This window comes from Streptomyces sp. NPDC048389 (assembly GCF_040706335.1).
Taxonomy (GTDB): Bacteria; Actinomycetota; Actinomycetes; order Streptomycetales; family Streptomycetaceae; genus Streptomyces.
Map to the genome: position 1 here is coordinate 1 of NZ_JBEZKP010000034.1, position 56,321 is coordinate 56,321.

Annotated in this window: 57 protein-coding genes and 3 pseudogenes (1 of these 60 running past the window's edge); 25 read left to right on the forward strand and 35 right to left on the reverse strand. The window is 69.8% G+C overall.

Annotated features, from left to right (window positions below; all coding sequences use genetic code 11):
• Positions 1-383 (reverse strand): transposase family protein (locus AB0903_RS22165; protein WP_366705306.1); only part of this gene is annotated, 383 nt, incomplete at its 3' end.
• A gap of 356 nt (positions 384-739) precedes the next feature.
• On the opposite strand from AB0903_RS22165, the gene AB0903_RS22170 reads away from it, so the two are divergent.
• The 3 genes and pseudogenes from AB0903_RS22170 to AB0903_RS22180 all read left to right on the forward strand — a co-directional run bounded on the left by AB0903_RS22170 (position 740) and on the right by AB0903_RS22180 (position 2,789).
• Positions 740-1,213 (forward strand): RICIN domain-containing protein, encoded by a 474-nt coding sequence (locus tag AB0903_RS22170; protein ID WP_366705308.1) that lies wholly within the window; start codon positions 740-742, stop codon positions 1,211-1,213.
• 225 nt (positions 1,214-1,438) lie between these two features.
• A pseudogene (locus AB0903_RS22175) lies at positions 1,439-2,189 on the forward strand (transposase family protein).
• A gap of 264 nt (positions 2,190-2,453) precedes the next feature.
• A complete protein-coding gene (locus AB0903_RS22180; protein ID WP_366705310.1) occupies positions 2,454-2,789 on the forward strand; it encodes a hypothetical protein in 336 nt (111 codons plus the stop codon).
• Between the two features lie 4 nt (positions 2,790-2,793).
• Here the strand turns inward: AB0903_RS22180 and AB0903_RS22185 are convergent, their stop codons facing one another.
• The 19 genes from AB0903_RS22185 to AB0903_RS22275 form a co-directional block, all read right to left on the reverse strand.
• Positions 2,794-4,044: an IS701 family transposase gene (locus AB0903_RS22185; RefSeq protein WP_366705312.1), complete on the reverse strand. Its 1,251-nt coding sequence runs from the start codon at positions 4,042-4,044 to the stop codon at positions 2,794-2,796.
• Positions 4,045-4,297: 253 nt separating this feature from the next.
• Entirely contained in the window at positions 4,298-5,086 is a 789-nt protein-coding gene (locus AB0903_RS22190) for a 3-deoxy-manno-octulosonate cytidylyltransferase (RefSeq protein ID WP_366705314.1), read from the reverse strand.
• Between the two features lie 35 nt (positions 5,087-5,121).
• Positions 5,122-5,673, reverse strand: a complete 552-nt coding sequence (locus AB0903_RS22195; protein WP_366705316.1) for an NUDIX domain-containing protein — start codon at positions 5,671-5,673, stop codon at positions 5,122-5,124.
• A 6-nt stretch (positions 5,674-5,679) separates the two neighbouring features.
• Positions 5,680-6,801 carry an adenosylhomocysteinase gene (locus AB0903_RS22200; protein WP_366705318.1) on the reverse strand — a complete coding sequence of 374 codons (1,122 nt, stop codon included), beginning with the start codon at positions 6,799-6,801 and terminating at the stop codon, positions 5,680-5,682.
• 31 nt (positions 6,802-6,832) lie between these two features.
• The gene (locus AB0903_RS22205; protein WP_366705320.1) at positions 6,833-7,834 is read right to left on the reverse strand and encodes an NAD-dependent epimerase/dehydratase family protein; all 1,002 of its coding nucleotides are present in this window, start codon (positions 7,832-7,834) and stop codon (positions 6,833-6,835) included.
• A gap of 35 nt (positions 7,835-7,869) precedes the next feature.
• Complete coding sequence (locus tag AB0903_RS22210) at positions 7,870-8,706, reverse strand: aminoglycoside phosphotransferase (RefSeq protein ID WP_366705322.1); 837 nt, start codon at positions 8,704-8,706, stop codon at positions 7,870-7,872.
• The gene (locus AB0903_RS22215; RefSeq protein ID WP_366705324.1) at positions 8,703-9,350 is read right to left on the reverse strand and encodes a histidine phosphatase family protein; all 648 of its coding nucleotides are present in this window, start codon (positions 9,348-9,350) and stop codon (positions 8,703-8,705) included. The genes AB0903_RS22210 and AB0903_RS22215 overlap by 4 nt, the downstream gene beginning before the upstream one ends.
• Positions 9,347-10,108: a phosphotransferase gene (locus tag AB0903_RS22220; protein WP_366705326.1), complete on the reverse strand. Its 762-nt coding sequence runs from the start codon at positions 10,106-10,108 to the stop codon at positions 9,347-9,349. The genes AB0903_RS22215 and AB0903_RS22220 overlap by 4 nt, the downstream gene beginning before the upstream one ends.
• A complete protein-coding gene (locus AB0903_RS22225; protein WP_366705328.1) occupies positions 10,105-10,953 on the reverse strand; it encodes a class I SAM-dependent methyltransferase in 849 nt (282 codons plus the stop codon). Before AB0903_RS22225 ends, AB0903_RS22220 begins: the two co-directional genes overlap by 4 nt.
• 31 nt (positions 10,954-10,984) lie before the next feature.
• Positions 10,985-11,494, reverse strand: coding sequence for a topology modulation protein (locus AB0903_RS22230; RefSeq protein ID WP_366705330.1), 510 nt, complete (start codon positions 11,492-11,494; stop codon positions 10,985-10,987).
• A 96-nt stretch (positions 11,495-11,590) separates the two neighbouring features.
• The gene (locus AB0903_RS22235; RefSeq protein WP_366705332.1) at positions 11,591-12,643 is read right to left on the reverse strand and encodes a hypothetical protein; all 1,053 of its coding nucleotides are present in this window, start codon (positions 12,641-12,643) and stop codon (positions 11,591-11,593) included.
• Positions 12,640-14,358, reverse strand: a complete 1,719-nt coding sequence (locus tag AB0903_RS22240) for a carbamoyltransferase C-terminal domain-containing protein (protein WP_366705334.1) — start codon at positions 14,356-14,358, stop codon at positions 12,640-12,642. The genes AB0903_RS22235 and AB0903_RS22240 overlap by 4 nt, the downstream gene beginning before the upstream one ends.
• Positions 14,359-14,366: 8 nt before the next feature.
• Complete coding sequence (locus AB0903_RS22245; protein WP_366705336.1) at positions 14,367-15,317, reverse strand: thymidylate synthase; 951 nt, start codon at positions 15,315-15,317, stop codon at positions 14,367-14,369.
• The gene (locus AB0903_RS22250; protein ID WP_366705337.1) at positions 15,314-17,167 is read right to left on the reverse strand and encodes a hypothetical protein; all 1,854 of its coding nucleotides are present in this window, start codon (positions 17,165-17,167) and stop codon (positions 15,314-15,316) included. Before AB0903_RS22250 ends, AB0903_RS22245 begins: the two co-directional genes overlap by 4 nt.
• Complete coding sequence (locus AB0903_RS22255) at positions 17,164-17,886, reverse strand: HAD family hydrolase (RefSeq protein WP_366705339.1); 723 nt, start codon at positions 17,884-17,886, stop codon at positions 17,164-17,166. Before AB0903_RS22255 ends, AB0903_RS22250 begins: the two co-directional genes overlap by 4 nt.
• 47 nt (positions 17,887-17,933) lie before the next feature.
• Positions 17,934-18,416 (reverse strand): DUF6082 family protein, encoded by a 483-nt coding sequence (locus AB0903_RS22260; RefSeq protein WP_366705341.1) that lies wholly within the window; start codon positions 18,414-18,416, stop codon positions 17,934-17,936.
• A gap of 43 nt (positions 18,417-18,459) precedes the next feature.
• Positions 18,460-18,714: a hypothetical protein gene (locus tag AB0903_RS22265; RefSeq protein WP_366705343.1), complete on the reverse strand. Its 255-nt coding sequence runs from the start codon at positions 18,712-18,714 to the stop codon at positions 18,460-18,462.
• Positions 18,715-19,621: 907 nt separating this feature from the next.
• A complete protein-coding gene (locus tag AB0903_RS22270; RefSeq protein ID WP_366705345.1) occupies positions 19,622-19,825 on the reverse strand; it encodes a hypothetical protein in 204 nt (67 codons plus the stop codon).
• A gap of 3 nt (positions 19,826-19,828) precedes the next feature.
• Positions 19,829-20,374 (reverse strand): ATP-binding protein, encoded by a 546-nt coding sequence (locus tag AB0903_RS22275; RefSeq protein WP_366705347.1) that lies wholly within the window; start codon positions 20,372-20,374, stop codon positions 19,829-19,831.
• 321 nt (positions 20,375-20,695) lie between these two features.
• Here AB0903_RS22275 and AB0903_RS22280 point away from each other — a divergent pair, with 321 nt between their 5' ends.
• Positions 20,696-21,505: an SDR family oxidoreductase gene (locus tag AB0903_RS22280; protein WP_366705349.1), complete on the forward strand. Its 810-nt coding sequence runs from the start codon at positions 20,696-20,698 to the stop codon at positions 21,503-21,505.
• Between the two features lie 10 nt (positions 21,506-21,515).
• Here the strand turns inward: AB0903_RS22280 and AB0903_RS22285 are convergent, their stop codons facing one another.
• A complete protein-coding gene (locus AB0903_RS22285; RefSeq protein WP_366705351.1) occupies positions 21,516-22,901 on the reverse strand; it encodes a hypothetical protein in 1,386 nt (461 codons plus the stop codon).
• 211 nt (positions 22,902-23,112) lie between these two features.
• On the opposite strand from AB0903_RS22285, the gene AB0903_RS22290 reads away from it, so the two are divergent.
• The 7 genes from AB0903_RS22290 (at position 23,113) to AB0903_RS22320 (ending at position 28,845) form a co-directional block, all read left to right on the forward strand.
• Positions 23,113-24,633: a radical SAM protein gene (locus tag AB0903_RS22290; RefSeq protein ID WP_366705353.1), complete on the forward strand. Its 1,521-nt coding sequence runs from the start codon at positions 23,113-23,115 to the stop codon at positions 24,631-24,633.
• Between the two features lie 25 nt (positions 24,634-24,658).
• Positions 24,659-25,327: a hypothetical protein gene (locus AB0903_RS22295; RefSeq protein ID WP_366705443.1), complete on the forward strand. Its 669-nt coding sequence runs from the start codon at positions 24,659-24,661 to the stop codon at positions 25,325-25,327.
• On the forward strand, positions 25,324-26,148 hold the full coding sequence (locus tag AB0903_RS22300; protein WP_366705355.1) for a hypothetical protein: 825 nt from the start codon (positions 25,324-25,326) through the stop codon (positions 26,146-26,148). The genes AB0903_RS22295 and AB0903_RS22300 overlap by 4 nt, the downstream gene beginning before the upstream one ends.
• Positions 26,141-26,983, forward strand: coding sequence for a PfkB family carbohydrate kinase (locus AB0903_RS22305; RefSeq protein ID WP_366705357.1), 843 nt, complete (start codon positions 26,141-26,143; stop codon positions 26,981-26,983). The genes AB0903_RS22300 and AB0903_RS22305 overlap by 8 nt, the downstream gene beginning before the upstream one ends.
• Before the next feature lie 24 nt (positions 26,984-27,007).
• Entirely contained in the window at positions 27,008-27,961 is a 954-nt protein-coding gene (locus AB0903_RS22310; protein WP_366705359.1) for a nucleoside 2-deoxyribosyltransferase, read from the forward strand.
• Positions 27,958-28,458: a hypothetical protein gene (locus AB0903_RS22315; protein ID WP_366705361.1), complete on the forward strand. Its 501-nt coding sequence runs from the start codon at positions 27,958-27,960 to the stop codon at positions 28,456-28,458. The genes AB0903_RS22310 and AB0903_RS22315 overlap by 4 nt, the downstream gene beginning before the upstream one ends.
• Positions 28,459-28,539: 81 nt before the next feature.
• Positions 28,540-28,845 (forward strand): MazG-like family protein, encoded by a 306-nt coding sequence (locus tag AB0903_RS22320; RefSeq protein WP_366705363.1) that lies wholly within the window; start codon positions 28,540-28,542, stop codon positions 28,843-28,845.
• Between the two features lie 97 nt (positions 28,846-28,942).
• Here AB0903_RS22320 and AB0903_RS22325 read toward each other — a convergent pair whose 3' ends face one another.
• Positions 28,943-29,230, reverse strand: coding sequence for a hypothetical protein (locus tag AB0903_RS22325; RefSeq protein WP_366705365.1), 288 nt, complete (start codon positions 29,228-29,230; stop codon positions 28,943-28,945).
• 91 nt (positions 29,231-29,321) lie between these two features.
• On the opposite strand from AB0903_RS22325, the gene AB0903_RS22330 reads away from it, so the two are divergent.
• The gene (locus tag AB0903_RS22330; protein WP_366705367.1) at positions 29,322-29,981 is read left to right on the forward strand and encodes a helix-turn-helix transcriptional regulator; all 660 of its coding nucleotides are present in this window, start codon (positions 29,322-29,324) and stop codon (positions 29,979-29,981) included.
• Complete coding sequence (locus AB0903_RS22335) at positions 29,978-31,591, forward strand: tyrosine-type recombinase/integrase (RefSeq protein WP_366705369.1); 1,614 nt, start codon at positions 29,978-29,980, stop codon at positions 31,589-31,591. Before AB0903_RS22330 ends, AB0903_RS22335 begins: the two co-directional genes overlap by 4 nt.
• A gap of 59 nt (positions 31,592-31,650) precedes the next feature.
• Here the strand turns inward: AB0903_RS22335 and AB0903_RS22340 are convergent, their stop codons facing one another.
• The 6 genes and pseudogenes from AB0903_RS22340 to AB0903_RS22365 all read right to left on the reverse strand — a co-directional run.
• On the reverse strand, positions 31,651-33,021 hold the full coding sequence (locus AB0903_RS22340) for an NAD(P)/FAD-dependent oxidoreductase (RefSeq protein WP_366705371.1): 1,371 nt from the start codon (positions 33,019-33,021) through the stop codon (positions 31,651-31,653).
• Positions 33,022-33,202: 181 nt separating this feature from the next.
• The gene (locus tag AB0903_RS22345) at positions 33,203-35,053 is read right to left on the reverse strand and encodes a glycoside hydrolase family 15 protein (RefSeq protein WP_366705373.1); all 1,851 of its coding nucleotides are present in this window, start codon (positions 35,051-35,053) and stop codon (positions 33,203-33,205) included.
• Between the two features lie 364 nt (positions 35,054-35,417).
• Positions 35,418-36,098, reverse strand: coding sequence for a haloacid dehalogenase type II (locus tag AB0903_RS22350; protein WP_366705375.1), 681 nt, complete (start codon positions 36,096-36,098; stop codon positions 35,418-35,420).
• Positions 36,099-36,531: 433 nt separating this feature from the next.
• Positions 36,532-36,801 carry an anti-sigma factor gene (locus AB0903_RS22355; protein ID WP_366705377.1) on the reverse strand — a complete coding sequence of 90 codons (270 nt, stop codon included), beginning with the start codon at positions 36,799-36,801 and terminating at the stop codon, positions 36,532-36,534.
• Between the two features lie 50 nt (positions 36,802-36,851).
• Positions 36,852-37,409: an RNA polymerase sigma factor gene (locus AB0903_RS22360; RefSeq protein WP_366705379.1), complete on the reverse strand. Its 558-nt coding sequence runs from the start codon at positions 37,407-37,409 to the stop codon at positions 36,852-36,854.
• Between the two features lie 674 nt (positions 37,410-38,083).
• A pseudogene (locus AB0903_RS22365) lies at positions 38,084-38,557 on the reverse strand (STAS domain-containing protein); the annotation flags it as partial.
• Between AB0903_RS22365 and AB0903_RS22370 the strand changes: the two are divergent.
• Positions 38,557-38,700 (forward strand): annotated as a pseudogene (locus AB0903_RS22370) (MerR family transcriptional regulator); the annotation flags it as partial. The pseudogenes AB0903_RS22365 and AB0903_RS22370 sit on opposite strands and share 1 nt — an antisense overlap.
• 356 nt (positions 38,701-39,056) lie before the next feature.
• On the opposite strand, the gene AB0903_RS22375 reads toward AB0903_RS22370, so the two are convergent.
• The 5 genes from AB0903_RS22375 to AB0903_RS22395 form a co-directional block, all read right to left on the reverse strand.
• Positions 39,057-39,719, reverse strand: a complete 663-nt coding sequence (locus tag AB0903_RS22375) for a hypothetical protein (RefSeq protein WP_366705381.1) — start codon at positions 39,717-39,719, stop codon at positions 39,057-39,059.
• Complete coding sequence (locus AB0903_RS22380) at positions 39,716-40,759, reverse strand: DUF3179 domain-containing protein (RefSeq protein WP_366705383.1); 1,044 nt, start codon at positions 40,757-40,759, stop codon at positions 39,716-39,718. Before AB0903_RS22380 ends, AB0903_RS22375 begins: the two co-directional genes overlap by 4 nt.
• A gap of 950 nt (positions 40,760-41,709) precedes the next feature.
• On the reverse strand, positions 41,710-42,789 hold the full coding sequence (locus AB0903_RS22385) for a methyltransferase domain-containing protein (protein WP_366705385.1): 1,080 nt from the start codon (positions 42,787-42,789) through the stop codon (positions 41,710-41,712).
• Positions 42,790-43,045: 256 nt separating this feature from the next.
• Complete coding sequence (locus AB0903_RS22390) at positions 43,046-43,669, reverse strand: TVP38/TMEM64 family protein (RefSeq protein ID WP_366705387.1); 624 nt, start codon at positions 43,667-43,669, stop codon at positions 43,046-43,048.
• A gap of 138 nt (positions 43,670-43,807) precedes the next feature.
• Positions 43,808-44,587, reverse strand: a complete 780-nt coding sequence (locus AB0903_RS22395; RefSeq protein ID WP_366705389.1) for a class I SAM-dependent methyltransferase — start codon at positions 44,585-44,587, stop codon at positions 43,808-43,810.
• A 262-nt stretch (positions 44,588-44,849) separates the two neighbouring features.
• Here AB0903_RS22395 and AB0903_RS22400 point away from each other — a divergent pair, with 262 nt between their 5' ends.
• From AB0903_RS22400 to AB0903_RS22445, 10 genes are all read left to right on the forward strand, one after another.
• A complete protein-coding gene (locus tag AB0903_RS22400; RefSeq protein ID WP_366705391.1) occupies positions 44,850-46,259 on the forward strand; it encodes an FAD-dependent oxidoreductase in 1,410 nt (469 codons plus the stop codon).
• Positions 46,256-46,717 carry a MauE/DoxX family redox-associated membrane protein gene (locus tag AB0903_RS22405; RefSeq protein ID WP_366705393.1) on the forward strand — a complete coding sequence of 154 codons (462 nt, stop codon included), beginning with the start codon at positions 46,256-46,258 and terminating at the stop codon, positions 46,715-46,717. The genes AB0903_RS22400 and AB0903_RS22405 overlap by 4 nt, the downstream gene beginning before the upstream one ends.
• Positions 46,717-48,150, forward strand: a complete 1,434-nt coding sequence (locus tag AB0903_RS22410; protein ID WP_366705395.1) for a radical SAM domain-containing protein — start codon at positions 46,717-46,719, stop codon at positions 48,148-48,150. The genes AB0903_RS22405 and AB0903_RS22410 overlap by 1 nt, the downstream gene beginning before the upstream one ends.
• A 4-nt stretch (positions 48,151-48,154) precedes the next feature.
• Positions 48,155-48,943, forward strand: coding sequence for an MTAP family purine nucleoside phosphorylase (locus AB0903_RS22415; RefSeq protein ID WP_366705397.1), 789 nt, complete (start codon positions 48,155-48,157; stop codon positions 48,941-48,943).
• Complete coding sequence (locus AB0903_RS22420; protein ID WP_366705399.1) at positions 48,940-49,611, forward strand: TIGR04282 family arsenosugar biosynthesis glycosyltransferase; 672 nt, start codon at positions 48,940-48,942, stop codon at positions 49,609-49,611. Before AB0903_RS22415 ends, AB0903_RS22420 begins: the two co-directional genes overlap by 4 nt.
• Positions 49,608-50,336, forward strand: coding sequence for a TIGR04283 family arsenosugar biosynthesis glycosyltransferase (locus AB0903_RS22425; protein WP_366705401.1), 729 nt, complete (start codon positions 49,608-49,610; stop codon positions 50,334-50,336). Before AB0903_RS22420 ends, AB0903_RS22425 begins: the two co-directional genes overlap by 4 nt.
• 58 nt (positions 50,337-50,394) lie before the next feature.
• Entirely contained in the window at positions 50,395-52,071 is a 1,677-nt protein-coding gene (locus AB0903_RS22430; protein ID WP_366705403.1) for a radical SAM protein, read from the forward strand.
• 29 nt (positions 52,072-52,100) lie between these two features.
• The gene (locus AB0903_RS22435) at positions 52,101-53,294 is read left to right on the forward strand and encodes a hypothetical protein (RefSeq protein ID WP_366705405.1); all 1,194 of its coding nucleotides are present in this window, start codon (positions 52,101-52,103) and stop codon (positions 53,292-53,294) included.
• 82 nt (positions 53,295-53,376) lie between these two features.
• Positions 53,377-53,856, forward strand: coding sequence for a hypothetical protein (locus AB0903_RS22440; RefSeq protein ID WP_366705407.1), 480 nt, complete (start codon positions 53,377-53,379; stop codon positions 53,854-53,856).
• Positions 53,857-54,086: 230 nt separating this feature from the next.
• Positions 54,087-54,800: a Crp/Fnr family transcriptional regulator gene (locus AB0903_RS22445; protein ID WP_366705409.1), complete on the forward strand. Its 714-nt coding sequence runs from the start codon at positions 54,087-54,089 to the stop codon at positions 54,798-54,800.
• 91 nt (positions 54,801-54,891) lie between these two features.
• Here the strand turns inward: AB0903_RS22445 and AB0903_RS22450 are convergent, their stop codons facing one another.
• Positions 54,892-55,437 (reverse strand): MerR family DNA-binding protein, encoded by a 546-nt coding sequence (locus tag AB0903_RS22450; protein WP_366705411.1) that lies wholly within the window; start codon positions 55,435-55,437, stop codon positions 54,892-54,894.
• Between AB0903_RS22450 and AB0903_RS22455 the strand changes: the two genes are divergently transcribed.
• A complete protein-coding gene (locus AB0903_RS22455; RefSeq protein ID WP_366705413.1) occupies positions 55,436-55,582 on the forward strand; it encodes a hypothetical protein in 147 nt (48 codons plus the stop codon). The genes AB0903_RS22450 and AB0903_RS22455 overlap by 2 nt on opposite strands.
• A gap of 188 nt (positions 55,583-55,770) precedes the next feature.
• Here AB0903_RS22455 and merA read toward each other — a convergent pair whose 3' ends face one another.
• Positions 55,771-56,321 carry the final stretch of a mercury(II) reductase gene (gene merA, locus AB0903_RS22460; protein ID WP_366705415.1) on the reverse strand. It continues 874 nt past the right edge of the window, so only the last 551 of its 1,425 coding nucleotides appear in the window; its start codon lies off the right edge, out of view; the stop codon is at positions 55,771-55,773.

The window sequence follows — 56,321 nt, forward strand, 5'->3', positions numbered from 1 at the left end:
ACCTGCAGGTTCACGCCGTGCCGGCGGTGCTTGTGGGAGTAGTCCGCCCGGCCGTCGCCGACCCGGTCGCACTCGGCGAGGGTGCCGTCCAGCAGGGCGAAGTCGGGGTCGGTCTCGCGCAAGACCTTCAGCAGGCCCGGGGCGCGGTCGGCGAGCAGGTGGATGACCGCGTTGGTGTAGGCGTGGGCGGTGGACTCGCTGATTCCGCACCCGGCCGCGATCTTCGCCAGGGTGGTGTGCTCGCGCAGGTACACCAGTGCCGCCATCGCACGTTGGGACGGGCGGAGCTTGCAGCGGCGGTCACCCTCGCGGGTGACAACGAGCATCGTCACCCGCTCCACGAGCGCATGCGGCAGATCGAGTGCGGCAGGGTAGATGACCAACAGGGCCTCCGTGGAGTGTTGTTGAGACGTCAGACATCTCGATCAACAGCTCGGGGGCCCTGTTCGTTGCGCTCGCAGCCCGTCACCCAATCGGTGGCCATCTCGAAGAAGCTCACTGTTCCCCGTCCTCGTCGCCGGTCCCGGTGGAGCGTAGGGCCGGGGACGGGGTGGGGGCGGGGGTGATGGTGTGCGGCATGGTGCCAGTGTGCCCCGACCGCCGGCCGGTTGCCGGTGAGGGTAGGCCCCGAGCTGCTTGTGCCGCTCGATCCGGGAGTTTCTCTATTTTTCAGACGCAGGCGGTGGTGTTCGGGGATCCTGTCGAGGTACCTCTGAAAACCACCGTAAGGAGACCGCCAGTGCGCCGCCCGACCCGAAAAGCCTTCGCCGCCCTCATCGCCGCAGCCGGCCTCACCCTCCCCCTCCTCACCTCCACACCCGCCTCGGCTGCCACCGCCACCAGCCGATTCGCGAACTACCGCTACGGTGAATGCCTACGCGAGAGCTCCGAAACCGAACTCGTGGCCGACCGCTGCGACAGCGGACGCGGCAGCCTCCTGTGGCAGTGGAACGGTGCCCTCAACACCAACACCACTCTTAAGAACAACTTCTGGGGCCGCTGCCTCGACAGCAATGACCGGGGCGACGTCTACCCCCTGCCCTGTAACGGCGGCTCATACCAGAAGTGGCGCACCGTCCAGCCCGCGCCCCGCAGCGCCGTCATGCTCCAAAGCGTCGGCACTGGCCGCTGCCTCTACCAGCAGGACAACGGCTACTACCGCACTGCCTCCTGCGACCGAAACGCCCAGAACCAGCGCTTCACCATCGGCTGAACGGATCTCTCGACCGCTTCAAGATGCGGGTCATGGGCATGCCCGTTAGAGCGTGTCTCTTTGATCGGTTGGTCAGTTGATCGGATGTGCCCGTCCGATTAGTGATCACTAGGGATCTTCAGAGTGGTCACCGATCGGGTGACGGCTGAGGGCGGATAGCGGACGAGGCCTTCGGGCAGGGGTTCGAGACGTCTGACGTCTCAACCGCTGCGACCGGAGGCCTCGTTGGTCATCCACCATGCCGCACTCGACCTGCCACACGCACTGGTGGAGTGGGTGACGATGCTGATCGTCACTCGTGAAGGTGACCGCCGCTGCAAGTTGCCGCCCTCGCAGCGCGCCCGTCATCGCCCTGGTCCACCTACGCGAGCACACTACCTGTGCGAAGCTCGCTGCGGCCTTCCGGATCAGTGAAGGCACTGCCTACGCGTACGTACAGAGCGTGATCGATGTTCTCGCCTCCAGGGCACCGTCCCTGACTCAATCCCTGCGCCGCGCGCATCCCGAGTACGTCCTCGTGGACGGCACCATCGCTGACTGCGACCGCGTGGGTGACCACCAACGGGACTACTCCGGCAAGGCAAGACGCCATGGCGTGAACATCCAGGCCGTCACCGACCCAGCCGGCGGCCTCATCTGGTACTCGCCCGCGCTGCCCGGCCGTACGGTCGACATCACGGCCGCTCGCACGCACCGAATCGTCGCTGTCTGTGAACGTCTGCGTATCCCGGTCCTCGCCGACAATGCCTACGCAGGCGCAGGCGGCACCTTCCAGGTGCCGTTCAAACGCCATCTCGGGCGCCCCCTCACGCCCAGGCAGGCAGCCGTCAACCGAGCACACGCCCGACTTCGATTCCCCGTCGAGCGCGCCTTCGCCCGCCTCAAGACCTGGCGGATCTTCCGCAAAGCCCGGGTCAGCCCCAACCGGCTCACGTCAATCGCCAAGGCCGTTCTCACACTTGAGAAGCGACGCTGAAGATCCTTAATGAAGACATGGACGGAGCAGTGGTCGGGTTAATCGGGACTGTCGTAGGCGCGGTCAGCGGCGTTCTGGGGACGCTGGCTACGACCCGCCTCGGTGGCGCGGAACAGCGGCGCACCCCAACGCGGTCAGTCAGAGAGGGAAGGCAGAGCGGTCGCCTATTCGAACCTCGTTACTGAGTGCAGCCGCACTTATCGAGTCGGCTACACCGCTCACGTGGCGGTTCAGGCAGCCCGAGGCGTTCAGCGGTCTCCCAACGTGGCTGACAGCCTCGTGGGGTTCAGGCCAGCCGTCGAGGCCGCCCTCGAAGCTGTAAGCCTCGTGCGGCTGCATGGTCCGGACAGGGTCGCCCGCGCTGCGAACAACCTGGCCTCGGCCATGAATGGCTGGTGCCACGAGGTGGAGCTTCTGTACGACGGCGGAGGAGACGAGCAACGGGCAAGCGAGGCCATCGAACTGTATGAGGAGATGGAGGAGCGGTTCCTAGTAGGGCTTGGTCAGGTTGGGGCTGGTGTGGGTATGCCGCGGTGGCAGGTGGGGCAGACGCCGGTCCATGTCGCGAGGAGGGTCTGTAGCTCGCGGACGACTTGGTAGAGGCTCAGGCCGGCGCCGTGTCTTTTGGGGCTCTGGCCAGCCGTTGCAGGGTGCAGAAGGCGTGTGCGACCGAGACGAGGGTCACGTGGTGGTGCCATCCGTTCCAGGTGCGGCCCTCAAAGTGGGCAAGGCCCAAGGCCTGCTTCATCTCCCGGTAGTCGTGCTCGATGCGCCAGCGGAGCTTGGCCAGGCGGACCAGTGTGGTCAGCGGGGTGTCGGCGGGCAGGTCGGAGAGCCAGAACTGGACCGGCTCGGCCTGGCCGGCCGGCCACTCGGCCAGGAGCCAGCACGGGGGCAGGTCCGGGCCGTCGACGGCTTGGCGGACCTCGCGTCCGGCGGGCCGGATCCGCAAGGCCACGAACCGCGAGTACATCCGCTTCAAGCCGCTGCGGCCGGTGCCGGGCCGGGAGCCCTCACGCCATTGCACCGGCTTCGCCGCCTTCCGCCCGACAGCGGTGACCAGCTGTTTCACCGACTGAGGCTTGTCCGGGTACTTCGCCACCGGCGGGCGCCCGGTGCCGCAGTACGGTTCGGCGACCGGCACTGCGTGGCCGGGCTGGGCCGACAGGGTGGTGGAGATCCCCACGACGTAGTTGAGGCCGCGGGCCCGCAGGCCGTGCCGGAATGCCGCCGCGTCGCCGTAGCCGGCGTCCGCGACGGCCAGCGGCACCTCGATCCCCCACGAGCGGGTCTCATCGAGCATGTCGAGTGCCAGCTGCCACTTCTCCACATGCCCGATGTCGTCGGGAATGCCGCAGGCGGTGCGGCGGGCGACCTTGTCCGGATCCGCCTTTCCAGACCCCGGCTCCCAGGTCTCGGGCAGGAACAGCCGCCAGTTGACCGCCGCGGAGGCGTGATCCGAGGCCAGGTGCAGCGACACGCCCACCTGGCAGTTCGTGACCTTGCCCGCGGTGCCGGTGTACTGCCGCGACACACACGCCGAGGCATTGCCGTCCTTGAGGAACCCGGTGTCATCGAAGACCAGCGCGGTGGGCCGGAGGGCCCCTTCCATCCTCCAGGCCAGCCGGGCCCGCACATGCGCCGGATCCCACGGGCTGGTGGTGAGGAAGTGAGCCAGGGCCTGCCTGTTCCCTTCCTCACCCAGCCGGGCAGCCATCGGCTCGACCGACTTACGCTGCCCGTCGGTCAGCAGCCCCCGCAGGTAGACCTGCCCCCACCGACGCTGATCCTTCCGCGCGAACGGCTCGAAAACCTCCGCCGCGAACTCCTCCAACTCTGCCCGCACACATGCCATTTCCTCCGGCGTCACACGTCCTCAACGACACACCGAACCCACAGGACACGCACCAACAACACCAACCTGACCAAGCCCTACTAGCGCTGGGGCGAGAAACGCTCAGCGGTGTATTGGCGCGGTAGGCGTTAAGGCCGGGGGTTGTCCCGCCCTACGACAACGGACACTGTCTCTCGCCGCTTCGCAGCCTGAACGAGGCTCCCCTCGCGCGGCGTCTCGCCGTGACGTTGCGTTAGGAGTCGACGGCTCACCCTCACCTACCACTCGTGATGAGCCTCCCGGCCTGCTCGGCAAGGAGGCTCGCGGCTCGCGCAAGATCCTCCGGGGTGTCCACTGCTACCCCGTCATCCAGGACAGGGACCATCTGTACGGCGTGGCCGTGTTCGACGAAGCGCAGCATCTCCACTCCCTCGGCGCGCTCCAGGGGCCCCTGCTGGAGCTGTCGGAAGCGTTGGAGAGCTGGGCCGGTGAAGCCGTAGAGGCCCAGTTGGCGGAGGTACTTCGGTCGGTCACCCTTCGGGTAGGGAATGGGCTGGCGCGAGAACATCAGGGCCTCGCCCCGGGCCGCGATGACGACCTTGACGACGTTGTGGTCCAGGACGGCGCCGACGTCGACCAGCTCGGTGTAGGCGTTCACCGCGAGAGTGCCCAGCGGCAGGTGCTCCAGGGCCTCGGAGATGGCGTCGATGGCGGTCGGCGAGACGAACGGCTCGTCGCCCTGGACATTGATGTACGCCTCGGCTTGCAGACGCTCGGCGACCTCCGCGACGCGATCGGTGCCGGTGAGGTGCTCTCCGGTACGGATGTACTCGATGCCCAGTTGGCGGCATGCCGCTTCAATGCGTTCGTCGTCGGTCGCCACGACGGCTCCGTCGAGACGTTTGGCTTCCAGGCAGCGCTGGTGGACGTGCCAGAGCAGCGGCTTGTCGCCGAGGAGGGCCAGTGGTTTGCCGGGGAAGCGCGAAGCGCCCCAGCGGCAGGGTATGACGGCGATGTGCCGGCGCGGTGTGGTGCCGGTCGGCTGGGCTGTGGTGGCGGCCACGGCGTCCTCCTGGTGGTCGAGTAGGGGGCGGGACTTCAGGTGAGCAGGGCGAGCTTGGCGCGGACGCTGGGTGAAGCGGCGCTCGTGAACGGCCGCCATTCGTAGCCGTCGACCTCCTCTTCTTGGAGCGTCACCACGTGTTCTGCGCCGAGGTGGAAGGCCCAGCGGAAGTCCACGTGGTGGTGGGCCAGTTCGTCCTTCGAGGGGTTCGCGTCGATGGCGTGTACGTCGATGTCGAAGGGGACGTCCTCGTAGCCGGAGAGGGGGACGACGGCGCTGGGCGGGATGCCGGCCTCCTCGTGCAGTTCGCGCAGGGCGGCGTCGTGCAGGTGCCGGTCATCGGGTTCGTTGTGACCGCCGGGCGCCAGAAGTTTCCCGGATGCCTTGTGCACGATGTGCAGCACGCGACGGTCGCCGTCGATGAGGATGGCACTGCAGGTCACGTGGGCGGGGTACGTCTTGCGGTTCGTGGGGTCGTCCGAGGCGGCGAGCGCGGAGAACAGCAGGGTGAGGGAGTCGCGTTCGTCCGGGTGGCGGGCGAGGTATGCCTCGGTGACGGAGCGGATGTGGGTGACGGAGGGCGGCACTGGGGGTCACCTTTCGAAGTGGTGGAGCCAGGTTCTGGCGATGGCGTTGCGGTCGGCCGCCGGCATCTCGTGCAGTCCGGGCTGGAAGCGGGCGTGGCTGAGCGCGGCGGTGGCGGCGAGTATCTCGGCCTGGACGAGGTGGATGTACGCGCCGACGGCGGCGCCGTGCACGAAGTTGACGGCACCGCCGTCTGCGAGCACGTAGAAGTAGTGGCCGGTGACCTCGTATCGCGTCAGCTGGGCGCTGACGGGGCTGCGTTGGTAGAGGTCGTGGAGGCTTCCGAGTTCGAGTTCGTCCTCGGATGAGGTCACCGATCCGAGGTACGCGCCGTTGCGCAAGGCGGCGAAGTCTCCCTGTCGCAGGGCGAGATTGCCGGTGGCGCACAGGACGAGTTCCGCGTCGCGTACCGCCTCGGCGGTGGACGCGCTGGTGCGGAAGCCCAGAGAATGCGCCTGGACTCGCTTGATCGGATCGCTGTCGTACACGGTGACGCGCAGGTCCTGGGCGCGCAGGGTCTGGGCGATGGCCCGGCCGATCTTGCCGAAGCCGATGACGCACGCGTTGCGGCTCGTGAGGATGTCCCCGCGGGCGCGGACGAGGGCGTCGGTGGAGAACACGATCGACCGGCCGACGAGGTGGTCTTCGCAGTCCTTGAGCGGGGAGCGGGCCACGGACACGACGGGGCACCGCAGGGAGTCGAGCGCCGCGTAACGCTGGTGTCCGTTCTCGGTGTCCTCGACGACGCCGAGGATGCGGCCGGAGAACTTGCTCACGAGGGTGTCGAGGCTCGCCGCGAAGTAGCCGCCGATGTCCACCAGGACCACGTCTTGGCCGCCGGCTGTGTCCTCCAGGTAGTCCAGAGCCTGGGTGTTGTCGGTGAACCGTTCCCGGGTGAGGTCGTGGACCGGGAGGGTGCTGCGGACGGCATCGAGGGTCGGCTGGTGGATCGACCGGGGCTTGGGCAGCACCGCGCCGACCGTGGACACCGCGGTCATGGCGCGCAGGAACGCAGGCCGCTCGGGAAGCAGGTGCGTGATGACCAGCGTCGTGATCGTCTCGCCCGCCGGGAACTGCGCGGTGATCTGCCGGAAGAAGGCGTCCAGCCGCGCTCGCTCGGGACTTTCCATTACCTCTCCTCTCGGGCTCCGGGTCGCGGGGCTATGCGGCTCGGCTGTAGTTGGGGAGCTGGGCGGCCAGGGCCTGCATGTGAGCGCGCAGCCCGTTGTGGAGGTCGACTCGCGGCTGCCAGCCGAGGACCTCTCGGGCACGGCTGGGGTCGGCGCGGGTGAGGAGGACGTCACCGTTGCGCGCGTGGTCCTGCTGGAGCTGGATGTCGCGGCCGGTGAGGCTGGTGGCGATGTTGATCACTTCCAGTAGCGACGCGTTCGACCCGCCGCCCACGTTGATGGCACCGTTCGCGGTCGGTACGACGGCGGCGGCGATCGTGGCGGCGACCACGTCGTCGATGTAGGTGAAGTCGCGTCGCTGGTGGCCGTCTCCGTACAGGCGGAGCGGCTGTCCGGTCAGGGCGGCCTGCAGGGCGCGGTGGGTGAACATGTCGGCGCGCTGGCGGGGGCCGTAGACGGTGAAGTACCGCAGGGCGACGACGCTGGGGCCGATGGGGCGCCCGGCGTAGGCGAGGCAGAGCTGTTCCTCGGCCAGTTTGGTCACGGCGTACGGGGAGGCGGGCTTCGGACGGTCGGCCTCGACGCTCGCGCCGCCGTCGGTCGGACCGTAGACGCTGGAGGAGGAGGCAACGACCAGTCGCGGGACGCCGATGCGGGTGCAGGCTTCCAGGACTCGGTGGGTGGCCAGCACGTTGGACGCGACATAGTCGCCGAATTGCGGGCCCCAGGAGGGTCGTACGCCGGGTATTCCGGCGAGGTGGAAGACTGCGTCCGCGTCGATCAGGAGGGGGTCGATCGCGCAGTGGAGGAGGTCGGCGGTGACGTGGTGGTATCCCGGGAGTCCCCGCAAGGCGGCGAGGTTGGCGGCGGCCGTGGGGTCGGTGGACGGGTCGCGGCGGTCGACGCCGATCACGGTGGTGCCGGCCTGGACGAGGGCGTGTGCAAGGTGGGAGCCGATGAATCCGGCGGAGCCGGTCACCACGGCCCGGCGGGGTGCGGCGGTGGTGGTCGGGGGCTGCTCGTGCTGCGGCACGGGAATCTCCAGAGGTGTGGTCGAAGAGGGCGAAGTCAGGTGAGCCGGGCCAGGACGGTCCGGCCGTGCGCGCTCAGGGTGAGGTCGTTCTCCTTGTGGCCCTTGACCAGGGCGGTGGCCGCCTCGATGGCGCCGAAGGACTCCAGGAGGCGGCGTTCGGAGCCGTTCAGCGGGCGTCCGTACCCGTCGAGGAAGGCGGTCCGGAGGTGGGGCGCGGCCTGCCAGCGCCGGAATTCGAGCCGGGCGAAGTCGCGGATGCGGGCGTCGCGGCGCATGTGTTCGAAGTCGCAGATGCCGAAGGCGTCGCCGACCAGCCAGTTGCGCGGCTGGTAGTCGAGGTGGCAGACCGCGCTGTCCATGAGGCTGTTGTCCAGGATGGCCGCATGGTGGTTCAGCAGGTTCCGCTCGGCCGTGTCGATCAGGTCGGCGCGAACAGCCTGGTCGATCCAGCCGTGGAGGCGCTGTGCCAGCACGGCACCGACGGCGCCGCCCTGGGGCATGGAGGTGGCCCGGTGGAGCGTGCCGAGGACGTGGCCGGCCTCGTGATGGGCCAGCTCCTCCTCGGGTGAGCCTGGTCCCACGGTGTCCGCCCGATCGCCCGCGAGCGCGGTCAGCAGGAGAGTGCGAGTGGCGTCGTATCGGCCGACCAGCGTCGGGGCGTGGCCGATCAGGTGGGTTCCCCAAGTTCGGTAGGCGTGAAGCTCCCGCGCGTACCGGTCCTGCTCGGCGTGCTGCTTGACGACGAAGTGCCGCCCATCGGCGTCCACCACCCGCACCACTCGGAGAGGGAGCAGCGGGTCCGGCACGATCTCGACCGCTCCGAGGAGGTCATGCGCCAACTGAATCCGCGGGTCGTCTGCCACCGTGGTCACGAGGATGCCTCCGACGCGAGGTGTGCGGTGTCGTTGTGCCGGTCGAGCATCCAGCGGGTCTGTCCGAGCCGGTTGTGGTGCTCCTGCCAACGGGTGATGGAAGCGTGGTTGACCGTGAAACCCGCGGGGGAACCGATCGGGATGTCCAGCAGCAGCGTGTGGGCGGTGATCACGATCTCGCCGTGAGCCGCGAAGACGACGCGCTGCCCCCGGTGCTGGTCGATGACGTCGCGCAGGAAACTGCCGGCGCGTTCCAAGTAGCCGTTCCAGGTGTCGGAGCCAGCGGCCCACTGCTGGTCCGGGTGAGCGTGGGGGCCGCCGTCCGCTGCGGTCTTCACGGCGGTCCAGGGCTTGCCGTCGGCGTCGCCGTGAACGGGTCCGTCGAGGCGTTCGTCAGTGGACATGGGTATTTGCAGGGCCTGGCTGATGATCTCGCCGGTCTGGATCAGCCGGATCCGCGGGCCCGTGTAGACGAGATCGAAGGGCTGCTTCTGGTGCTCGGTGGCCAAGCGGCGTGCCGCCGCCTCGACCTGGGTATACCCGAGGCTGGTCAGACCCGTGCAGGTGCGCGGGCCCCCGACGAGGCCGTCGGCATTGCACTGGGCCTGGCCGTGCCGGACAAAGACGAGTTCGGTGGTGATCATGGAGTTCCTCGGATGTGGGAGCGGAGCGGCCAGCTGTAGCGGTAGCCGTTGTGCCCGATGTACGGGGCGGTCAGCACGGCGTGCAGGGCCAGGAAGCCGTCGAGGCGTTCGCGGTCCGTGGTGCCGAGCCGGGCGCCGTAGCGTCCGGCCGCCGCGTTGTACGCGAGCAGGGCGGCGTTGACGGCGTGGTCCGTGAGGGGGCCGTACGTCAGGTGGAGCGTCGCGATGAGCTTGGCGAGGTCGTATCCCATGGGGGCGAGGGACAGGTCATCGGTGTCGACGGTGACGATGTCCCCGGTGCTGGTGATGATGAAGTTCCGGGGGTTGCTGTCCTTGTAGAAGGCGAACGGCCCCTGGGCGGTCTCTTCCAGCAGGCCGAGCATCGCGTACAAGGCCACCTTGTTCGGCAGATAGCCCTGCTCGTGGCGACGCCGGAGCGCGATCTCCCGGGGGGCGACGTAGCCGTCAAACGTAGTGCCGTCCTGGAAGCGGTGCGGGATGCCCAGCGATGCGGACTGCAGGTCGCTGGCCCAGGCGGCACCGTGGGCGTGGCCCAGCAGTTCCGCCATGCGCGGCAGGTCCTCGGGGCTTACGGAGCGGCCCTCGACCCGCTCGAACGTCAGGCTGTCAGGTCCGACGGTGTGGAGGGCCGGCTGCCGCAGCGGCTTCGCGTGTTCATTGATCCACCGGTAGTGGCGCACAGCTCCCGCCGCGCGCTCCGGTGTCGCGTAGTGCTTGGTGAACTGCGAGGCGGTCATGGCTGCCGCCCTTCGTTCGGCTGAGCAACGACGAAGGTGATGAGGGACCTTGTGGTCAGCGGCTGGTCCGGAAGGAATTCGTGCAACGTCGCGGCCAAGGCCCCGGGGTTGCCGTACAGGCCGGGCGCGAAGTCGTACTTGGGGTTCGTGGCCAGGTACTGCGCCGTGTGGTCGTGGCCGCCGAAGGTGAAGGCGTGCTCCTCGTCCAGGACGGCGATCACGTCGAGCGAGGAGGCTGCCAGGTCGGCGAGGTTGCCGCTGTGGGCTGCGGTGTAGAGGCTCTGGTGCCTGTCGGCCTGCGCGTCGAGGCCGGCGGAGGCGACAAGTTGGTCCATCTCCCGGTAGCTGTCGAGGCCCTTGGTGACGAGCACGGCCAGGCCCCCGGGGGCGAGGACCTTGGCGATCTGCGCGATGACGTCCTTGGGCTGCGGCGAGTGGTAGAGGCAGAACGCGGCGACAGCGACGTCGCACGATCCGGCGGGCAGCGGAAGGTCGTGGAAGTCGCCTTCGACGAAGTCCACCGTGGTGTCGGGCAGCCTTGGGGCGCGCTCGCGGGCCTGGGCGAGCAGCGAGGGGGCGGCGTCCAGGCCGAGGACACGCTGCGGCCGGAGCTGCTCGGCAAGGAACAGGCTGCTCGTGCCGCGACCGCAGCCGATGTCGAGCACCACGCCGAGCCGGTCCGGCTGGGCGTGGTGGGTCTGCACCAGGCTGACGATCCTCTCGGGCACGGGGCGGCCGGAGGTCTTCGCGCGCATCAGCGCGCTGGTCCGCCCGGCCAGCCGGGCGGCCTGGCCGTACAGGTCCTGTTGCCGGGCGGGGTCCAGGAACGGGTTGGGCTCGTTCATGCCGCACCCCCGGTCCGGGGGCGCGGGCCGCTCAGGACTGCTCGGCGGCTACCTTCTGCAGCCAGCGGCGCGTCTGGCGCCGGTTGGCCAGCAGCACCACGTCGGCCTTCGTGCCGAACTCCTCGATCTTCGCCATCACGCGGGGCCGCATCTTGCGCCGGTACGTGGCGACGTACTTGATCACGCCCCAGTGGATGCGGTTGTGCACCCCGTTGCCCTTGTGCCCGGCCCCGTGCCGGATCTGCCGGGAGAAGATCCCGTACAGCGCCGCCACGGTCGAGACGTCCATCAGGACCACCGTGTCGCAGGCTTCGAGCCGCACCTGCAGCGTCGAGTTGTAGTTGCCATCGATCACCCACCGCGGCTGCGAGACCAGCTCGCGCTGCAGCTCGGTGAACTTGTCCATGGGCAGCGCGTTCCACTCGTCGTCGTAGAACGCGGCGTCCAGGTGCGTGACCGGGGCGTCGAGGATCGTGCCCAGTTCGCGGGCCACGTGGGATTTGCCGCTGCCTCCGCAGCCGACGATGGCGACCTTCTTCATGGTGCTCCAGCGTAGAGAGGTTCGGGTGTCCGGCGGGGCCATCCTCCCGGACACGTACGGATGACCCAGGCGCTATGGCCTGTCGAGTGGTCTGCATCAGGCCACTCCCTGCTCGGGCGCGGTGGCCTGGAGGAGTCCGTGCAGGACGGATTCCAGGGTGTCGACCTGCTTGCTCAGGCCGAACAGGCGCAGGCGGTCCACGCACGCGGCGATCAGGTCGGCGTGCTGCTGGGTGCCGGCGATCTCGCGGAGGTAGGAGAGGCGTTCGATCACGTCGCTGCCGGAGCGCACGACCAGCTCCTTGGGGACGAACCGGTCGGCGAAGCGGATGTCCGCCGGGGCCAGCGGCAGGCACCCGGCGAGCACGGCCTCGAAGATGCGCTGGGTCATCTGCCCGACCGCGGCGTACCGCTCGGGCAGCATGAGCACCGTCGCCAGCGACCGGCCGTAGATGCCGGCGGCGTCCTCGAACGGGATCCGGCCCACGAAGCGGACGTGCGGCCAGCGGTCGGTCTTCGTCCACTTCCCGGCGACCAGGTGCTCGACGCGGGCGGCGGCCGGGGCGAAGAAGCGGTCGAAGGACTCGTCGCGGTCGTACTGGTTGCCCACGTAGCCGAGCGCCAGGTCCCGCCGTTGTGCCGCGAGGGCCCCGGGGTCCGCCTGAGCGAGGAGGTCCTCGGCGACGGGGAACAGCAGGGAGCGTGCGCCGTGGGTCGGGGCGAGGGCGGCCTCGCAGACGCGGGTGTGCGCCGTGCGGCGCCACACGCTCTCGGCCCGCAGGGTGCGGTCCTTGTCCCAGATGACGGTGGGCATCCGGTGCCGCACGGTGTAGTGGTTGATGAGCTGGGCCTGGCGGTGCAGGTCGCAGGTGTGCCCCTCGGTCCCGCACATGGTGGTGTTGCGGCCGGTGATCGCCCAGCGCCACTCCAGGAATAGGGCGTCGAGGTCCGGGAGGCCGTCGTCGAAGGTGTACGCGCCGCCGAGGTCCTCGCCCGCTTCGAGGCGGTCGCGGTCGGCCTGCAGGAAGACGATGTCGTGACCGCGGGCGAGGAGCGCGTCGATGAAGGGGCGGCGGTGGCTGCGGCCCCCGTCCGGGGTGTCGGTGACGCCGTTACCGAAGAAGCCCCAGAAGCTGTATCCGATCTTCACTTGGTGATCCACCGCTCTTCGAGGAGCAGGGCGTCGAGCCCGGAGCTGGCCAGGCAGTCCAGGGCCATCTCCGGTGTCCCGCAGATCGGCTTGCCCTTGACGTTGAGGGAGGTGTTGATCAGCACGGGCACCCCGGTGCGGCGGCCGAAGGCGGTCAGGACCGCGTGCATGAACGGGTTCTGCGACCTGGTGACGGTCTGCAGGCGCGAGGTGCCGTTGGCGTGCACGATGGCGGGCACCTGCTCGCGCGTCTTGTCCGTCACGCCGGAGGCCATGGACATGTACGGCGCCTGCTGGCCGAGGGTGAAGAACTCATCAGCGCGCTCGGCCAGGACCATCGGCGCGAAGGGCCGGAACGGCTCGCGGAACTTCACGGTGGCATTCAGGCGCTCGACGACGCCGGGCTCCAGCGGGGAGGCGAGGATCGAGCGGTTGCCCAGGGCGCGCGGCCCGGCTTCGACGGCTCCCTGAAACAGGCCGACGATGGTGCCGTGGGCGAGCTGGTCGGCGAGGAACTCCGCGGTTTCGATGCCGAGGGCCTTCTGGTGGAGGCCGGGCCAGGGAGCGAGGTCGAGGGGCTGGTCCTCGTAGGACGGGCCGAGGTAGCAGGTGCGGGCGACGCCGGCCAGCGGGCGCGGGCTGCGGACGTCGACGTGCACGGCGAGGGCGGCGCCGATCGCGGTACCGGCATCGCCGGGCGCGGGCGGCACGAACACCTCGTCAAAGATGCCGGCCTCGATGATCCTCCCGATGCTCACGCAGTTCGTGGCGACACCGCCCCCCACACACAGGCGCGGGGAGCCGGTGAGGACGCGGGCGCGGCGGGCCAGGTGCACCATGACCTGCTCGGTCCGCTCCTGGAGGGCCGCCGCAAGGTCCTGGTGGACCTCGGCCAGGGGCTCGCTCGGGTGCCGCTCGGGGCAGGTCTCGGCGACGAAGCGGCCGGACGTCCGCTCGTATCCCGACGTGAGGGTGCGCTTGGGGAAGTAAGCGGGGTTGATGTGGAAGCCGGTCGCGGTCGTGCGGACGGCCTGGGCGAACAGGTGGCGGAAGCGGGCAGGGTCGCCGAGGGCGGCCAGCGCCATCACGGTGCCTTCCTCGTCGCCCCGGCGCCAGCCCAAATGCTCGGTGACGGCGCCGTACACGTACCCAAGCGAGGCCGGGTCATTGATCGCTTCCAGCGTCTGGGTGACAGGGCGGAGCGCGGTGTGCCCGTGGGCGATGGTGGTGGTCTGCCGCTCGCCGAGGCTGTCGACCACAAGCACGGCGGCCTCGTCCCAGCCCGAGGCGGCGAAGGCCGTGAGCTGGTGGGCGCGGTGGTGCAGGACCGGCACGACGCGGGCGGCGGGGAACTGCCGGCCGATCACCCGCAGACGGAACTGGGTGCGCAGGGCCACCTTGGCGAACCCGTGCGCGCGGGCCAGGGCCCGGTCGCGCGTCGCCGGGGAGAGCGCCAGGCGCAGGGCGACGGGCGACTCGGCGAGGTAGCGAGAGGGCTGGAAGTTGTAGGCGACGGCGTCCACGTCGGCGGCGGTGAGCTTGGCCTGGCCGAGCAGCCACTCGATGGCGCGGGACGGATAGAGCTTGGTGTGCTTCTCCTCGGAGAGGCGTTCCTCCTCGACGAAGCCGATCAGTTCGCCGTCCACCAACAGGGCGGCCGACGAGTCGTGGGTGTACGAGCACAGGCCGAGGACGACCGAAGGGGTGCGCTTCACGGCGGCCGTCACCTCGCCCCGGCGGTCGCGGCGGGCTTGGAGGAGCGGCGCTCCAGCTCGCCGTACCAGGCGGTGAGGGCATGGCCGAGGGGACCGTCGATCGCGTCGGCCGCCCGCCATGCCTGCTGGCGCTGTCCGTCCTTCCACAGCCGGTAGCTGCGCAGAGTCTCGGCCATCGTGTCCCAGCCGGGGTGGCCGGTCACATCGCGGGCCTCGACCTGGTCGAGCAGGCCGTCGAAGCCCTTCCACGGCGTTCGCAGGTCGGGCATGACCGGGCTCGCCGCGAGAGAGGTCAGCTCCTCGGCCCGCTCGACGTGCTCCTCGTAGACGTGCAGCGAGCCCACGTGCAGGTGGAACTCGCCCAGCTCCGCGTCGAGCCATCCGGCGACCAGCTCGTGCAACACGGTGTAGAAGAACACGTCGTACGGCATGCCGATCCACACGTCCTGGCCGCGCATCATGGTCGCCATGTGCAGGCGGCCGGCGCGCAGGTGGAAGCGGAAGCCGAGGGTGCAGGGCACGTCCTTGTGCCCGGCGGCGTCCTGCGCGGGGTCGTAGAGCTGGATCAGGGCTCGCCGGGAGTCGGGGTCCTCCTTGAGGATCTCCACGACGCGGGCGAGCTGGTCGACCTTGCCGCCCCAGTTCCGCATCCTGGGCCCGTACGCGCCGAGCAGGACGCCGTTGTCGGCGTACTGTCGCAGCCGCGCGTTGTAGTCGAAGATCCACGGGGCGTCGGAGCCGGAGAGGTGCCAGACGGTCTCGGCGACCGCGAAGGCCGGGTTCACGATCCGGGCCGGGGGTGCGTAGAGCAGGCGGGCGCGTGGCTGGGTGAGCAGCAGGTGGACGTCGCGGACTTCGCGGGTGGCCATGCCCCGGGGGCTGACCTTCTCGCCGGACTTGGCCAGCGTGATGGCGCCGGAGAACAGCTCGGCCATGCTGTCGGCGGTGAGGTGTGTCATCGGGCAGGAACTCCTTCACCCAGCGGCGACGCAGAGGTCGCGCTCGGGGCATCGTGGTGGATGTGGTCGGATGATCTGGCGCTGGCTTCGGCGCGCTGGCTGATGAGGCGAGCGACCTGGGCCGCGCTGTCGCCGCGCCACCGGCACACCGCGTCCATGGCCGCCTTCGGGACGGGCGTGCCCGGTGCACGCAGGGCGGAGAGTGCTTCGGCGACGTCACCGGCGTTGTGGCAGCGGGTCGCGAGGCCGTGGCCGGCCAGATCCAGCGTGCGCTCGCCCGGCGCACCGATTTCGAGGACCGGGACGTCGAGCAGCGCGGCCTCGATCCCGCACGTCGAGTACGCACTCGCCAGCGCATCGGCCCCGGCGAGGCAGCCCCGGGCGCCGACCCGCGGGTCGGCCACGGCCACGAGCGGGCCGCCGTCGCGCTTCAGCAGCGCGGTAAAGGCATCGGCGCCCTGGGCCGGATGCGGTGCGATGACGAGACCCCAGTCGCCGTCCGCCTCACTCAGGCCGTCCAGGAGGAGGTCCGCCTGGGCCTTGAGGCGAGCAGGGCTGAACGGCTGGCAGGCCCACACCGCGATCCGGGCCGGGGCTCGGCGGTTGCCCGGAGCGAGCACCTTCTCCAGGTACCGCCGCTGTGCCTCACGGCCGAGGCTGGCCAGCGCATCGAAGCGGGGCTGGCCCAACACGTGCACTGCGGCGTCAGGGTGGCGCACCCACGTGCGGGCCAGGGGAGCATCCCGTTCGCCCATGACGACGATGTCGCGGCAGTGCAGGGCTGGCCAGGCGACTGATTCCGCCGTCCACGCTCCGTGCTGAACGTGGACCGTGTTCGCGCCGTGCCGCTCGGCCGCGTGCGCGGCCAGTGCGCCCAGCGGGCTGGTGTCGTTGCTCAACAGGACGGTGTGCGGCCGGGTCGCGGCCAGGACGCCGTCGAGCCAGCTCTCGGCTCGCAGGATGGTCCGCCAGGAGGGCTGGGTGCACCCGCCGCTGGTTTCGAGGAGTACGGACAAGAGCAGTACGAACCGGGCGAGTTGGAGGTCGTGGCCCTTGACGCGGACGACGTGCTTATCGTCGCGCGGGTGCAGGCCCTCCGTGGTGCCGGAGAGGGTGAAGAGGTCGCTCGGCGCCGAGCGCAGGTCGATGCCCGTGCCCGTCGGCGCGGGGCACCGCTCCGCCGGGTCGGTGGCGAGGTCGAGCAGGAGGCTCGACCGTCCCTCGCGCTCCAGCTCGGCGAGCACCGGCATCAGGGTGTCGGCGTGGCGGGAGGTCCAGGACAGCGCCACGACGTCTCGCTGCTTCAGGTCTGACGGGAGCGGGCTCGGGTCCGTGTTCGCCGTGCTGACACGGGTCCGGTTGCGTAACTGGGCGGAGCGGGTGGGGCTGTGCGGAGCCGCCGCTCCGAGCAGATAGGCGATGCCGGACCAGGTGACGGTGTACGCGAGGTACTCCCGCGAGCTGCTCGAACGCAGACCGACGCGCCCCTCGTACGGGGCGAGAGCCAGAGGTGCCGGCGCCGATGCGAACGGCTCCCAGGCGTCCAGGGCCAGCAGCTTACGCAGGACCTCGGTCACGAAGCGCCGCACGGGAACGTGCTGGATGTAAAGCCAGCCAGCGCCGCCCGGCGTGGAGGCGAGCGAAGCTCCGTAGCGTTCCAAGGCGTCCATGACGTTCTCGACGAGGGCGCGCAGTTCCTGCTGGTCGACGGGGATGGCCTCCAGCTCCCCGGTCCGGATGTGGTCGGTCGTAACGTGACCCAGGGCACCGCTGCCGACGAGAGCCCACCGGGGCTGGCCGGCGAAGTCGGACCGGACCAAGCTCAAGCCGCCGGCCGCACGGATGCTCACACCAGACCCCTCTCGATCAACGGCCTGTCGGAGTGGAGAAGTCGCAACAGCTCGTCCGGCGCAGCGACGACTTCGGGGGCGGGCGAGGTGGGCTGCCCATATCCCCACCCCGCATGGACGTAGGCGACACCGGCACGGGCCGCCGCCTCCTGGTCGACCGCCATGTCCCCCACGTACACGGCCGCAGCAGGGTCGACTCCGAGGTCGACCAGGGCCAGGAGGATCGGGTCGGGGGCCGGCTTCGCCCGGCCCACGCCAGCGGGGGTGCGCACGGTGGCGAAGGGGCACCCGAGGTGCGCGAGGAGCGGGGCGGCGCGGTCGACGTGCTTCGACGTCACCACGCCCAGGCGCCAGTCGGCGGCCACGAAGGCATGGAGCACTTCGACGACGCCGGTGAATTCGTGCGCGAGGTGTGCGGCGGCGACGGATTCCGTCTCGTACGTCCGGCGGACTGCGTCGATGTCGGTGATGCCCAGCCGCTGCATGATGTCGCTGAACTCGCGTCCCAGGTGACGCTCGTAGTCGGTGAACGGAAGGGTCACGCCGTGGGCCTCCTGGACCTTCCGCCATGCCTTCTGCATCACCGGGCGGGTGTCGAGCAGGACGCCGTCAAGGTCGAGGAGCAGGGCACGCTGCGCACGGTTGGCGGGCCGTCTCTCCCTGGCGGTGATTTCGGATGCGGCCGGAGCCGGTGGAGCAATCGGGGCGGGAACGGTCATGGTCGTCCTCTTCGGCAGGGTGGCTATTGGCAGTGGGGCGGCGCGACTCAGAGGGCTGAGATCGGTTCGAGTTCGCACTCGGGGTACTGGTTGGGCCCGCCGGCCTCCTCGAACGCGACATTGAGCAGCGCCACGTGCATGCGGTCGTGGCGGCCCCTGGACTGCAGGGCGCGTCCGTGGCGGGTCAGAGCCCATGCCTTGAGGGCCGTGGGGTCATTCATGAAGTTCTTGGCGTTCTGCCGCAGCACGGCCGACGTGTACACCCCGAGGTTGAGTCCGGTGCGCCAGAACTCGAGCCACCACTGGCACATCAGCAGCGGACCGGACTCGTCCTCCTTGACGTGATCGGGGTGGTTCCGCACCCAGATCGGGTCCAAGTCCGGATGGGTAGTGGCGACTTCGAGCATGCGGCCGTGCGCTTTGTGCATCTCCAGCTCCAGGAGCTGCCGGTGCTGCAGGTGGCGCTGGGCGGTGTGCACCGCGGACGCGACGGCAACGGTGGCGGCCAAAGCGAGAACGGAACGGTTCATCTGCTACCTCACTTATTCGCGGGTGGTAGTGCCGTGACCGTCGTCATGCCGCGTCCGGCGGGCCGTCAGGCGAAACCGGAGGCGCCGAATTCCCGGCAGCGGGCAGGCGAGAGAGGCGGTGGAAGCGGGAGAGGTCGAAGCCGCTCCCCCGAACCTCGCCAGCGGGCACGGCGAAGAGATCGATACCGGCCTCGCTGGGCAGTTCCGGACTGGCTTCTTGGATGGCGAAAAGGGCCTCGCCCTGCTCGCGGTGCGGCAGGGGACGCGGTGCCCGGTCGGTGTGTCCCTCGAACGTCATGGTGTCCCCCTGATCAGGCGGAGTAGTAGGCGATGGCGAACGCGGCAAACATGGTGAGGACCAGGAGGACCTGAGCGCTGATCTGTCTCCAGCCCCATCCCTTCGCGTCCATCCAGCGCAGCGGACGCCTTCAAGTCGGTACGGCCGGTTCCTCGGGGATCACGAGGTGTACGAACGCCTGGTATCGCTCACCCAGGTGCTTGATCACGGCGTGGTATTCGTCATTGTCAGAGCTGATGTTGTGCCGATCGAGGACGATCACACCGTTCGCGAACCCGCCCCGAATCAGTCGCTCGACTTCCCCCCAACCGGGTCGCTTCCAGGGAGGCATGTAGACCCCACGGCTGGCGCGCGCCGGGGAAGTAGGGCGCGGTTGCCGGGACGGCCACGTCGTGCAGCCTGGCTCCTATCGCGTAATCGTGCTGTTCGGCCTCGACCTGGAGGGTGTGCCAGTCCTCGTCGGGGCTGGCCCCCCTGCCGAGAACCAAGCTGTATGCCAGTACCTGGAGTTGGCGATCACCTGCTCGACGAGCGTGCCGTTCGTTCGCCTCCCGACGAAACTGCTGACGGAGCCGACAGAGCTGCCCGCTGCGGGACGGGCGCACCAGCGGAGCGCCGTGGTGCCACCTCCGGATCTCTGCGTTGTCGACGTCCATCCAGTCGCTGGACGCCGGCATCTCCAGCACCGCCTCGCGGTGAGCCGCGTGTGCCAGCGCGGCTGACACGGCAGGGATTTGGTTGTGCGGCGACATGGGGGTGCCTCCATATGTCGTGATCGGATCAGGTACTCGGCGACTGCCATCTCCAGGACCGCGGCCAACGGGGGGAGGGCTCACCAGGAAGAGCTGTCGGCGATCTTTGAGGTATTGGCGGACGACTACTCCTCGTCGCGCCGAGCGCTGGCCGCTCAAATCAGCCGCTGGCCGTACCAGTGGGACTCATGAGGCGACGCTGCTCGAATGGAACCGTCCGCGGGGTGGCGGGGCGTCGCGGCTATCTCCGCCTGCTCGTCGGCGCTCACCATCCGCACTCCGGCGAAGAGACGCTGTTTCCAGAAGGAGAGCTCCCTGCCGAGCTTGGGCGCCGGGCTGACTTCTTCTGTCTCTTCCACGGCTCAGATGCGCCCGACCCCTATGAGCACGCGGCCAATCATGTTCGGATCGACTCGTGGCGCCCTCAGCTTCCCGGGGCCGGCTTTGGGAGGCCGGCCCGGAGATCGCGTCGCCCTCTCGTCTTCACCAACTCGGTTGGCGGGGTTGAGACCGACCTCGGCCCACACCACCTTGCCCGGCATACCGTGCGCCGGATAGTGGCCCCAGCGCCTGCTCATCACTGCAACGATGAAGATGCCCCGGCCCCCCGTCGCCTCCACGCCGACCTGTTTCAATACCGGCGGCCTCGTGTCGCGATCCCACACCGATACCTTCACGGCGTCACCGAGGATCTCCAGCGTGAGCTCGAAGGTCTGCGCCGTGTTCCGTACCGAGAACGGGGAGGTCTCCTCCTCGCCCTCCTTGGGATGCCGAACGGCGTTCGTGGCCAGCTCGGACACCAGAAGCTGCACGGTCTCGACGATGCCGGCGTGCACGCCCCAGCGGGACAGAACATCTGCGGTGTGCAACCGCGCCAAGCCGACGGCGTTGGGGATGTCGGCCAACATGAGGCTGTTACGCGGGTGTGGTGCGTGGGACATGGTGTGCCTCCCGAGTTGGGAGAGGAGCGCGGGGTGCGTTCGCTGGCTCTCGCTCGTTTCGTGATGGGGCCGCCGAACCCGGGCTCGGCGTTTGAGTGGCGGCAGACGGCATTTCGGGCTCGCGCCGTCTCCGGATCCGCGGGACCGATGCCGGCCGATCGCCGACTGCACGGTTGTCCCCGGGCCGGGTACGTCCATAAGAGAACCGCTCCGGCGCCCCGGTAAGAAGGGTGCACGGAGGATGTCTCCGGCCACACGGGGCGGCACGGTTGGTGAAGGGTTGTACGGATGACGAGCACAGAACGTGACCAGGGGAAGCAAGCGGCGACGGGACGTTTCGAGGGGCGGCGGATTTTGGTGACGGGCGGTTCCAGAGGGCTGGGCGAGCACGTCGTGCGCCTGCTGCTGTCGGAAGGAGCACGAGTGGCGACGTGTGCGCGGAAGCCCGAGCCGCTGGAGGCGCTTCGTGATTCGCTCGTCTCGCCCGACGTGCTGTTCGCACGGCCTCTGGACGTCTCTACGCCGGGACTGCTGGAACGGTTTGTGGACGATGCCGCGTCAGCGCTGGGCGGCCTGGACGGTGTCGTCGCTTGCGCGGGTGGCGCGCGTGGTCGGGGCATCGCCGAGGCAACGGCTCAAGACTGGTCGGCAACGTGGGAGATGAACGTCGGCCATGTCGCGCGGCTGGTCGCCACAGGTGCCCCGCACCTGCGGGCCGCTGGTGGCGGCCCGATCGTCGTGGTGGCTTCGGTCTCCGGTTGGAAGCCGGGTCCACAGGCTCAGTACGGCGCGGCGAAGGCGGCCCAGATCCACATGGTGTCGTCGTTGGCGAGGGAGCTGGCCACGGACGGCATCCGCGTGAACGCGGTCTCGCCCGGGTCGATGCTCATCCCGGGCAAGCGGTGGGATCGGATGCGCCAAGAGGACCCATCGGCCTTCGACCGCTTCCGCGCCGAGTTTCCCGGGGGCGATCTGGTGCGTCCGGAGGAAGTGGCGGACGTGATCGCGTTCTTGCTTTCGGACGAATCCCGGGGGGTGACAGGAGTCAATCTCCCTGTCGATAAGGGGCAGAACGCGCCAACGCCGGAGGGTTACTGACTGAGCGGGTTCAGGCCGCAGTGCCGAGTATGGGCCTGGCCCGGAGTTCGAATTCGCGCACGATCGGCTCGCCTCGGTGAGGAACAAGTCGCGTGCGGAAGTCGCGCAGGGCCTGGACTGATCGCTCGCTGTGAACGCCGCTGAGTAGATCCAGGGCGTTGCTGGCGGTGCCGACTGCCTCGTCCAGCCTGTCTTGCTGGAGGAACGCCGTGGCGAGTACCGAGCGGCTGATCGCCTGGCGGCGGCGCCTGTCGCTGTTTGCCTCCACCGACGCGCTGGCGAGGCGCTCGGCCTGGGCTGCCTCGCCGAGGTCACGGTGGACCAGGGCGGCCTCGGCTTCCAGATAGTGGTGGTCCAGAAAGCGGACCCACGGCGATTCCTCGGCCGGCCCCCGGCTGGTGTCCAGTCCTCTGCCAGCCGCGTGGAGGGAAGCCGTGGCTTGTCGGGTGTCGCCGAGAGCGGCGTAACCGCGGGCGGCCATGGCGTGCAGCCGCATGAGTCCCAGCGGGCTGCCCGACGACTTGGCGGTCGCGATGCCCGCTCGGGCGAGCGAGACCCCTTCAGCGGGGTTGCCGAGGCTGGTGGCGAGGTGGGACATGCCCGCCAGGATCTGTCCGCCGAGCACCCGGTCGCCGCCTTCGGCGCACAGCCGGAGTGCCTGGATCATGTAACGCTCGGCGAGTCCGTAGTCGGCGGTGTCGTACGAGCACCAGCCAGCGGTCGCCGCCATTTTCGCGGCCGAGGTGTATAGGAGTCGGCGCTGGTGGCTGGGCATGTTGCGCTGTTGCAGCATGGGTGCGAGCTGGGTGCTCAGGTAGTGCACGATGCTCGCTCGGACTCCGCCGCCACCGAAGCGGTTGTCCATCTCGTCGAACATTTCGATCATCGACTGGACCTGCTCGACGGGGCCTCCGTCGGCGACAGCGGCTAGGCGTGGAGCCTGATCGTCCTCAAGGAGCCAGAGGAGCCACTGCCGCTGGGGATCCATGAGGGCCGTCGCGACGAACGGCACGGCCCCGAGCAGGCTGCGCCGCGAGATGTCGGTGGAGCCTAGCTCCGCGAGCGTGTGCAGTGTTTCACCCACGTCTTCACGGTACGTCAAGGCCCGTGCAACGACCGGCTGCTGGCGCTGCTCTGGGAACCCGAGGTCGACAGGCGCGATGGGGCGTCCTAAGAAATCGGCCAGGGCGGCGGCGATGAATTCCGGGGCGCGATCACGAGGCGTCATGCCTTGCAGCCATCGGGTCACGGACGCCTTGTCGTAGCGCGTGACCACGCCCTGCAGCGCGGCCAGTTCGTTGACCTTGCGGGCAAGGGCGGCATGCGAACGACCGGTCTCCAAGACCACAGCCGCGAGCGCGGCGTTGGTCTCGCCGGTCCCCCTTGCGCTTCCCATGCGTAGATGATGCCTTGTCGATCACGCTCTGTCCCAGCCTTTCGACACAGGGGCATGAAAGAACAACCTCCGTACAACCGAACAACCCCGCTGCCCCCTCCTCGGAATCGGTGACAGCACTGAGACTGGGAGGGCTGCGGGCCGACCGTCCCTCCCAGCGAGGACGCTGCTGGAACGTCGCCGATGCCCTCAGCACCGGAGGGAGAACACCATGCAGCCAGTAGTCGTCTTGGACTGCTTCACCGTCGAGCCGAGCGGTCTCGGCGTACCGCCGTACCTGTCGACCTACGTCCGGAACGCCTGGTCGGCGCTGCGTCGGGCAAGGCCGGAGGCGGACGTCCGGTATGTGACCATCGACGATGTCCGCTGGTGTCTCGCCGGCGGAAGGCCCACCGTCGAACCGCCCCAGAGCGATCCGTTCACGTACTCGACCACCGTCAACCGGGACTCCGCCATTCAGCTTCTGCGGGATGCCGAGATCGTGGTCGTCATCGCCGGAGACGCCGTTCCCTCCGTCCATCTACACGCTGTGAACGGGTCGTTCGAGGAGATCGCCCGCGCGCTCGCCTGTGCACGAGGCCGTCGGTACCTTCTCGGGCCGTTGTCCACCTACGCCCTGGCCGCTCCTGCGGAGTACGCCGGGCTGTTCGACGCCGTCCACACCCACACGGTGACGTCCGGCGACCTCCTGCTCGGTAGCCACCGCCCCGCCGCCTACGGGCAGATGCAGCGCGAGCGCGACTCGTTCACCGGCCTCGTCGAGCAGATGCCCTGGCGGCCGATCGCCGAGCTGGAGCTGTACCGCGGCTGCACCCGGCGCAAGTTCTGCGACTTCTGCAACGAGCCAGCGAAGTCCCCTCTCGTCGCCTTCCGCGAGGTCGACGATGTCGTCGCCGAGGCTGCCCAGCTCTACGCCGCTGGCGTCCGGAACTTCCGGCTCGGGCAGCAGACCTGCTTCTTCTCCTACCGCAACCGGGACGAGGACGCGATCCGCGCCCTGCTCGCCGGTATCCGGGAGCGCTGCCCCGAGCTGGAAGTGCTCCACATCGACAACGCGGATCCCCTCGCTGTGGCCGCGCCGGTCGGCCTGCGCATCGCCAAGCTGGTGGCGGACTACTGCACCGAGGGCAACTGCGCGCCGATGGGCATCGAAAGCTTCGATCCGGTAGTCATCGCGAGGAACACCCTCACCTGCACGCCTGAGATCCTGATGCGGGCCGTCGAGCACGTGAACGAGGCGGGCGCCGCCCGTGGTCCCGGTGGTCTGCCGATGCTGCTCCCGGGCCTGAACCTGATCTACGGTCTGCCCGGCGAGACCCACGGCACCCACGTGGCAAATCTCCGGGGCCTGGCGGGGATTCTCGATGCCGGCCTGCTGTGCCATCGGACGAACGTCCGCCTGGCACGGGCCTTCCCCGGTACACCGCTGGCCGCGCTCGGCGAGCTGGAGCCGCTGCCCTCGGCGGAGCACTTCCCCTCCTGGAAGGCGGACATCGACTTCACCTGGGATCAGCCGATGAAGGAGCGGGTCTACCCGACTGGTCTGCGCGTGCCCGGACTTCACAGCTACTTCATCGGCCAGGGCGGCACCTGGTGGCGACGGCTGGGCTCGTACTCGATCCAGATCGTCGAGCGCGATGCGACGGTGCCGCTCGGCACTACCGGCGACCTGGTGGTGACCGGCCATGCACCTCGCATGATCTACGGAGAACGAGTTGCATCCGCTTCCTGACGGGACGCTCGCGACGTTGGCAGCCGTGGACGCGGCGGCGGATCGCACCATCCGCGCAGGGCTGCTGCTGCCCTGGGCCAACGTTGCCGTGGAGACCGAATTGACCCGCCTCGGCCTGCGCCACACGGTCTTCCACCACGCGCGGCTCGTACCCGCATCCAGGACGACGGCGATCGACGCCTCATTCTGGCTCGGGCTGCGTGAAGCGTCAGGGCAGGCGCTGGACTCGTTGTCCCACATTCCTCTCGACGCAGTGATGCTGGCGTGCACGTCAGCGGGCTTCACCGACGGTCCGCCGCTACCGGGCGGCGTGTTCACCGCCTTCGACGCCCTTCTGCGGGCTCTCACCGAGTCAGCCGTGGCGCGTGTGGTACTGGTTACGCCCTACCCCGCTCTGGTGACCGAAGCGGAGTCGGCGGCGTTGGCCGAGGCCGGCGTGGAGGTCTTGGCTCATGCGAGCCTGGGCTTGGCCGACGGCTATCCCGCGATCACCCCGAATCAGATCCTGGCCCTGGTGGGGCAGCTACCGCAGGAAGCGGTCGGGGCTGCCGAAGCAGTGGTCTTCTCGTGCACCGGGTGGCACACCCTGCCGGTGATCGCTGAACTGGAGCACCGGTTCGGGAAGCCGGTTCTCTCGTCCAACCTCGCCATGGCACTTCTGGCCACCCGAGCCCGTGCTGGAGTCTGCTCATGACGATCGAGCGTGTAAGTGCGAAGCCGCTTGAGATCCGGCGCGTCCACCGGCTGGTGGCACGCGCCGCCAGCCTCCCGGATGTGCAGGCCGAGGTGGAAGCCAATCACGACGAGAACCGCTGGTGGCCGACGTCGATCAGCGATCCACGGGTACGGATGCTCGCCGCTGGCTGGTCCACCCGGGTCTCCTATCGAATGGTGGAGACGTACGCCCGAGTGATCGCCTCGGCGAACGCTCGTGGCTTCGAGAACCTCGTTGCCGCCTCCGACGCCGAGCTTGCACCACTTGTACGTCCCATCGGCCTGCCGCAGACCCGGATCGACTACCTGCGTTCCCTCGCGGATCTTCTCCGTGGCTGGGAGAAGGAGGGGACCGACCCGACTGGGGATTCAGCCGACTGCGATGCCTTGATCCTGGACTTCGCCACGCGGGTGCGAGGTGCGTCCTACAAGGTCGCCCAGTGCGCACTGCTCACCGCCCGCGGGTATCACTGCGGCATCATCCCAGTGGACTCCGGCATGGTCACCAAGCTCGCACCCGCGTTGGGCCTCGCCCTTCCGACGGGAGCCGTGGCACACGAACGTATGCGGCACGTCCTCGAAGCGACCGTGCACGCCCGCTCAGCCGAGTTCCGCTTGCTGGCCAGCGACAACGAGTACCAGGTGACCATCCCTGAGGGGGCGGAGCCGACCTGGTTCGCGCACCTCGTCTTGATCTACTTCAAGCGCCTGTACCTGAACGGTCCCGCTCTGCAGCTCTGCCGTCGGCGACCGGTCTGCTCGAAGGTCGTCGACTGCGCACATCGTGCCCGCCGTGCTTGACCTTCTGGAGGACACCGTGGAACGGCTTGACGTGATCGGCAACATCAGCCGGGACCGGACCCGCTATCCCGATCACCGTGGTGGATCCCGGCTCGGCGGCGCGGCTCTGTTCCTGTCCCTGGCGGCGGCAAGGGCCGGCCGCCGGGCGGCCCCGGTCTGCGTTCTCGGAGGCGATCTCGCGCATCTTCCGGAGGCGCCGGGTCTGGACACGCTCGACTGGACGGCCCGGATCCAGGTCGACGGCGTGTCCACCACCTTCGACTTGCAGTACGACCTGCAAGGCGAGCTGGTGGAAGTAGGCACGGACTACGGCGTGGCCGAGGGCCTGACCGAGCATGCGCTCAGGCACGTGGACCTGCACCCGGGCGGCACCTACCACGTCTGCTGCCGCCGGCCGCTGGACGTGGCGGCAGTGCTCGACCGACTCGCCGCGAACGGGAGCGACTTCAGCGTGGACTTCTTCCTGCCGAGCGCGGAGGAGATGATCCGCGCTGCCGCGCCCTGGCTGCCGAAGGCGACCACGCTGTTCGTCAACGCCGCCGAGCACCGGCTTCTGGAGCAAGTGATCGACTCCGGTGCGCTCCCGGAGGTGGTCATCACCGATGGCCCCCGGGCCGCAGTGGTTCACCGCTTCGGGCGTCAAGTCGCCTCCGCCGTTCCGCCGCCGCATCCTCCGCGCGAGGTCTCTGGCGCCGGCGACACCTTGGCCGGGACCTTTCTGGCCCATCGTTCGCAGGGTGCGACAGCCGCCCAGGCGCTGGCGGAGGCGACTGGTGCTGCGGCCCGGTACGTCGCGGCCCCGTCCCTTCCGATCCCCGCGCCCCGACGCGGCTGACCTAACGACTTGGGGGCCTTCCCGGTGTCCGTCTACGTAGCCCACCGGCTCTTTGCCGCGCACGACCGCGCTCTCGCCGCCGACCTCGCCGACCGACTCGCCGCGAAGGTCGGTCCGGATCGCGTCTTCCTGCCGTTCTGCGACACGGACGAGGAGGACCTGGTCGCCGAGGTCAAGGGGCGCCGCCTGTTCGAGCTGGACCGCGAACGCCTTGGCCGCCTCGACGCCATGGTCGCCATCCTGCACGGCCCGAGCCTTGACGACGGGGTCTGTATGGAGATCGGATACGCCGCTGCTTCGGGCGTCCCGGTCATCGTGCTCACGACCGACTTCCAGACCTACTCGCTGACCGAGGCCGGCCCTCGCCTCGAATTCCCCGACCCCCTCCTCCAGGCCGTGGCCACACGCATCGTGCGCGTCACCAAGCTCGGACCGCCAACCCTGCCGTCGACTCCGCCCCCGTCCCGCTTCCCGGGCTTCCAGACGCGCAACGTGGCCCAGACGAACACGGCACTCGACGCGGCCGTCGACGCGCTGCTTGACCTCCCGGATCGTGCTCCCCGTCTCGTGGGTGTACCTCCCGTGATCGGCGCACCCGTCTACGTCGAAGCATCGCCGTACACGGCATGGGGTCGAGATCATCTGGCCAAAGCATGTGTCGACGCTGGCCACACGGTGATGGTGCCCCAGCGCTTCACGGCGTCGGACCCCCTAGCCGGGGCCCTGGCCGACCTGACCGCGGTGTGTTCGGCTGCTCGGCTCCTGGCCGACGTCTCCGGCGCAGAGACGCCGCCCGGAACCGCCCTGCTCATAGGTGCGGCTGCGGCAAGCGGCGTGCGGATCGCGGCCTTCCAACCGCGCCCGACGTTCACGCACGCCCATGGCCGGGAGCCAAACTGGCGGAACCTCATGATCCAGTACGCCGCCGACGCTCACCTCGACAACGGCGACGCCGTCCTGTCCTGGCTGGCCGCATGAACCTCGACGAGATCGTCGGCGAGTACCAGACCTTGGTCCTGGAAGGCTGCGACGGAGTCGGCAAGAGCACCCTCGGTGAACGCTTATCGACGGACCACGGCTTCGTCGTAGTGCACTCCCCGAAGACGCCCGACCATCTCGACCTGGCCACCCGCTACAGGAACATCCTCGCCGGCCCCGGACGCATCCTCTTCGACCGGTGCTTCATCAGTGAACTCGTCTACGGCCCCCTTCACCGGGGCCGGTCCCGGATCAACTGGAGCCAGGCGATCGACCTGGCCGAGAACGTCATCGAGCGTTCCGGCGTGCTCGTCCACCTGACCGCACCGCCAGCCGTCATCCGCCAGCGACTCCTTCAGCGCGATGGCGAGGCGGTCAGCCTGGAGGAGGTATCCGCGCTGGTGACGGGGTACGACAGGGTCTTCTCCACCCTCGCTGACTACACCCGCGTGCTCACCATCGACACAACGACTCTCGAACTCCCTTCGGCAGGGTGACGGCCTGCCGAAAGCCAGCACGCCGGCACACCGCTCCCGCTAAGCTTCGAAGGCACCTGCTGTACCGCCGCTGGAGGAGTCTTGGAGATCGGTTCCGCCCAGAAACTCGCCTGGGAAAACAAGACCCTCAAGGGATTCAACACCACCGACGTGGCCTTGGAGTTCGGCCTTCTTACCGCGGAGGTCGGCGAAGCCTTCACCGCCTGGCGCAAGGGGCTGCCCGATCTCGGGGAAGAGCTGGCCGACGTCTTCCTCTACCTGACGGCCCTGGCTGAGATGACCGGCGTGGACCTGGACTCCGAGGTTGCCCGGAAGATCGAGAAGAACACGCGGCGTACGTACGAGCGAAACGAGCACGGGGCTCAGATCCGGACGAGCGACACCTAGGTCTTCCACGGATCGACAGCTCGTGTGAGCGCCAACGGCGGCGGGCCCCCAAGCACTTGCCGGGGGCCCGCCGCCGTACATTGCTCGGTTGACGCCTCTAGGCGGCGAGGCCGTGACGCTCGCTTCTGCCGTCGCCCTGATCTCCACCTGCCTGCGGGCGCTCCAGGCCAAGCAACCTCAGCAGGTCAGCCGTCACCACCCGGTAGGCGTTCCCGAGACGCAGCACCTTGACCGGGTACTCCCCCTGCTTAGCGAGTCCGTATCCCGTTGATCGGCCGATCATCAGCGCTCGGTTTGAGGTGTCGAGGTCGATCACGGCAGGAAGGGCAAGCAGCTCGTCGCCCGTCAGCCCTCGTGCCTCACGGGACGGATCAGATGCCGCCATGGTGCTCTCCTAGGAATTTTTCGTGTCGCGGTGGTGCTGTAGGTGTACCACGAAGTTGCAGCAGCGCCTTCTGGCCGCCTAAAGTGTCGCTATGACACCTGATCAATGGCCGACAGCGTTCACCGGTCGGATCGCACGGCGCCTGCGGGACTCGCGCAAGGCCGCCGGCCTCACGATGGCCGAGGTCGCCCAAGGCTGTGCCGACCGCGGCTTGCCGGAGTTCACCGAGCACTCGATGAAGAATCTGGAGTCGGGGCGCAAGACGAGCGTCACCGTCGCGGAGGTCGTCGTACTGGCTGACGTCCTCGGCGTCCCGCCGGTGACTCTCCTCTTCCCACTCGGGTCCTCAGCCACGGTCGAAGCCCTCCCCGGTCGCGAAGTCTCCACCTGGGATGCGGTCGCGTGGTTCACCGGCGAGACGCCCTTGGCCGAGCCCGCCCCTGAAGGCTCCGCTCGGGACATCCTCGACCTCTTCCGTCAGCACGGTGACCTGGTGGCTGCCGCGATGTCTTCCCACGCCTTGGCCAGGGAAAGGCGGCGTTCGGCCAGCACCACCCTGGACCGGGCCCGCAGAGCCACCCTCCTGCAGCGCGCCGAGGGCTACGAGGAGCATGCATTCGAGGACTGCCAGGAACTGCGCACGTTCCGTGGCCGGATGCGCGACCGCGACCTGGCACCTCCGTCCCTGCCTGACGAGCTGGCCTTCGTCGACCAGCCCGAAACACCGACCCCCTCGGAGGACAGCGAGTGAAGAACGGCAACCTCATACGACGGTGCCGCTGCACGGACCCGAAGACCAAGAAGGAGTACGGCGCTTCCTGCCCCAAGCTCAAGTCTTCGCGCCGACACGGCACCTGGACCGCCGTCCAGGAACTCGAACCCAACCAGAACGGCGACCGCAGGCGGTTCCGTCGTGGCGGCTTCGAGACGTCCACCAAGGCCCAGGAGGAGCTGGACAAGGTCCGTGCCCTCATGGCCATCCCCGAGGAGGACGACGCCTGGGGCAAGACCCAGATCAGCGACCTCCTGGAGAACTGCGTCAAGGACAAGGACCCGGTCCCGGACTACGACGAGACCCGCCGCCGCTTCAAGACAGGGCAGTCCCTGAACTCCAAGGTCACCGTGGCGGAGTGGCTCGACACCTGGCTGGCGGGGCGCAAGCGTCTACGGCGTGGTGGGGCGACCCGCTACGAGTGCGATATCCGCGTCCACCTGAAACCGCATCTCGGCCACCTGCGCCTCGACAAGCTCCGCGTACACCACATCGATTCGATGTTCGACGCGATCAACGAGCGCAACATCGAGATCCAGGAACAGAACGCCCAGCGGCGCGTAGTGCGCGACGACCTCAAGGCCACGCCGAACAAGGGTGCCGAGAACCGCGCCCGACGCCATTGGCTGCGGGCTCAGCTCGACGCGATGCCTCCCTTTCGGCGGATCACCGGCCTCAACACCCAGCCGCATATCCGGGACACCCTGCGCGCCGCGCTGAACGTCGCCATCGCCCAGCAGGTGATGCCCGCCTTCAACCCGGCGGCACACGTAGAGTTGCTGCCGGGTACAAAGCCGAAGGCCCTCGTCTGGAGCGACGAGCGCATTGCGCGCTGGAAGGAGACCGGCGAGAAGCCTTCGCCGGTCATGGTCTGGACCCCCGAGCAGACGGCAACGTTCCTCGACTTCGTCGAGCAGGACCGGCTGTACGTGCTCTGGCGGCTCATCGCCTTCCGGGGGACACGACGTGGCGAAGGCTGCGGCGTCCGCTGGGAAGATCACTCGGCCAAGGCTCGCTCGCTCGCCATCGCCACCCAGCTCGTGCAGGACGGCTGGGAGGTCCACGAGGGCGCTCCCAAGACCGACAGCGGCATTCGCCTGATCGCACTCGATGAGGAGACGAACCAGGACCTCCTGTCTCACAAGGCCCGGCAACAACGGGAGCGGGCGGCGTGGGGCGAAGGCTGGCAGGACACCGGTCGGATCTTCACCCAGGAGGACGGCTCCCTTCTTCACCCTGGCAAGGTCAGCGACCTTTTCGAGCGTCTGGTGGAAGCCGCTGGTCTTCCTCCGATCCGGCTCCACGATCTTCGCCACGTCGCAGCGACGCTGATGCTCGCTGCCGGGGTCGACATCAAGGTGGTCTCCGAAACGCTCGGCCACTCGGACACGCGGATCACCCGGGACATCTACCAGTCGGTCCTGGACGATCTCGCTCGTGACGCCGCCGAAAAGGTCGTGCAGCTCGTGCCGCACGCCCGGAGGCCCTTGGCGGCGGTGAAGGACGGGGAGCCTACGGCCTCTCCCCGCCGGCCCAGGATGACGCCTCCGCGCAAGCGCGACGACGCCAAGGAAGAACGTTCCGCCTGATTTAGGCGTGAAGGAGCCCCGGTCAGCCGATAGGCCGGGGCTCCGGCTTGTGACGAACGTCATGCATCAGTGCTGCGGAGCGCCGTGAGTGCATCTTCCACGGCGCGGTGGAAGGTGGGGTAGGCGTACATCATGTGCCGCAGCCGGTCGACGGGGACCTCGGCATGGACCGCCACCACGAGGCCGTAGAGGACCTCGCCTCCCATGGGGCCGACGGAGGTGGCGCCGACCAGTACCCCGCGGTCCACGTCCTCGACGAGTTTGATCAAGCCCTTGTTGCCCGCCTTGTGGATCCAACCGCGGGCTGAGGACGGCACCAGGGCGGTACCGGTGCGCACCCGCAGGCCCCGCTCACGGGCCTGGGCTTCGCTCAGCCCCACCGAACCGACCTCCGGATCGGTGAAGGTGACCCGGGGCAGGGCGCGGTAGTCCGCGCCGGGTCCGGGTTCGCCGAGGACGGCACGGACCGCGATCTCGGCCTGGTACATCGCGACGTGCGTGAAGGCTCCGCGCCCGGTGACGTCTCCGACGCCCCACAGGCCCGGGCCCGCTCGCAGCTGCTCGTCCACGTCCAGGGCGCGGGCGTCGGGGTCGAGGCCGACCGTCTCCAGCCCGAGCCCCGCCAGGTTGGCGCGCCGGCCGGTGGCCACCAGCAACCGCTCGGCAAGGAGTTCCTCGCCGCCGCTGAGGGTGAGAGCGAAGGTGTCCGCGTCGTGACGCGCACGGGTGGCCTGTGCCCCGGTGCGTACGGTGATGCCTTCGGCGCTCAGCACCTCGGCGAGCAGGCCGCCCGTCTCCGGCTCCTCCGCCGGTAGCAGCCGTTCCGCCGCCTCGACGACCGTGACCGCCGTACCGAAGCGGGCGAAAGCCTGGGCGAGCTCGACGCCCACCGCTCCTCCGCCGAGCACCATCAGCGAGTGCGGGCTTTCCTTGGCGCTGGTCGCGTCGCGGTTGGTCCAGTACGGGACCATGTCCAGACCCGGCACCGGGGGGATCTGCGGACGGCTGCCGGTGGCGAGCACCACCCCGCGCCGCGCGGTGAAATGCCGCCCGTCGATCTCGACCCGCCCAGGCCCCGCCAGCCTGGCACGGCCCCGTACGAAGTGTCCGCCCTTGCCCGTGAAGCGGTCCACGGCCACCTGATCGTTCCAGTCGTCGGTCGCCTCGTCGCGGATGCGGGCGGCGACCGGTGCGAAGTCCGTGGTGACCTGCGCCTGGCCCGCCATCCCCGGGATACGGCGGGCCTCCGCGAGGAGGTTCCCGCCGCGGATCATCATCTTGCTCGGGATACACGCCCAGTAGGGGCACTCCCCGCCGACCAGCTCCGCCTCTACGCCGACGACGTCCAGCCCTTCCTCGGCCAGGCGCTCGGCGACATGCTCACCACCCACACCCATCCCGATCACCACGACATCGGTCTCCTGCGCCATGTCCGTCTCCTCGCTGAGGTACTTCTCCAGGGTCTTTCGAGGTGTACCGGGAACCCGGTGGGCGCTCCCGCTCCTTCCCCTTTCGGTCCTCCGTGCGGCGGCGTGGGAGCACCTCGTGTCATGGCGCCACCCCGGCAACGTGGCGTCACCGGCGAATGCGTCCTTCACCGTCCTGCGCGCTTCATCGCGGCGGGTCGACGCCGTGGCCAGGCAGGGCGCCGCCGGCCTGGTCGATAGCCGCCGCCGCGTTGATCAGCCCGACGTGGCTGAACGCCTGCGGGAAGTTGCCGAGCAGTTCACCGCTGCGCGGGTCGATCTCCTCCGCGAGCAGTCCGAGGTCGTTGGCGAAGGCGGTGACGCGGTCGAAGAGGACCTTCGCCCGGTCGGGGCGACCGGCCTGGGCGAGGGCGGAGGCGAGCCAGAACGAGCACAGCGCGAAGGTGGCCTCGCTTCCCGGGAGTCCGTCGATGTTCCGGTCGTCGGTCAGCCGGTAGCGCAGCACCAGCCCGTCGTCGGTGAGCTCCCGGGCGATCGCCTCGATCGTCGCGTTCATGCGCTCGTCGGTGGCGGGCAGGAATCCGTACAGCGGCATGAGCAAGGCGGCCGCGTCGAGTTCGTCGGAGTCGAACGCCTGCGTGTAGGCGCGTCGCCGTTCACTCCAGCCGCGTTCGAGCACGGCCGCGCGGATACGGTCCCGCTCGGCTTCCCAGGCTTCGGTGCGGGCGTGGTCGCCCAGGCGCGGGGCGAGTTTCACCGCGCGGTCGAGCGCGACCCAGCACAGCACCTTCGACGACAGGTGGTGGCGTGGTGTGCCGCGCATCTCCCACATCCCGGCGTCGGGTTCCCGCCAGCGGCGCGCTGCCGTGTCCGCCAGGGTGGCGGCGAAGCGCTGGATCTCCGGATGCAGCTCCCCGAGCCGCTCCTGGTACAGGTGCAGCGCGTTCAGCAGTTCTCCGTAGACGTCGAGCTGGGTCTGTGCCCATGCCGCGTTGCCGACCCGGACAGGGCTGGAGTCCCGCCAACCACGCAAGTGCGGCAGGAGGCGTTCGGTGAGGTCGTGTTCGCCGCCGACGCCGTACATGATCTGCAGCGAGGCGTCCGCACCGGCGTCTCCGCCGGCGGAGCTGGTCATGAAGGAGACGAAGTCGGCCGCCTCGTTGGGGCACGTGCCGTGGTAGAGGGCTTCGAGGGTCAGGCTGGCGTCGCGGATCCAGGCGTAGCGGTAGTCCCAGTTGCGCGTCCCTCCCACCGTCTCGGGCAGGGAGGTCGTCGGGGCGGCGACGATGGCGCCGGTCGGGCGGTAGGTGAGCCCCTTGAGGACCCGGGACGACAGCAGGACCAAGTCGCGGTGGGGGCCCTGGTAGATGTCGTGCTCCGCTTCCCAGGACTGCCACGCTTCGACGGTGTCGTCGATCCGCTCCGTCACCCGCTCGGGAGCGGTGGGCTCGGGCGGCGCCACTTCCGGGGGCGCCCACACGAGGGAGAAGCCGAGCCGCTGCCCGGCCGTCACGCGCAACGTGGCCCGTACGCAGGCGGAGCCCTCCTCCAGGGGAACCGGGGAACGTACGGCGATCTGATTCGGGCCGCCGAACGTGCGCATGCCACCGTCGGTGAGACGCAGAAGTGGCCGTACGAGCCCATATTCGGGGCGGGGCACCAGCTCGATGTCGAAGGCGACCTCGCCACTCAGCCCTTGGATCTCGCGCAGCAGTTCGTGCGGCGGGCGCGTGCCCAGCTCGTGGCCGCGCTGGCCCTCGGGGACGGCGAGCGCGTCACGCAGGCACGCTGTGCCGGACGCGGTGGTGAACCTCGTTTCGATGACCAAGCTGCCCTGCAGATAGCGGCGCGTCACCTCGAACCGGCCTGTTGGTGTGATCGACCAGTGGCCGGCTTCGGGGGCGAGCAGGCGTGCGAACAGGGCCGGGCTGTCGAAGCGCGGCACACACATCCAGTCGATGGACCCGCGACGGTCGAGGAGGGCGGCGGAGCTGCCATCGGCGAGCATCCCGTAATCGGCGATGGGAGTGGACATGGCTACTGGGGCCTTGACCTGGACGCTACGCCGCCGCCGGCGACCTCGTTCCTCCGCCTTCCACGACGGCGGGTCGTCGGCATGTCCGCTGGGGCAGCTGACTGCCACAGTGGTGCACTGCGCGGCGAAGTGGTGAGCTCTTGATCTGGCCGCCAAGAGCCAGCAATCAGCGCCGGTACCACCGCGAATGCCATGTCCCACTCCTGTTCATTCCGTGAGTCGGAAATCCGTCGTCCGACAGTGATGAAACCCGCTCGGCACTGGTGAGGCTTCCATCGGCGCTGGCACGTTCAGGGACACGCCGTCCGCGGAAGCGGGGAAGGCGGAAGAGCCTCACATTTGATGGAAACAACGGGTACAGGGCTTATGCGAGTGCTTGCGCGAGTTCCCGTAGGTCCTCGGCCGTGTATGTCGGGGGCAACATGACCTGTGGATAGTGCGCCGCTCCCCGCCGTAGCCATGCGCCGCGGAGTCCGGCGCGCTGTGCACCGTCGATGTCCCACGGGTGGACTGCCACCAGCACTGCTTCGTCCGGACGTACTCCAGTCTGTTCCACGACGTGCTGGTAGGCAGCTCGGGCCGGTTTCCAGTGGCGCGGCCCGCTTACGTCCAGATGGCCCTCGAAGCAGTCCGTGAGTCCTGCTCGGCCAAGGAGCCGTTCGCTGAGTTGCGAGCTGCCGTTGGTCATGGTCACCAGCCGAAATCCCCCCTCGCGAAGAGCACGGACGCCGTCGGGCACGTCCGGGTGCACGTCCAGGCGGGACAACCCGTCCAGCACGTGACCGGCCGCCTCCTCGACGTCGCCGGACCATCCGGGCACGCCGGGCAGCAACACCCGCAATCCCTCTCGCGCCACGGCGGAGAACTCCGCGAACGCTCCGGCAGCGGTGAGTGCGAAGCCATCACGGAGGACGCCTGCGAACCAGAGGCGGAACAAGGACGGCGGGGCGCCGATCTCCTCGAAGCGGCTCTCCAGCGGGCTCATGTCGCTGAGCGTCTCGTTGACATCGAACACGAGCACGTCGCGGGCGTTCTGGCGCGGCACAGTGCCCTCCAAAAGTCATAGGCGAACGAATTGCCAGCTTCCTGTACAAGCCTTTCTGTGCCCTGAGCTGAGCGTACGCACGCGGCGCAGTCGCGGCACGCCCTGACCGTCTTCCGGATGGCCAGAAGCTCCGGAGTCCGGTCAGCCGGCCGGGGCCAGGGCGGGACCGGCGGCGAGCACGGCCAGGAAGCCGATCCGCACGTCGGTCCGTGCGCGCGCCGTGCACACCGCCGTTCGGCCCAGCACAAGCGGCATGTCTGCGCCGGTGCCGCACGGATGCAGTGGCCCGACGACACCCGGTCCCGTCCCCGGCCCGTGACGTGTTCCAGCTCTCCGCTGGGGACGATCCACGCCGTGTCGGGAAGCGCTCCGTAAGCGATGACGTTTCTGTTCTGTGGGAGCCGCTGAGAAGCCTCTCCTCTTGGAGAGTTCGCTAGGCGCCCGCCGGGGGCGTCGTGCCGTGTTCCGCATCGTCGTCCCCGGCCGGTGGGTCGCTCAGGAGCGATGTGCCGAACGCGCGCAGGCGGTCCACCGCTGCGCTGTCGGGGTCCGTCCGGCGGGCCAGCGCGTTGTGGATCTCCTGGTAGACGGACGCCTCCAGGCCGCAGCGTCGGCAGTCCTCCAGGTGCGCCGCGACCCGGCGTGCGGTGACCTCGTCGGTTTCGCCGTCGAGGTAGGACTGCAGCACGCGGGCGACCTGCATGCAGTTCATTCGGCGCTCGGCCGCTGCACGCCGCCACCATGGACGCCTCTTCACATCACACCTCGCTTCGGTGCCAGTCCTGCCGTGGCCAGCCGTGCCCGTATCCGCCTTCGTGCCCGGTGCAGCCGGCTCATCACGGTGCCTTCGGGCACATCCAGCAGGTGGGCGGCCTCCGCATAGGTGAGACCGTCGATGTCCACCAGCTGCACCACTTGACGGTGCTTGTCCGGCAGCGCGCCAAGGGCCTCGTCCACCACCTCGTCGAACGCCTCACCCACCACGATCTCTTCCGCCGACCCGCTGGGGCCCGTGGTGCTGAGCCGATCCAGATCGGTGTCCGGGTCGTCCAGAAGGTGGGGACGGCGGCGGCGGTGCCGGTTGATCTCGGCCCGCCGCATGATCGTCAGCAGCCACGCGCGGGGATGCTTCCCGTCAAAGCGGTCCACGGCCCGGTAGGCGCGCAGAAGGGTGTCCTGCACGAGGTCCTCGGCATCCGCCGGCTGCGCGGTCAGCGTCATCGCCACCCGCAGCAGCACCTCCACCTCCGGCAGCACATAGGCGGCGAACGCCTGACCCCGAGGGTCCACAGGGTCCGGCGGCGCTGTCACTTCGTCTTCCACATGGCGGAAACCCCTTCTGCCTGGACCCGCATTCCATCTTCTTCCTTCTTCTTGTGCTCTGCGGTCCCCTCTGGTGCCGCCGTGGCCGGCGGCGAGGCGAGACGCCGTGCGCAGGCTGGAATGCGGCGTACGGCGGGAGGGGTTTCCGCTGCATGAAGAGGCAGCGCGTTCCCGGGACAGGGCGAGTGTGGGCGGAGTGCCGGGAGAAGATACGGCATATGCGACTGCGTGGCGAGGTGGAGGCGTACGCCGACGGACAGCTCACCGGTGCGCGCCGCGGGCGGGTGGCCGCCCACATCGCCTGCTGCTGGGCCTGTAGCGGCAGCCTGCAGTTGCTCCAGCTCATCAAGGCGTCCCTTCGGCACAGTCCACAGCGCACGCCTCCCTCACTCACATCGGCCCGGGTACGGCGCTTTGCCCACCAGCTCACCGTCCCGCCTGGCTCCGGCCGACCCGGCGGCTGACGGTCTGCGCCATGTCGCGCACGCCGAGGCCGAGAACCGCGATACAGCCGGTTCGCGGTGCGGCGGTAGCCGTGAGATCCCCTTCGCTCGGAGGGCGATCTCGCAGCCTTCCAGGGTTGGCCCGGCGCACGTGTGTGAGAACGATGGGACCCCGGCCATCTGGCCGGGGTCCTTCAGGTTGCGGGCGGTGGTAGGTAAGTGGCTGGTGAGTTCTCCGGTGAGCCTGCCGTGGAGGTCGGCGATCGGGTCGTTCAGACCGATGATCTCCAAGCTCTTGCCCCGCTGGGCGTACTTCGTCTCGATGGCGTCGAGCGCGGCCACCGAGGAGGCGTCCCAGACGTGCGCGGCGCTCAGGTCGATGACGATCTTGTCGGGGTCGTCGGCGTAGTCGAACTGGCCGACGAGGTCGTTGGGCCAGGCGAAGAACAGCTCACCGGTCACGCAGTAGACCACGGTGCCGCCGTCGGGGTCGGCGACGGCGGTGACGTTGGCGAGGTGGGCGACGCGCTTGGCGAAGATGACCTTCGTGGTGACCGAGCCGACGACGACGCCGGTGGCGAGGTTGTCGGTGGCGATCACGCAGACCACGGTGATGACCATGGCGGCGATCTCGCCGGTGGGTATCCGCTTGAGGGTCTTCGGGGCGATGGAGTGCCAGTCGAAGGTCGCGAAGCGCCTTGGAGCGCGTGCGCAAATATGAGCAGGACGCCACCGAGCAGGTCGGCACCCTCCGCGTCCAGCTCTCCCGTGCCGAGGACTTCGCCGCCACCCTCGGCGCCCGCCTGCAACAGAAGGTGTCGGTTGCTCGCCTCTGAACCCGCCGGTCCGCCTCACTGAACGCGGCGGCAGGCGCAGCACCACGCGGCGGGGTCGCTCGGGCAGAGATCCGCTGCAGATGACGGCCGCCGTCACGGTCACGGCTGGTGCGGCCCGTGCGTCAACGCTGCAGGCAGCACCGTACGGCTGCCTCAGGCGCTCGCCCGAGCGAGTCGAGCAACTCATCGCGGACGGAGTCGGGCAGCCTTCGCCCCGGCTGGGCGGACGTTCCGTGAATGGGTCGTGATCGCCGACCGTCACGCGACCCGATGGACTGAACTGATCGACGAGGCGCGCACGTTCGTCAGTGAGGGGCAGCGGCCCACGGGGACGGATGGGGACGCGCCATGAATTCTCAGCCTGTCCGGTCCGTCACTGGGCGCGCGCTGAGCCGGGACGCGCCCCAGACCAGCGCGCTGATCAGCATCAGCAACGTGAGCGGGTAGAAGAGCGGGCGCAGGGGGATCAGCACCGGCAGGAGTGCCGCTGCCGTGCTGGTGCCCAGGACGAGCAGGAACGTCGGTACGCAGCAGGCGAATCCGAGCAGAAACGAGGGCAGGACCCCGAGCAGCCGTGCGTATCCGCCTCCGCTCCCGGGCCGGCGGCAGGAGGCCGCCTGCCGGGCCGCGTACCCCGCGACCGCGACGTTGCAGCCGACCAGCACAGCGACGATCGCACCGAGCAGTACGTTGACCGGGCTGAGGAACACCGCCACATGCTCCGTCGGATGCCAGGCGACTACCGGCTCGAACAGGTACGGAGCCCGGACCTTGAACAGCTGTCCGAGGGCGGTTCGCAACACGGGCGCGCCGGTGAAGCGGCCGGAGGGCGACACGTTGAGATCGCCGGTGGAGAACAGATACGCCACCAGCACCACAGCGGCGGCGATCAGTCCGGCCCAGCGGTGGCGGCGTACGGCGAGCGCGCCGCGTACGCGTCGGGGAGTGACCACGATGGCGGCGACCATGGCATCCCAGGCGCCTCCGGCCCTGGCAAGTGCGTCGGTCAGCCTTCTCATTGCCGTACCTGGCTGTTGGGGTAGAAGGCGTACCAGGCGAACCACATCGAGTCGAGGTGGTCCGCCGGCTCCCACTGGTCGCCGACACGCTGGAGAACACGGGCGGTTCCGAGCTTGTCATCCCAGTGGGCTTCGACCTGTGAGCCCCCGACGGTCGCGCGCACGGTCCCCGTGGTGCGGACGAGGTCCCTGTGGATGGCCAGCCGCTCATCGCCGACGCGTACGCCGATGACGACATCCTTGTCGGGGAAGCGGTCGCTGGCGGCCAGTACGGGGAAGAGCGTGCCCTGCTTGGCGTAGTAGCCAGCCCGGTCCGGATATCCGTCGTAGGAACCGTACGGGTCACTGCCGTAGCCGCGCAGCGCCCCGGTGTCGGTGGAGAGAACATCCGTGTCGGGGTGGGCGGTGCGCCACTGCTTCCACGTCGTCCACACGAGCGGGACGGTGTCCAGCTGAGTGCCCTTGAGCGGGCCGCTTACGGCGGTGCCGAGCAGCTGGGGCCACTCTGAGCCGGTCTCACGGTCGTACATCAGCAGGTTGGAGTTGACCAGCCGGCCGGTGGTGCCGAACGTGAGTTCCTGCGTACCGGCCGGGGCGGAGAAGCCGATCGCCGTGCCGGTCAGCGGGCAGTAGGTGACCGCGAGCGGCTCACCGCCCAGTGTGTCGTTGACGATCTCGTGCCACACCAGCACGAGCTGCGGGTAGGCCCGGACCTCGCCGCGGTACTCCAGGCCGAACACCGGGTCGTCGTCGGCAAGGAAGGACGCGTCGCCAGCCGGGACGAAGCGGGGCCGGTCGATGGAGGGGATGCCGTCCTTGCCCGGGCCACCAGAGACAGCTGCGGCGGCGAGGGCATCCAGCGACGGGTCCTGCCCCGCCTGGGAGGCGGTGACCGACGCCGGCGGCCGGTCATCCGGGCCCGAGACGGCCTGCCAGCCGATGACACCACCGCCCACGAGCAGCACGACGACTCCCCCGATAACGCCGGCGCCCTTGACGACCTGGCGCCGGTCCCGCCTGGGATGCCGCTGACCGTTCACCGTGCATCACCCGCTTCGGCAACACCAATCCCCCACCTGCAATCGTCCCGCGCATGAGTCGCTGGTTCGGTGACCGCGCTCACAGTTCTCGCGGCACGTCCGGCCCTAGCGTTCAGATCACGAGGCTGCGGATGGTCCCCGGTGCGCTGTCGCATGGTGACGGCGGCCGTTCGCCTCGTTCGGGCAGAGGACCGGGATTCCGGCCGCACACGAGCTGGGTGACCGGCGCCGCCACCGCACTCGGGTCTGGGTCTTTGCTCCCCCGCGGTCGGCGGCGCTCGTCCCGGTGCAGGCGTTCATGGCCGCCTCGGTGATCCTGTCGAGGCACACGCGCACGGGCCCGAGGTTCACGCCCTCGGCTGCTTCGGGATCTGCCTCACGCAGCAGCCCAGCTGGTCCAGTCTCGTCCAGGACGCCGTGGCGCAGCTCGCCACGGACACCTTCGAGTGCAAGGGGTTGCGCCCGGAACCCCGTAGTGGAATGGAGGTGGGACACGATGCCGGCACCCAGTGGGCCTCGCCTTCAGGATGGTGCGGCAGCCGCCATGCGCGAAGGGCTGATCATGGTGCTGTGCTGCGCAGGCCCGCTGCTCTTGGAGGGCGGGACCATCAGCGGCCTCGGCGCAGCCCTGCGCAACCCATGGCTGATCACCGTCGGGGCGGTGGCGATACTCACCTCCGCTATTCCATGTCCTTCGATGCCGGGTCCGGCGCCGCCACGGTGCGGGGCCGGACGACTGCTACCCGGCCTCCTCCCTGTCGCCACGACCGGGACCGGTTGACAAGCGGCCCGGCCGCACCAGCGAATAGTGGGAGCGCCTCAGCATCGGTTCCCCCCAACACCGCGTTCGCGCAGGGCGCCACCAAGGCGGCCGGACTCAGTGCCCGGGCTGTGCTCGCCCCGGAGATGCCGAAGGGCGAGTGTCTGCCCGCCCCGGGGCCTGAGGTCGGTCAGCAGCAGCCTGCTGGCGCCTGCGCACCTGGCCCGCTCATCGAGTCCGCGGGGCCACACGGGAACAGGCCGAAGTGCCGCCCCTTGTCACCGGTGATGGTGAAGTGGGCCGCGTATCGGGTGGCGGCGAGCATGTCGGCGGTGTTGCCGCAGACGAGCATCGGCTTACCGGTGCGGAAGCGGTGGTGGTCGTCGAGGTCGAAGGCGTGGGGGTGCTCGGCGACGGTGCCGCGGTAGACGGCGACCTGGCCGTAGTCCTCGCAGCGGTCCTCCAGGGGGAGCTTGAAGGCGCGGACGGTACGGGAGGTGAAGGTGGCGAAGCCGATCTTCCGCTCGATGTCCGGGTCGCTGATCTCCACCGGGGAGGTGGCGATGGTGCGGGCGTCCGGGCAGCCGGCGCGTTGAAGGATGCGGCGGAAGTCCTCGGTGTACAGGGCGCCGGCGAGGCATTCGCCGACGAGGACGGGATCGTCGAGGAGGGGGGTGGGCAGGCGGCGGTCGGCGAAGATGTCGGAGAAGTACAGCTCGCCGCCGGGCTTGAGGACGCGGAAGATCTCGGACAGGACGCGTGGCTTGTCCGGCGACAGGTTCACCACGCAGTTGGAGACCACGACGTCCACGGAGGCGTCCGGGATTCCGGCCGTGGCCAGGTCTTCGATGTAGCCGTGGCGGAAGTCGGTGTTGGCGTAGCCGAACCGTTCGGCGTGCCAGTCCTGATGGCTGCGCGCCACGGCCAGTTGTTCCTCGGTCATGTCGACGCCGATCACCCGGCCGGTGGGGCCGACCAGTTGGGACAGCACGTAGACGTCCCGCCCGCTGCCGCAGCCCAGGTCGAGCACAGTGGCCCCGTCGAGTCCGGGCGGGATGGGCGAACCGCAGCCGTAGAAACGCTCCATGACCTCGTCGTGCACCTGCGCGAGCGCGGCGGCGATGTGGGGCGGCGGTGCCGTGTCCGTGCAGCAGGCCGAGGTCTTCAGGTCCGCGGAGGAGGCGAGCACCCTTCCGTAGTAGTCCCTGACCGATTCCGCCACGGACGAGAGGGGCGTCTGCTGCCCCGGGGATACGGCAATCGTCGTCATGTCTCTCCCTGATGAGTGCTCTCTCGTGCTCCGGCCGGTGGTTCGCCGGGGCCGCGACGGGAACCCGCTGTGCGGCGGTTGTCATTCCCCCTCCCGCTGTGCCGTGATCCGGACGGGTCTCAGGTCAGCGGCGGTCAACCACCGGTGTGCAGGGCTGATGCCGCCCACCGCGCTGCGAGGCGCGGCGGGCTACCTCCAACATCAGCACGGCCTTCCTCCCTCTCGGGACGTTCGCCGGCGGCCTCCCCCCGGGTCGTCACCGGCTTCCGGCAGTCGCGCCGGCCTCGACGCTGCGGGAGTGGACCAGCCGCGCTGCCCACCAGCTGCCCGCGCTCAGCACGAGCAGAGCGCCCAGCGCGATCCACAGCCCCGGCGAGCCGGGGTCACCCAGAAAACCGCCGAGCCCGGTGTAGACGACCGTGCCCGGGATGATGCCCAGGGCCGTGGCCGTGACATAGGAGGAGAAGCGGACACCGGCCACCCCCGCCCCGTAGTTGATCACCGAGAAGGGGAACAGCGGCACCAGCCGCACGAGCAGCACGGCCGCGAACCCGCGGCGTGTCAGGTAGGCGTCCAGCCGGGCCAGCCGCCCCGACCCGGCATAGCGGGCTACGACGGGACGCCCCAGCCAGCGGGCGAGGCCGAACGACAGGGCCGCACCTGCCGTCGCTCCCACGAGCACGGCCGCCACCCCCAGCGGCAGCCCGAACAGCGCCCCCGCGGAGGCGGTCAGTACGGAGCCGGGCAGCAGTGCCGTCACGGCTAGGGCGTAGCAGACCGCGAAGACGACCGGCCCCCACATGCCGAGCGAGTCGACCCACTGGCGTACCTCGCGCAGCAGGTCCCCGCCTCCCAGTGCCACCCAGGCTCCGAGCGCCACCAGCAGGACCACGAGGACGGCCAGCCGTATCCACGCCGCGCGCCGGCCTCCGCGCCACCCCGTCCAGGACCGCGCCGGAATCCGGTCCGGTGTCGGGCGGCGTGGGCTCGGTGGCGGAGGAGGGGGTTGCTTGGTGCTTCATGTGGGCTCCTGTGACGGTGGTTCGGTGGGAAGGTGGGCCACCACGCGGCGCAGCGGCAGCTCCAGGCGTCGCCCCGGGGCCGCCCACCGTGCCAGGGAACGCTTGGCGGCCTGGGAGCGGTCGGGTGTCAGTCCGGGCAGATACAGGGCATCGGCCAGCAGGGCCGCTGCGTCGGCCGAGTCGATGGCGAGGGTGAAGACGCGTCGCTCGTCGGTGCGGACGCGGAAGCCCGCCGTGCGCAGCACAGCGGCCAGCCCGTCGCGGGCCTGCGGGTTGGGCCACGGCTGGCGTAGGGCGCGCAGGGCTGCCATCACCCGGAGCCAGCCGAGTATGCCTGACGGGGAGAGCCCGGACTGGGAGGGCACCAGCGCCGCGAGCGTCCCCCCGGGGCGCAGTACGCGCCGGATCTCCCCGAGGACCTGCGGCAGGGGGGTGACGACCGGCAGGCACATGGCCGCGCAGACCGCCCCGGTGCTCGCGGAGGCGGCCGGGAGCGCGTCCGCACCGGCCCGGATTAGCGGTCCGCGGCCCCGGCGTGCCGCTTCGGCGAGTTCTGCCGCCGACAGGTCGATCCCGACCCAGTCGGCGTCCGGGAGCTCATCGCGGGTGGGCGCCGAGCCGCATGCCACGTCGAGGACCGTGCCCTCGACACCGCGCAGCGGTTCGGCCAGCCAGGCGTAGGGGGACGCACCGGCCAAGGAGAAGAGCTGCTCGGTGATGCCGGGGTGCGCCTGGTGGTAGGCGGCGATGAAACGCCGCCAGTCCGGTTCGTCCATCCAGCCTTCGCCCCTCATCCCGATCTTCCGACCTGTGGGGCCGCTCGCCCCCTGCGCTCTGCGTCGGGAACCCTGCCGGGCCGGTCCCCCATTCCGTTTCGGACACGCCGGAGGCGCACGGATGACACGGGACGCTCATCGTGGCCGTGATCGTGGGGCTGAGAAAGGGAAGGCCCCGGCTGTGTCAGCGGGTTTCCCCCACGTCCCACAATCGCGCGCCGCCCGTCCTACGGCGGCCCACCGACTGGAGAGAGCCCGCACCATGAACAGGTACGACCTGGTGGTCATCGGCGGCGGAAGCGCCGGCCTGACCGCGGCCCGCACCGCCGGGCGTTTCGGGGCCCGCACACTGCTCGTCGAGCGGGACCGGCTGGGCGGGGACTGTCTGTGGACGGGATGCGTACCGAGCAAGGCGCTGCTGCACGTCGCCGCCGACGTCCAGGCGGCCCGCCGAGCCGCTGCCTACGGTCTCCCGCCGGTGACCGGTCCGGCCGACCTCGCGGCGGCCATGGCGGAGGTGAAGCGGGCGATCGGTGCGATCGAACCGCACGACTCGGCCGAGGCGCTCGCCCCGTTCGGCGTCGACGTCACCTACGGCGCGGCGTCCTTCACCGGCCCGGGAACCCTGACCGCAGGCGGCAGCGAGGTCTCCTTCCGGTACGCGCTGATCGCCACGGGCTCCTCGCCGGCCCTGGTGCCTGTCCCGGGCCTGGCCGAGGCCGACCCGCTGACCAGCGACACCGTGTGGGAGCTGTCCGAACTCCCGCGCCGCCTGGTGGTGCTCGGCGGCGGGCCCATCGGCTGCGAGCTGGGTCAGGCGTTCGCCCGGCTCGGTGCGCAGGTCACCCTCGTGGAGGCCATGGAACGCCTGGTGCCCCGCGAGGAACCTCAGGCGGCACAGGTGCTGCGGGCGCGGCTGGAGACCGAGGGCGTCACCGTGCTGACCGGCTACCGCGCCGAGCGAGTCGATGCCGATGCCGTCCACGGGCCCGGCGGCCCTCTCCCGTACGACGCGCTGCTGGCCGTCACAGGCCGCCGCGCCAACATCCAGGGGCTCGGCCTGGAGGCGGCCGGTGTGGAGCTGACCGACACCGGCCACGTCCGCACCGACGACCGGCTGCGCACCACCAACCACCGGATCTACGCCGCCGGCGACGTCACCGGCCGTTCCGCCTTCACCCACCTGGGCGGCACGCAGGGCGGAGCAGCCGCCGCCGACGCTCTCCTGGGCGTACGCCGGCCCATCGACTACCGGGCGGTGCCCTGGGTGACGTACACCGACCCCGAGATCGCCCGGGTCGGTCTCACCGCCGACGAGGCGCGCGAAGAGTACGGCGACAGCGCACGCGTCCACACGCTGGAGAACGACCGGGTCGACCGGGCCGTCGCCGACGGCCGCACCGAGGGCTTCACCACCCTCGTCCTGGGCCCGCGTGGAAAGATCGTCGGAGCCACGGTGGTCTCTCCGAGGGCCGGGGAGACCATCGCCCATCTGGCGGCGGCGGTGCGCCTGGGCTGGACACCTTCCGACTACGCCCGCACGGTGCACCCCTATCCGACCTACGCCGACGGGCCCTGGCACGCGGCGCTGGCCGACGTCTACGCCCGCCTGGCCCGTGGCAGCGGTGTCATCGGGGCGCTGCTGAAGCTCCGCAGAGGGGTGGCCCGGTGATCCTCCGCATCGTCCTGGGCGCCGTCCTGGCGGCGATGGCGCTGGGCCAGCTCGCCTCGTTCGACGCGATGCCCGCCATCCTGACCACCTACGGCCTGACCTCCGGAGCGGCCTCGACCGCTCTGGCCGTGGCGTTGATCAGCGCCGAGGTGGTGACGGCCGGCTGGTTCCTTGCCCGGCCCCGCTCCCGCGCCGCCACGCCCGTCTGGCTGTACACGGGCGTCGCGGTGGTGTGGTCGGTGCTGGCCGCCCAGGCGTTCGCCCGCGGGCTCGTCCTGGACAACTGCGGCTGCTTCGGGACCTACCTCGCACAGCCGCTGCGCTGGTACGTCCTGGTCGAGGACGCGCTGATGCTGCTGTACGCCTGCCTGCTGTGGCGCGCGCTGCGGCGGGCCCGGCCCACCCCCCTCACCGACCGAACCTCGACGGCAGCCCCGGCACCGCAGGAGAACCACTGATGCGGATCATCGCGGCACTGCGCGCCCTCGAACGCGCCACCCGCCCCTACGACAGTGAGTTCGCCGAGGCGATGGAACGCCGCTGGGCGGAACTTCCCGACGCGGCCAGGACGCCCGGCCAGATCCTGGGGCGGCACGGCGTCGGCTGCGAGGGCACCCACGGCGTCTTCCCCAAGTGCAACCTCAAGTGCACCCCCTGCTACCACTCCCGGGACGCCAACCAGGTACGCGTCGACGGCCCGCACACCCACGACCAGATCGCCGCGCAGATGCGCCTTCTGCGTCAGCTGCGAGGCCCCCGCGCCCACACCCAACTCATCGGCGGCGAGGTCAGCCTGCTCACCCCCGACGACCACGCCGCCGCCCTCGCGATCATGCGGGACCACGGCCGGGAACCGATGAGCTTCACCCACGGCGACTTCGACTACGACTACCTCACCCGGCTCGCACTCGGCCAGGACGGCAAACGGCGCTTCGGGCGGCTGTCCTTCGCCGCGCACTTCGACAAGTTCATGTACGGCCGGCGCGGCATCGAACGCCCGCCCGACGAAAAGGCGCTGAACCCGTACCGGGCACGGTTCGCCGCCATGTTCCTCCGTCTGCGGCGCGAGCACGGAGTGCGGTTCTTCCTCGCCCACAACATGACCGTCACCCCGGGCAACCTCGACGAGATCGCAAGCGTGATCCACGACTGCCACGCCATGGGCTACGGCATGTTCTCCTTCCAGCCCGCCGCCTTCCTGGGCGACGAGCGCCGCTGGAAGGAGAAATTCCGCGAGGCGACCCCGGACGCGGTGTGGGCGGAGATCGAACGCGGCGCCGGAACCCGGCTGGACTACCGCGTCTTCGAGAACGGCGATGTGCGCTGCAACCGCACCGCCTACGGCTTCTACGTCGGCCAACGCTGGTATCCGTTCCTCGACGGCGGCGACCCGCGCGACCTCGCCGTACGCGACGCGTTCTTCCGCTACTTCGGAAAGGTCACCTTCACCGGCACCCCACCCGCCCTCCTCGCGGCCAGGCTCCTGCGGGTGGTGGCCAGCCACCCGTCCACCGCGGTGACGGCGCTTCGCTGGCTGGCCCGCACCATGCGCCGCTTCGGACCGCTGCGGCTGGCCCGCCACCGGATGCGGGTGCGCCCCGTCACGTTCGTCATGCACCAGTTCATGGACGCCGACGTCGTCGCCCCGGCCTGGGAGATGATGCAACGCGGCGAGCAGGCCGCGGAGCCCCGGCTGCGCGAGACCCAGGAGCGGCTGGCCGCCTGCCACTACGCCATGGCCCACCCCGAGGACGGCACCCTCGTCCCCGCCTGCGTGCAGCACGCCGTACTCGACCCGGCCGAGAACGCGGCACTGCGCACTCTGCTGCCGATCGTCGAGGTCCGCACCACCGCCGGCCGCCCGTCCGGCACGTCACCGAAGGAGAAGTAGTTTCATGCGCATAGGCGTGATCACCGGATCCGGCAGCTACGACTGGCCCCACCTGGAGGAGGCGGCCGAGCGGACCGTCGTCACGGAGCACGGGGAGGTCACCGTCACCGAGGGGCGCCTCGGGAACGCGGAGATCGTGCAGTTGTCCCGGCACGGCGCCGGTCACCACCGGCTCTCCAGCCAGGTGGACCACAAGGCCAACCTCGCCGCCCTGCTCGCCTGCAAGGCAGAGGCCGTGGTGTCCTTCACCGTCTGCGGCTCCCTCGACCCGGACCTGCCACCGGGCTCCCTGGTGGTCTTCGACGACCTGTACTTCCCCGCCAACCGGCTGCCCGACGGCACCCCCTGCACCTGGTACGACACACCCGGCGAGGCCGGGCGCGGCCACTGGATCTTCGACCGGCCCTTCAGCGAACCGCTGCGCCAGGCCCTGATCACCGCCGCCGAGCAGACCGGGGTGCCTGCCGCCACGCAGGGCGTGTACGGACACGTCGACGGCCCCCGCTTCAACTCGCGCCCGGAGGTGGCCGCCCTGGCCGCCGCCGGGGTCAGTGCCGTCAGCCAGACCGCAGGACCGGAGGTCGTCCTGGCCGGTGAGGCCGAACTACCCATGGCGCTGGTCGGTTTCGTCACCGACTACGCCAACGGCGTCGCCGCAGAACCGGAACCGGTGCAGGCACTGCTGGACCGCATGGCGGCGAGCAAGGAGGTCTTCGCCACACTGGCCGGGCACGCGCTTCCTTCCCTGGACGTCGTGAGCGGGGCCGGTTTCGTCTACCGGTTCGACACGTGAGCGCCGCCCACCGCGGTACCCCCGCGATCCTGGTCATGGCCAAACCGCCCCGGCCCGGCACGGTCAAGACCCGGCTGCATCCCCTGCTGGGCCCGGAGCGCTGCGCGCAACTCCAGGCCGAACTCATCCGCCACACCATGGAACTGGCCACTGCCCACACCCGACGCAGCTACCTCGCCTACGCCCCGGGTGACGGCGGGGACGCCATCAGCACGGCAGTGCCCGTCGGCGTCCGGTTGCTGCGCCAGCGTGGTGAAGACCTCGGACAGCGCCTGGCCGCGTCCGTCACCGACGCCTTCACCGACGGCGCGGGCCCCCTGCTGGTCATCGGCACCGACGCACCGACCCTCACCGCCGACCGCCTGAGCGCCGCGTTCACCGCCCTGGAATACCACGACGTGGCGCTGGGCCCCGCGCTCGACGGCGGCTACTACCTGATCGGCCTTCGAGCACCCCACACTGCCCTTTTCGCCCTCGACCCGGATGTCTGGAGCACCGACCGTGTACTCGCGGCGACCCGCGCCCTCGCCCACGGCGAAGGGCTGAGCACGGGACTGCTGCGTCCACTGCGGGACCTGGACACCCCCGAGGACGCCGCCGCGCTCCTGACGGATCCGGCGCTGCCCACGCCGATCGCCGCCCTCCTCCAGCCCGCGGAGAGACCATGACGCAGGTGTCGATCATCGTCCCGGTCCTGAACGAAGAGGCCACGATCCACAGCGCGGTGAGCCGCCTGTGCCGGGACTTCCCCGACTGCGAACTGATCGTCGTGGACGGCGGCTCCACCGACGCCACCGTCGAACTCGCCGCTCTCCACGCCACCGTGATCGGCAGTGAGCGCGGCCGGGCCCTGCAGATGAACGAGGGCGCCCGGCACGCGTCCGGGAACATCCTGTGGTTCATCCACGCCGACACCGCCATCGAGCCCGAAGCCCTGGGCCAGATCCGGGCCGCGCTCGCAGACCCGGCCGTGGTCGCAGGCGGCCTCACTCTCCGCTTCGACCGCCGGACACCCGGCCTGAACTACCTCGCGTGGACGTCCAACGCCCGCGCGCGGCGCCTCCATCACATCTTCGGCGACCAGGCCATGTTCATCCGCCGCACCGTCTTCGAGGCTCTCGGCGGCTTCCCCGACCTGGCGATCATGGAGGACCTGGAGATGTCGCGGCGTCTGCACCGGCGCGGCCGACTGAGCCTGCTGCCCGCCACGTCGACGGCCTCCTCACGCCGCCTGGTCGCTCACGGGACCTGGCGCATGATCGCCTTCATGCAGTACCTGAAGCTGCTGTACTTCGCCGGCGTCGACCCAGAGGCCATTCGCGTCCGCTACACCGCAGGCCCCCGCCTCCTGCCGAACAGAAGCCCGAGAGCGGCACGAACCAGACGCACCTGAACGCCCCCTTGTTCCTTTCGCCCTCGACTCGCCCTCGACACTTTTGGAGACCGACCTCATGCGCATCGCAGTCTGCGGAGGGCCCTACGGAAACCCGTACGCCCTGCAGTCCTTCGTCGACGACGCCCGTGCCCGGGGCGCCGAGCGGCTGTTCTGTCTGGGCGACCTCGGCGGATTCGGCGCCGACGTCGACGCGCTGTGGCCGATCCTGACCGACAACACCGTCGAGTGCGTCGCCGGGAACTACGACGTGGCCATCGCCCGGGGCGACACCGACTGCGGCTGCGGCTACCGCGACCCCAAGGACAACGAGTACGCCCAGCTCATCTACGACCACACGCTCGCCACTACCGGCCGCGACTTCGCCGCCTGGATGGGCACCCTGCCCACCGAGCGCCGGGAGACCATCGACGGCGTCGACGTCCACATGGTCCACGGCTCGACGCTGGCGCTGAACGACTTCTGGTGGGAGTCGCTCCCCGAGGAGCAGCACCGCCTGCGAGTAGAGGCGTCCGGGGCCGATGTCGTGCTGTGCACCCACAGTGGTCTGCCCTGGCAGCGGCGCATCGGCGACACCCTCGCCGTCAACGTCGGCGTGCTCGGCAAACCCGCCAACGACGGCCGCCGCGAGGTCTGGTACGCGATGCTCGACCTCTCCGACGGGCACGTCACCGCCGAGCTGATCCCGCTCGCGTATGACTGGCGGGCGCAGGCCCGTTCGATGCGCGCCGCCGGGCTGCCCGAAATCTTCGCCGAGACCATCGAGACCGGCTGGTGGACCACCTGCCTGGAGATCCTGCCGCCGCAGGAGTGTTCCCGGGGCCGCTACCACCTCTACCGCTCCACCCTGCCCTCCGGCTTCCGCCCGGCGAACGACGGCTGGGGAGAGACCACGCCCCAGGCCCTTCAGAGCGACCGGCCGGTGGTCCCGCTGTTCGGCACCCCCTACTTCCCCTCCCGGCTGTGGATCTACACCAACTTCCACTGCAACCTGGCCTGCGACTACTGCGCGGTCGCCTCCTCCCCGAAAGCACTCGCCCGCAGCCTGCCCGCCGACATCTTCCGCGCCCTGGTCGACGAGGCCGTACAGGCCGGGTTCACCGAGCTGTATCTCACCGGTGGTGAGCCCTTCCTGCACCCGGACATCGTCGGCCTCCTCGACTACGCCTCCGCCGAGCTGCCCACCGTCGTGATGACCAACGCGATGCTGCTGCGCGGCCGTCGCGCCTCCGGCCTCGCGGAGCTGGCCGGACGCAAGCTCACCGTCCAGACCTCCCTGGACGGCGCCACCGCCCACACCCACGACCTCCACCGCGGTTCCGGCTCCTGGCAGCGCACCCTCGACGGCATCCGCCACCTGATCAGCCTCGGGTTGCCTCCGCGCGTCGCTCTCACCGAAACCCCGGAGAACACCCACGAGGTTCCCGCGGTCGCCGAGCTGCTGGCCGGACTCGGCCTGCCCGCCGACCACTTCGCCGTACGGCCGCTGCTGCGCCGCGGCTTCGCCGAGACCGGGGTGGAGATCGGCGAGGACTCCAGCATCCCCGAGCTGACCGTCACCGCCGACGGGCTGCACTGGCACCCCGCCGGCGCCGACCTCGCCACCAGCCCCGATCTCCATCTCGCGCCCGCCGGAACCCCGCTCACCGCGGGCAAACAACTGGTCACCGAACGCTTCTTCGCCGCCCGCCTCACCGACGGCACCCTGCCCCGCCCCGTCCACTGCGCCATCTGAGACGTACGAGTACCGAAAGGAAGTCGACCATGCAGCGACACGTCGCAATCCTCGGCGCCGGGCCCGTCGGCCTCGACGCCGCTCTCGCCTGCGCCGACGCCGGATGGCCGTTCACCCTCTACGAAGCCGGCGACACCGTCGCCGCCCACCTGCGGGCCTGGGGCCATGCCCGCCTCTTCACTCCGTGGGACCTGAACGTCTCGGGCCGGATGAGGGCCCACCTGCCGGGCGCCCCGGCTGGCGGCGACTGCCCCACCGGGGCCGACCTGGCCACCCGCCTGCTCGACCCGCTCGCCGCACTGCCCACCCTCGAAGGCCGCATCAGGCTACGCACCCGCGTCGCCGGCATCGCCCGCACCGGCCTGCTCAAACACGAGCACATCGGCACCGACACCCGCGCCGCCGCCCCCTTCACCCTCCTCCTGGACACCCCCGACGGCGAGGACACGGCGGAGGCCGACCTCGTCCTGGACTGCACCGGCACCTACTCCCACCCCAACACCCTGGGCCCCGGCGGCATCCCCGCCCCCGGCGAACGCGCCCTCACCGACCGCATCACCCACACCCTCCCGGACACCGGCGACACCGGCGACACCGGCCGGTGGGCGGGCACCGTCCTGCTCGTCGGCGCCGGAAAGTCCGCCCAGACCGCGGCCCGCGACCTCGCCGCCCTGCCCGGCACCCGCGTCCAGTGGGCGGTGCGCGGCACGGCGCCCGACTGGGGCGCCGTACCAGGCGACACGCTGCCCGGCCGCCAGCACCTCGTCGACACCTCCCGGGCCCTCGCCGACGGCGCCAACGACCGCGTCACCGTCCACAACGGCGCCCACGTCCAGGCCCTGAGCCCCGACGGTGACCGGATCCGCGCCTGCCTCACCACCGAGGGCGGCCCGCGCGAGATCGTCTGCGACCACGTCGTGGCACTGACCGGCTACACCGGCGACGCCTCCCTCTACCGGCAGCTGCAGGTCCACGAGTGCTACGCCACCGGCGCCCCCATGAACCTCTCCGCCGCCCTCCTCGGCTCCGCGGGCGGCGACTGCCTCGCCCAGCCGTCCCTCGGGATCGAGGCCCTGCGCAATCCCGAACCGCACTTCTTCATCCTGGGCGCCAAGTCCTACGGCCGCCTCAACACCTTCCTGCTGCGCACCGGCTACGAGCAGATCGACCAGCTCACTGCCGCGTACGCCGAAGAATCACTTCTGCTACCTGCCGGTACGTAAGCGTGATCACATACCTTCCCCATGCACTGGTCATAGCGTCGACAAGGAAGGAAGCCACACGCAGACAGAGAGGTCGTCCATCATGACAACCATCGCGCAGGTATCACCGAGAACCGCCGTCATGCCGCTGTACGCCGCCTGGGGCGCCGCCGCAGGCGTCGTCGGAGGCATCGGCATGGGGATCTGGATGTCCGTCTCCAGGCCGATGATGGACACCGCGATGATCACGATGGTCGCCGGTCTGCTGGGCTCCACGAACGCCGTCGCGGGCTGGCTCATCCACCTGGCCATCGCCATCTCCTTCGGTCTGGCCTTCGGCGCGCTCCTGGGGAACTACGCCCAGAAGATGCTGCCCGCAGCTGTGCTCGGGCTGGGGTACGGCGTCGTGGCCTGGCTGATCGGAGCGATGTGGATCATGCCCGCGAACATGGGCATGCCGGTCTTCGAGTGGAACGACGTCACCAGCTCCAGCTTCGGCGCCCATCTCGTCTTCGGGCTGCTGCTGGGACTGGCCTTCGCCTGCATCGCCTCGATGATGGGCAAGCGCACAGGGTCGGCCTGAGCATGGGACGCACACCGCCCAAGTCAGCCGGCACCCCGGGCGCGCCGCCGCCCCGGGGTGCTCCACCGGAGGGGTTTCCTTCACTCGAAGAGGTGCAGGTGAGCGGAGACGTCCCTGCCGAGGGACAGGTGCCCTACTGTCTGGCGGAGGGGGCCGACGCCCTGGCGGACCCGCCCTGGGGTGCGGCACCACCGCCCTGGGCCCCGGGCCGACGCGAGGACATAGGCCGCATGCGCGAGAACCATCAGGAAGACGCCGACCGTACCTGGTGCCTGTCCGAGGTCGACATCTTCTGCGACCTGAGCGAGCCGGAGATGGCGGCCATCGCGGCAGCCGCACCGATGAAGACCTACACCGCCGGCGAGATCCTCTACTCCCCGCCCCAGCCGTGCGAGGTGCTGTTCATCCTCAAACGCGGACGCATCCGCGTCTTCCGCGTCTCCGCCGAGGGCCGCGCCCTGACCACGGCGATCATCAACCCCGGCACGATCTTCGGTGAGATGGTGCTGCTCGGGCAGCGCATGTACGGCAACTACGCCGAGGCCCTCGACGACGTCACCGTCTGCGTGATGAGCCGCGACGATGTCCACCGGCTGCTGCTCTCGGAGCCGAGGATCGCCGCCCGGATCACCGCGATCCTCGGCCGCCGCCTCGCCGACCTCGAACAGCGCCTGTCCGACACCGTCTTCAAATCCGTCGCCCAGCGCGTCGCCTGCACTCTGATCACCCTCATCCCCGCGAAGCCGCCCAGCCGGCCGCTGCGCCCCATGGCCGGACACCCACAGGTCACCCTCACCCATGAGCAGGTGGCCGCCCTGGCGGGCACGTCCCGCGAGACGGTCACCAAGGTGCTGCGTGACCTGGCCGACCGGGGCCTGCTGAGGCTGGGCCGGGGCCGCATCACCGTGCTGGAGCCGGACCGGCTACGCGACGAGGCCGGGTAGCGCCCCCATCCGCAGTGCGAAAGCCATCCACCTGCCCGCGAGTACCGCCTGAGTAGACGGCTGCGGGGCCCGGTGCGTCCGCAGGCCCTGGTCACCGCTGGGAGGGAAGAGGCCGCTCCGATTCGATCAGTCCGCAGACCTCGGCCCCCGGGGCGGGTTCGGGGCGGGTGGCCGACGCGGCGAGTTCGGCCCGTATGGCCAGCAGATCGGCCACCAGCGTGTCGATCTCGCCGATGCGTTCCGCAAGCAGCGCGCGCACGGTGGCGCATGGCTGCTGGGCGCTTTCGCGGCGGGCCCGCAGGATGCGTGCGGCAGCGTCAAGGCCGAGGCCGAGATCCCGGGCACGGCGCACGAACACCGCGGTGCCCACCGCCTGCGGAGCGAACAGCTGATACCCCGAGGCCGTGCGCTCGACCGGGGCCAACAGCCCACGCCCGATCCACACCCGCACCGCCTTGCGGGTGACCTGCGCCGCCGCGGCGAGCTGCCCGATGGTCAGCAGCTCCCGGCTGTCATACCGCATACGCATCACCTCCGGCGTGTCCGTGTTGACCATGCCCCAGGGGCACGGCTCCACCATCGAAAGCACCGAAACAACCCGGCACATTCCACTCACGAGGAAGAAGGTACGCGCCATGCCGATGAAACAAGGCGAGACCTACACCTGCCCCTGCGACACCTGCGACTGCACCATCCAGGTCCTGGTGTCCGCCCCGGCCGACTGCCCCGGGACGGCCCCGACCTGCTGCTGCGGGAAGCTCATGGTCAAGTCCGAGAGTTGAGGCGAGCGGTAAGCAGCGAGTGCCCCGCCCGGTGAGCCGGCCCGCAGGCCCGGCGCAGCAACCCGGCCGGGAGCACATCACCGCTTTCCGGCACTGTCCCGGCATCATCGAGGTGATGCCGGGACGCACTGTGGACCGGAGTCCCACCTCCTGTGCCGGGCACTGAGGCTCGGCGGGGCTCCGCTGGTTCACTCGGCGCAGCAGGACAGCATGTCCACGTCCCGGGTGAAGGTCTGGGCGGCGAGCTTGAGGGCCTCGGCCATGGTCAGGTACGGCGCCCAGGTGTGCGCCAGCTGGTCGACGGTCATCCCCGCGCTGATCGCGTACGTAGCGGCGGTGATGACGTCTCCCGCGCCTTCGGCGACGGCATGCACGCCGAGCACGCGGCCGGTGGCCGCCTCGGTGACGATCTTCACCAGGCCGCGGGTGTCCCGGTTGACCAGCGCCCGGGGCACGTGCGCCAGCGGCAGCGTACGGCAGTCGCAGTCGATGCCGGCCTCAGCCGCCTGGGCGTCGGTCATACCCACCGAGGCCAGGGCGGGGCTGGTGAAAGTGACCCGGGGCAGGCTCGTGTAGTCCAGCGACCGCCGCGAACCGTCGAAGGCAGCATCAGCCGCCAACGCACCCTGAGCCGCGGCGACATAGACGAACTGCGCCTGACCGGTGACATCCCCGGCAGCCCAGATCCTCGGATGCGTGGTGCGCGACTGCTCGTCCACGACCACCTCGCCCAGCGCAC

Excerpts from the sequence above, each read along its gene's own strand:
- AB0903_RS22185 (WP_366705312.1), bottom strand. The coding sequence starts at position 4,044 with ATGGCATGTGTGCGGGCAGAGTTGGAGGAGTTCGCGGCGGAGGTTTTC.
- AB0903_RS22455 (WP_366705413.1), top strand. The coding sequence starts at position 55,436 with ATGCCGATGAAACAAGGCGAGACCTACACCTGCCCCTGCGACACCTGC.
- AB0903_RS22280 (WP_366705349.1), top strand. The coding sequence starts at position 20,696 with ATGACGAGCACAGAACGTGACCAGGGGAAGCAAGCGGCGACGGGACGT.
- AB0903_RS22300 (WP_366705355.1), top strand. The coding sequence starts at position 25,324 with ATGACGATCGAGCGTGTAAGTGCGAAGCCGCTTGAGATCCGGCGCGTC.
- AB0903_RS22215 (WP_366705324.1), bottom strand. The coding sequence starts at position 9,350 with ATGATCACCACCGAACTCGTCTTTGTCCGGCACGGCCAGGCCCAGTGC.
- AB0903_RS22220 (WP_366705326.1), bottom strand. The coding sequence starts at position 10,108 with ATGACCGCCTCGCAGTTCACCAAGCACTACGCGACACCGGAGCGCGCG.
- AB0903_RS22255 (WP_366705339.1), bottom strand. The coding sequence starts at position 17,886 with ATGACCGTTCCCGCCCCGATTGCTCCACCGGCTCCGGCCGCATCCGAA.
- AB0903_RS22275 (WP_366705347.1), bottom strand. The coding sequence starts at position 20,374 with ATGTTGGCCGACATCCCCAACGCCGTCGGCTTGGCGCGGTTGCACACC.
- AB0903_RS22245 (WP_366705336.1), bottom strand. The coding sequence starts at position 15,317 with ATGACACACCTCACCGCCGACAGCATGGCCGAGCTGTTCTCCGGCGCC.
- AB0903_RS22260 (WP_366705341.1), bottom strand. The coding sequence starts at position 18,416 with ATGAACCGTTCCGTTCTCGCTTTGGCCGCCACCGTTGCCGTCGCGTCC.
- AB0903_RS22325 (WP_366705365.1), bottom strand. The coding sequence starts at position 29,230 with ATGGCGGCATCTGATCCGTCCCGTGAGGCACGAGGGCTGACGGGCGAC.
- AB0903_RS22330 (WP_366705367.1), top strand. The coding sequence starts at position 29,322 with ATGACACCTGATCAATGGCCGACAGCGTTCACCGGTCGGATCGCACGG.
- AB0903_RS22385 (WP_366705385.1), bottom strand. The coding sequence starts at position 42,789 with ATGACGACGATTGCCGTATCCCCGGGGCAGCAGACGCCCCTCTCGTCC.
- AB0903_RS22400 (WP_366705391.1), top strand. The coding sequence starts at position 44,850 with ATGAACAGGTACGACCTGGTGGTCATCGGCGGCGGAAGCGCCGGCCTG.
- AB0903_RS22430 (WP_366705403.1), top strand. The coding sequence starts at position 50,395 with ATGCGCATCGCAGTCTGCGGAGGGCCCTACGGAAACCCGTACGCCCTG.
- AB0903_RS22445 (WP_366705409.1), top strand. The coding sequence starts at position 54,087 with ATGCGCGAGAACCATCAGGAAGACGCCGACCGTACCTGGTGCCTGTCC.
- AB0903_RS22315 (WP_366705361.1), top strand. The coding sequence starts at position 27,958 with ATGAACCTCGACGAGATCGTCGGCGAGTACCAGACCTTGGTCCTGGAA.
- AB0903_RS22395 (WP_366705389.1), bottom strand. The coding sequence starts at position 44,587 with ATGGACGAACCGGACTGGCGGCGTTTCATCGCCGCCTACCACCAGGCG.
- AB0903_RS22230 (WP_366705330.1), bottom strand. The coding sequence starts at position 11,494 with ATGAAGAAGGTCGCCATCGTCGGCTGCGGAGGCAGCGGCAAATCCCAC.
- AB0903_RS22285 (WP_366705351.1), bottom strand. The coding sequence starts at position 22,901 with ATGGGAAGCGCAAGGGGGACCGGCGAGACCAACGCCGCGCTCGCGGCT.
- AB0903_RS22435 (WP_366705405.1), top strand. The coding sequence starts at position 52,101 with ATGCAGCGACACGTCGCAATCCTCGGCGCCGGGCCCGTCGGCCTCGAC.
- AB0903_RS22410 (WP_366705395.1), top strand. The coding sequence starts at position 46,717 with ATGCGGATCATCGCGGCACTGCGCGCCCTCGAACGCGCCACCCGCCCC.
- AB0903_RS22290 (WP_366705353.1), top strand. The coding sequence starts at position 23,113 with ATGCAGCCAGTAGTCGTCTTGGACTGCTTCACCGTCGAGCCGAGCGGT.
- AB0903_RS22415 (WP_366705397.1), top strand. The coding sequence starts at position 48,155 with ATGCGCATAGGCGTGATCACCGGATCCGGCAGCTACGACTGGCCCCAC.
- AB0903_RS22265 (WP_366705343.1), bottom strand. The coding sequence starts at position 18,714 with ATGACGTTCGAGGGACACACCGACCGGGCACCGCGTCCCCTGCCGCAC.
- AB0903_RS22440 (WP_366705407.1), top strand. The coding sequence starts at position 53,377 with ATGACAACCATCGCGCAGGTATCACCGAGAACCGCCGTCATGCCGCTG.
- AB0903_RS22340 (WP_366705371.1), bottom strand. The coding sequence starts at position 33,021 with ATGGCGCAGGAGACCGATGTCGTGGTGATCGGGATGGGTGTGGGTGGT.
- AB0903_RS22200 (WP_366705318.1), bottom strand. The coding sequence starts at position 6,801 with ATGGAAAGTCCCGAGCGAGCGCGGCTGGACGCCTTCTTCCGGCAGATC.
- AB0903_RS22450 (WP_366705411.1), bottom strand. The coding sequence starts at position 55,437 with ATGGCGCGTACCTTCTTCCTCGTGAGTGGAATGTGCCGGGTTGTTTCG.
- AB0903_RS22375 (WP_366705381.1), bottom strand. The coding sequence starts at position 39,719 with ATGAGAAGGCTGACCGACGCACTTGCCAGGGCCGGAGGCGCCTGGGAT.
- AB0903_RS22355 (WP_366705377.1), bottom strand. The coding sequence starts at position 36,801 with ATGCAGGTCGCCCGCGTGCTGCAGTCCTACCTCGACGGCGAAACCGAC.
- AB0903_RS22345 (WP_366705373.1), bottom strand. The coding sequence starts at position 35,053 with ATGTCCACTCCCATCGCCGATTACGGGATGCTCGCCGATGGCAGCTCC.
- AB0903_RS22425 (WP_366705401.1), top strand. The coding sequence starts at position 49,608 with ATGACGCAGGTGTCGATCATCGTCCCGGTCCTGAACGAAGAGGCCACG.
- AB0903_RS22225 (WP_366705328.1), bottom strand. The coding sequence starts at position 10,953 with ATGAACGAGCCCAACCCGTTCCTGGACCCCGCCCGGCAACAGGACCTG.